General features: G+C 68.7%; 46 protein-coding genes (2 of these 46 running past the window's edge). 27 read left to right on the top strand and 19 right to left on the bottom strand.

The annotated features are described in order from the left end of the window. The 19 genes from AB0C17_RS24110 to AB0C17_RS24200 form a co-directional block, all read left to right on the top strand. On the top strand, positions 1 to 411 hold the 3' portion of the coding sequence (locus tag AB0C17_RS24110; RefSeq protein ID WP_357388374.1) for a ParA family protein. It extends 396 nt beyond the left edge of the window; the window shows 411 of its 807 coding nt (coding positions 397-807); its start codon lies beyond the left edge, outside the window; it ends in the stop codon at positions 409 to 411. Beyond that, positions 404 to 1,912, top strand: a complete 1,509-nt coding sequence (locus AB0C17_RS24115; protein ID WP_357388376.1) for an ATPase, T2SS/T4P/T4SS family — start codon at positions 404 to 406, stop codon at positions 1,910 to 1,912. Before AB0C17_RS24110 ends, AB0C17_RS24115 begins: the two co-directional genes overlap by 8 nt. Continuing rightward, positions 1,909 to 2,814, top strand: a complete 906-nt coding sequence (locus AB0C17_RS24120) for a type II secretion system F family protein (protein WP_357388377.1) — start codon at positions 1,909 to 1,911, stop codon at positions 2,812 to 2,814. The genes AB0C17_RS24115 and AB0C17_RS24120 overlap by 4 nt, the downstream gene beginning before the upstream one ends. Further along, complete coding sequence (locus AB0C17_RS24125; protein ID WP_269700323.1) at positions 2,811 to 3,668, top strand: type II secretion system F family protein; 858 nt, start codon at positions 2,811 to 2,813, stop codon at positions 3,666 to 3,668. Before AB0C17_RS24120 ends, AB0C17_RS24125 begins: the two co-directional genes overlap by 4 nt. A 31-nt stretch (positions 3,669 to 3,699) precedes the next feature. Next, the gene (locus AB0C17_RS24130; protein WP_209964527.1) at positions 3,700 to 3,900 is read left to right on the top strand and encodes a hypothetical protein; all 201 of its coding nucleotides are present in this window, start codon (positions 3,700 to 3,702) and stop codon (positions 3,898 to 3,900) included. Next, a complete protein-coding gene (locus AB0C17_RS24135; RefSeq protein ID WP_357388380.1) occupies positions 3,897 to 4,325 on the top strand; it encodes a TadE family protein in 429 nt (142 codons plus the stop codon). The genes AB0C17_RS24130 and AB0C17_RS24135 overlap by 4 nt, the downstream gene beginning before the upstream one ends. Continuing rightward, positions 4,322 to 4,756 (top strand): TadE family protein, encoded by a 435-nt coding sequence (locus tag AB0C17_RS24140; protein ID WP_357388382.1) that lies wholly within the window; start codon positions 4,322 to 4,324, stop codon positions 4,754 to 4,756. Before AB0C17_RS24135 ends, AB0C17_RS24140 begins: the two co-directional genes overlap by 4 nt. Next, positions 4,753 to 5,175 (top strand): TadE/TadG family type IV pilus assembly protein, encoded by a 423-nt coding sequence (locus AB0C17_RS24145; RefSeq protein WP_209961287.1) that lies wholly within the window; start codon positions 4,753 to 4,755, stop codon positions 5,173 to 5,175. Before AB0C17_RS24140 ends, AB0C17_RS24145 begins: the two co-directional genes overlap by 4 nt. Positions 5,176 to 5,195: 20 nt before the next feature. Continuing rightward, positions 5,196 to 8,612, top strand: coding sequence for a LysM peptidoglycan-binding domain-containing protein (locus AB0C17_RS24150; protein WP_357388384.1), 3,417 nt, complete (start codon positions 5,196 to 5,198; stop codon positions 8,610 to 8,612). 78 nt (positions 8,613 to 8,690) lie between these two features. Beyond that, entirely contained in the window at positions 8,691 to 9,071 is a 381-nt protein-coding gene (locus AB0C17_RS24155) for a hypothetical protein (RefSeq protein WP_269700318.1), read from the top strand. Then, entirely contained in the window at positions 9,068 to 10,423 is a 1,356-nt protein-coding gene (locus AB0C17_RS24160) for a hypothetical protein (RefSeq protein WP_357388386.1), read from the top strand. Before AB0C17_RS24155 ends, AB0C17_RS24160 begins: the two co-directional genes overlap by 4 nt. 222 nt (positions 10,424 to 10,645) lie before the next feature. Next, complete coding sequence (locus AB0C17_RS24165; RefSeq protein WP_357388388.1) at positions 10,646 to 12,136, top strand: hypothetical protein; 1,491 nt, start codon at positions 10,646 to 10,648, stop codon at positions 12,134 to 12,136. 10 nt (positions 12,137 to 12,146) lie between these two features. Beyond that, complete coding sequence (gene mycP / locus AB0C17_RS24170) at positions 12,147 to 13,376, top strand: type VII secretion-associated serine protease mycosin (protein WP_357388390.1); 1,230 nt, start codon at positions 12,147 to 12,149, stop codon at positions 13,374 to 13,376. 465 nt (positions 13,377 to 13,841) lie between these two features. After that, positions 13,842 to 14,399 carry a hypothetical protein gene (locus tag AB0C17_RS24175; protein WP_357480583.1) on the top strand — a complete coding sequence of 186 codons (558 nt, stop codon included), beginning with the start codon at positions 13,842 to 13,844 and terminating at the stop codon, positions 14,397 to 14,399. Positions 14,400 to 14,408: 9 nt separating this feature from the next. Next, positions 14,409 to 14,714 carry a hypothetical protein gene (locus AB0C17_RS24180; protein ID WP_209961300.1) on the top strand — a complete coding sequence of 102 codons (306 nt, stop codon included), beginning with the start codon at positions 14,409 to 14,411 and terminating at the stop codon, positions 14,712 to 14,714. Then, positions 14,711 to 16,027, top strand: coding sequence for a hypothetical protein (locus tag AB0C17_RS24185; RefSeq protein WP_357388394.1), 1,317 nt, complete (start codon positions 14,711 to 14,713; stop codon positions 16,025 to 16,027). Before AB0C17_RS24180 ends, AB0C17_RS24185 begins: the two co-directional genes overlap by 4 nt. 318 nt (positions 16,028 to 16,345) lie before the next feature. Beyond that, positions 16,346 to 17,041, top strand: a complete 696-nt coding sequence (locus AB0C17_RS24190) for a hypothetical protein (protein ID WP_357388396.1) — start codon at positions 16,346 to 16,348, stop codon at positions 17,039 to 17,041. A 201-nt stretch (positions 17,042 to 17,242) separates the two neighbouring features. Next, on the top strand, positions 17,243 to 18,361 hold the full coding sequence (locus tag AB0C17_RS24195; RefSeq protein WP_357388398.1) for an IS630 family transposase: 1,119 nt from the start codon (positions 17,243 to 17,245) through the stop codon (positions 18,359 to 18,361). A gap of 105 nt (positions 18,362 to 18,466) precedes the next feature. Then, positions 18,467 to 19,102: a hypothetical protein gene (locus tag AB0C17_RS24200; RefSeq protein WP_357388400.1), complete on the top strand. Its 636-nt coding sequence runs from the start codon at positions 18,467 to 18,469 to the stop codon at positions 19,100 to 19,102. 576 nt (positions 19,103 to 19,678) lie between these two features. On the opposite strand, the gene AB0C17_RS24205 is transcribed toward AB0C17_RS24200, so the two are convergent. The 9 genes from AB0C17_RS24205 to AB0C17_RS24245 form a co-directional block, all read right to left on the bottom strand. Continuing rightward, the gene (locus AB0C17_RS24205; protein ID WP_357388402.1) at positions 19,679 to 20,266 is read right to left on the bottom strand and encodes a hypothetical protein; all 588 of its coding nucleotides are present in this window, start codon (positions 20,264 to 20,266) and stop codon (positions 19,679 to 19,681) included. 79 nt (positions 20,267 to 20,345) lie between these two features. Beyond that, positions 20,346 to 21,470, bottom strand: coding sequence for a hypothetical protein (locus tag AB0C17_RS24210; RefSeq protein ID WP_357389741.1), 1,125 nt, complete (start codon positions 21,468 to 21,470; stop codon positions 20,346 to 20,348). Next, a complete protein-coding gene (gene fxlM, locus AB0C17_RS24215) occupies positions 21,467 to 23,527 on the bottom strand; it encodes a methyltransferase, FxLD system (RefSeq protein ID WP_357389743.1) in 2,061 nt (686 codons plus the stop codon). The genes AB0C17_RS24210 and fxlM overlap by 4 nt, the downstream gene beginning before the upstream one ends. A 14-nt stretch (positions 23,528 to 23,541) precedes the next feature. Beyond that, complete coding sequence (locus tag AB0C17_RS24220; RefSeq protein ID WP_357389745.1) at positions 23,542 to 24,822, bottom strand: lanthionine synthetase C family protein; 1,281 nt, start codon at positions 24,820 to 24,822, stop codon at positions 23,542 to 23,544. Further along, a complete protein-coding gene (locus AB0C17_RS24225; protein WP_357389747.1) occupies positions 24,819 to 27,926 on the bottom strand; it encodes a lantibiotic dehydratase in 3,108 nt (1,035 codons plus the stop codon). Before AB0C17_RS24225 ends, AB0C17_RS24220 begins: the two co-directional genes overlap by 4 nt. Positions 27,927 to 28,024: 98 nt before the next feature. Continuing rightward, positions 28,025 to 28,183, bottom strand: coding sequence for an FxLD family lanthipeptide (gene fxlA / locus AB0C17_RS24230; protein WP_357389749.1), 159 nt, complete (start codon positions 28,181 to 28,183; stop codon positions 28,025 to 28,027). 83 nt (positions 28,184 to 28,266) lie between these two features. Beyond that, positions 28,267 to 28,965 (bottom strand): GNAT family N-acetyltransferase, encoded by a 699-nt coding sequence (locus tag AB0C17_RS24235; RefSeq protein ID WP_357389751.1) that lies wholly within the window; start codon positions 28,963 to 28,965, stop codon positions 28,267 to 28,269. Positions 28,966 to 28,979: 14 nt separating this feature from the next. After that, a complete protein-coding gene (locus tag AB0C17_RS24240; protein WP_357389753.1) occupies positions 28,980 to 30,473 on the bottom strand; it encodes an APC family permease in 1,494 nt (497 codons plus the stop codon). Between the two features lie 37 nt (positions 30,474 to 30,510). Next, positions 30,511 to 31,248 (bottom strand): GPP34 family phosphoprotein, encoded by a 738-nt coding sequence (locus AB0C17_RS24245; protein WP_357389755.1) that lies wholly within the window; start codon positions 31,246 to 31,248, stop codon positions 30,511 to 30,513. A gap of 849 nt (positions 31,249 to 32,097) precedes the next feature. On the opposite strand from AB0C17_RS24245, the gene AB0C17_RS24250 reads away from it, so the two are divergent. Both AB0C17_RS24250 and AB0C17_RS24255 read left to right on the top strand, forming a co-directional pair. Next, positions 32,098 to 33,471, top strand: coding sequence for a tetratricopeptide repeat protein (locus AB0C17_RS24250; protein ID WP_357389757.1), 1,374 nt, complete (start codon positions 32,098 to 32,100; stop codon positions 33,469 to 33,471). Then, positions 33,471 to 34,445 (top strand): aminoglycoside phosphotransferase family protein, encoded by a 975-nt coding sequence (locus tag AB0C17_RS24255; RefSeq protein WP_357389759.1) that lies wholly within the window; start codon positions 33,471 to 33,473, stop codon positions 34,443 to 34,445. Before AB0C17_RS24250 ends, AB0C17_RS24255 begins: the two co-directional genes overlap by 1 nt. Before the next feature lie 67 nt (positions 34,446 to 34,512). Here the strand turns inward: AB0C17_RS24255 and AB0C17_RS24260 are convergent, their stop codons facing one another. The 5 genes from AB0C17_RS24260 to AB0C17_RS24280 are packed head-to-tail and all read right to left on the bottom strand — an operon-like array spanning position 34,513 to position 41,744. Next, entirely contained in the window at positions 34,513 to 35,325 is an 813-nt protein-coding gene (locus tag AB0C17_RS24260) for a hypothetical protein (RefSeq protein ID WP_357389760.1), read from the bottom strand. Continuing rightward, on the bottom strand, positions 35,322 to 36,212 hold the full coding sequence (locus AB0C17_RS24265; RefSeq protein WP_357389762.1) for a hypothetical protein: 891 nt from the start codon (positions 36,210 to 36,212) through the stop codon (positions 35,322 to 35,324). The genes AB0C17_RS24260 and AB0C17_RS24265 overlap by 4 nt, the downstream gene beginning before the upstream one ends. Next, positions 36,209 to 38,101, bottom strand: coding sequence for a hypothetical protein (locus AB0C17_RS24270; protein WP_357389764.1), 1,893 nt, complete (start codon positions 38,099 to 38,101; stop codon positions 36,209 to 36,211). Before AB0C17_RS24270 ends, AB0C17_RS24265 begins: the two co-directional genes overlap by 4 nt. Next, on the bottom strand, positions 38,098 to 39,090 hold the full coding sequence (locus AB0C17_RS24275; RefSeq protein ID WP_357389766.1) for a PD-(D/E)XK motif protein: 993 nt from the start codon (positions 39,088 to 39,090) through the stop codon (positions 38,098 to 38,100). Before AB0C17_RS24275 ends, AB0C17_RS24270 begins: the two co-directional genes overlap by 4 nt. Further along, positions 39,087 to 41,744, bottom strand: a complete 2,658-nt coding sequence (locus AB0C17_RS24280; RefSeq protein WP_357389768.1) for a Z1 domain-containing protein — start codon at positions 41,742 to 41,744, stop codon at positions 39,087 to 39,089. Before AB0C17_RS24280 ends, AB0C17_RS24275 begins: the two co-directional genes overlap by 4 nt. Positions 41,745 to 42,027: 283 nt before the next feature. On the opposite strand from AB0C17_RS24280, the gene dcm reads away from it, so the two are divergent. Next, positions 42,028 to 43,989, top strand: coding sequence for a DNA (cytosine-5-)-methyltransferase (gene dcm, locus AB0C17_RS24285; protein ID WP_357389770.1), 1,962 nt, complete (start codon positions 42,028 to 42,030; stop codon positions 43,987 to 43,989). Positions 43,990 to 44,002: 13 nt separating this feature from the next. Here dcm and AB0C17_RS24290 read toward each other — a convergent pair whose 3' ends face one another. The 3 genes from AB0C17_RS24290 to AB0C17_RS24300 form a co-directional block, all read right to left on the bottom strand. Continuing rightward, a complete protein-coding gene (locus AB0C17_RS24290) occupies positions 44,003 to 45,286 on the bottom strand; it encodes an ATP-binding protein (RefSeq protein WP_233579674.1) in 1,284 nt (427 codons plus the stop codon). 78 nt (positions 45,287 to 45,364) lie between these two features. Next, a complete protein-coding gene (locus tag AB0C17_RS24295) occupies positions 45,365 to 45,805 on the bottom strand; it encodes a very short patch repair endonuclease (RefSeq protein WP_357389773.1) in 441 nt (146 codons plus the stop codon). Between the two features lie 253 nt (positions 45,806 to 46,058). Next, positions 46,059 to 46,886, bottom strand: coding sequence for a sigma-70 family RNA polymerase sigma factor (locus tag AB0C17_RS24300; protein ID WP_357389775.1), 828 nt, complete (start codon positions 46,884 to 46,886; stop codon positions 46,059 to 46,061). A 99-nt stretch (positions 46,887 to 46,985) separates the two neighbouring features. Here AB0C17_RS24300 and AB0C17_RS24305 point away from each other — a divergent pair, with 99 nt between their 5' ends. From AB0C17_RS24305 to AB0C17_RS24325, 5 genes are all read left to right on the top strand, one after another. Continuing rightward, the gene (locus AB0C17_RS24305; RefSeq protein ID WP_357389777.1) at positions 46,986 to 47,219 is read left to right on the top strand and encodes a hypothetical protein; all 234 of its coding nucleotides are present in this window, start codon (positions 46,986 to 46,988) and stop codon (positions 47,217 to 47,219) included. 88 nt (positions 47,220 to 47,307) lie between these two features. Further along, positions 47,308 to 48,894: an NERD domain-containing protein gene (locus AB0C17_RS24310; protein ID WP_357389792.1), complete on the top strand. Its 1,587-nt coding sequence runs from the start codon at positions 47,308 to 47,310 to the stop codon at positions 48,892 to 48,894. Then, positions 48,891 to 52,034 (top strand): helicase-related protein, encoded by a 3,144-nt coding sequence (locus tag AB0C17_RS24315; RefSeq protein WP_357389779.1) that lies wholly within the window; start codon positions 48,891 to 48,893, stop codon positions 52,032 to 52,034. Before AB0C17_RS24310 ends, AB0C17_RS24315 begins: the two co-directional genes overlap by 4 nt. Next, entirely contained in the window at positions 52,031 to 53,839 is a 1,809-nt protein-coding gene (locus AB0C17_RS24320) for a DUF1998 domain-containing protein (protein WP_357389781.1), read from the top strand. The genes AB0C17_RS24315 and AB0C17_RS24320 overlap by 4 nt, the downstream gene beginning before the upstream one ends. Next, positions 53,836 to 54,942 (top strand): AAA family ATPase, encoded by a 1,107-nt coding sequence (locus AB0C17_RS24325; protein ID WP_357389783.1) that lies wholly within the window; start codon positions 53,836 to 53,838, stop codon positions 54,940 to 54,942. Before AB0C17_RS24320 ends, AB0C17_RS24325 begins: the two co-directional genes overlap by 4 nt. A 101-nt stretch (positions 54,943 to 55,043) precedes the next feature. Here the strand turns inward: AB0C17_RS24325 and AB0C17_RS24330 are convergent, their stop codons facing one another. Then, positions 55,044 to 56,003 carry an HNH endonuclease signature motif containing protein gene (locus AB0C17_RS24330; RefSeq protein WP_357389785.1) on the bottom strand — a complete coding sequence of 320 codons (960 nt, stop codon included), beginning with the start codon at positions 56,001 to 56,003 and terminating at the stop codon, positions 55,044 to 55,046. Between the two features lie 388 nt (positions 56,004 to 56,391). Further along, positions 56,392 to 57,671 carry the 3' portion of a hypothetical protein gene (locus AB0C17_RS24335; RefSeq protein ID WP_357389787.1) on the bottom strand. It continues 721 nt past the right edge of the window, so only the last 1,280 of its 2,001 coding nucleotides appear in the window; the start codon falls outside the window, past its right edge; it ends in the stop codon at positions 56,392 to 56,394.

Here is a 57,671-nt window from a genome sequence, read left to right on the forward strand (position 1 = left end):
CTGGCCACCAACGCGCCGCCGTGGCCGCTGCTGTTCCGCGCCGACCTCGTGCTGCTCGTCGTACGCGCGGCGACCCTGCGCACCATCGCGCCGGCCGTCGGCGCGGCGGAGTTGCTGCGGCGGGAGCTGACGCAGCACGGCCAGGGGACGGGAGCGCTCGCCTTGGCGCTGATCGGTGACGGCCCCTACGGCCGGCGGGAGATCGAGCAGCGGCTGCAACTGCCGACGGTGGTCGAGCTGCCCGACGACCGGCGTACGGCTGAGGTTCTGAGCGACGGCGGCGGCCGGCTGCGCGGCAGCCAGCAGCTGCTGCGCGCCGCGGCGAGCGCCGAGTCGGCCGTACGCGAGGTGATCGCGCGGCGGCGCGTACACCTGGCTCCGACAGCATCGAGGGGGAGTGGCCGTGCCTGACGAGCGCCGACACAGCCGCCCGGCCCGGCCGGCAGCGGTCGACCGCGTCGCCGCCAACGGCCACCGCTGGCCGACCAACGGCACGTCCCCGGAAGCACCTCGGCTGCCGGCCGTCGATCAGCCGCAGACCATCGACTACGCGGCGGTGCGAATGCTGCGCGCCCGGGTCAGCGCGGAGCTGACCGCGGCGCTTCGGGAGACGCCCAATGTCTCCACCGAGCACCGCCAGGCCGAGGCGGAGCGCATCGCGGCCCGTCTCGTCCGGGAGCACGTGGACACGCTGCACCAGGCCGGCCAACCAATCTCGCAGGCGGAGGAACATGCGCTGCTCGACGCGGTCGCCGCGGACATGTTCGGCCTCGGCCGACTACAGCAGCTGCTGGACCGGCCGGACATCGTGAACATTCACATCCTCGGCTGCGACAACGTCCGGATCGAGCACACCGACGGGCGGATCACGGTCGGCGAGCCGGTCGCGGAGACCGACAAGGAACTCGTCGACATGTTCCAGGTCCTGGCCATGCGCGCCGGCGCGACCGAGCGCTCGCTGTCCTCGACCAAGCCGTGGCTGGACATGCAACTGCCCGACGGCAGCCGGCTCACCGTCCTCATGCAGGTGTCGGTGCGTCCCTACGCGGCCATCCGTCGCCACACGCTGATGGACGTCAGCCTGGAGGACCTCCGCGACCGGTACGGCGCCGTCGACGACCTGATCTGCCGGTTCCTCAAGGCCGCCATGGCCGCCGGTCTCAACATCATGGTCGCCGGGCTGGCCGACGCAGGGAAGACCACCCTGCTACGCGGCCTGGCCCAGGAGATCCCCGACCGCGAGCAGTTCGTCACCCTGGAGGAGTCCCGCGAGCTCGGTCTGCACACCACCGGGCGGCACCGCTGGGCGATGAGCCTCGAATCCCGGGAGGGCCACGGCTCCCGAGGCGCCGACGGTCGGCCCGCCGGCGAGGTCACGATCATGGACATGATCCCGCTGACGCTGCGGATGTCCGTGCAACGGATCATCGTCGGCGAGGTCCGCTCCCGTGAAATCGTGCCGATGCTGCAGGCCATGGCCACCAGCAAAGGCTCCCTCTGCACCATCCACGCCCGGCACCCCCGCGCCGTGATGGACCGCGTCATCGAGCTGGCCCTGCAGCACGGGCCCGAGATGACCGCCGAGCTGGCGCGGCGGATGGCTGCCGGCGCGATCGACCTGATCGTGTACGTCAGCGTCGAGGACGAAACCAAGCTCGGCGGCCGCAAGCACCGGTACGTCTCCGACGTGCTCGAGGTGGGCGGAATGAGCGGCGACCAGCTCGTCACCACCCAGATCTTCGGCCCGGGCCCGGACGGACGCGGCGTGCCACGGCACCTGCCGGAACGGCTACGCGAACCGCTGCTGCGGGTCGGCTACGACCCCCGCCAGCTCACCGGCTACATCCAGCAGGGCGAGCACAACTACGGCGCCTGGAGCAGCCAGCTCGACACCCTGGCGAGGCGGCCATGAGCCCGCTCGACCTCGCCGCCGTGCTGGCGGGCATGCTCGCCGTCTCCGGCGCGGTCGTCGGCGTCCTCGGCGTCGTCGGGACCACCCGGCCACCCCGGCCGCCATCGGCGCTGCACCAGCAGGCACGCCGCTGGTGGACCGGGTCGGGACGCACCCGCCGGGAACAACGCGCCCACCAGATCAAGGTGGTGACGTCGGTCGTTGCCGGCGCGCTGACCTGGCTGCTGACCGGTTGGCCCGCCGCCGGCGTGATCATCGGCGTCGCCGTTCCCGGCGTACCGTGGCTGTTCGCCGCCGGTCGTGCCGAGAAACAGGCCGTCGCCCGCCTGGAAGCCGTCGAGGCCTGGACCCGCCGCCTGGCCGACATCGTGGCCCGTGGCATCGGCCTGCAGCAGGCCGTCGTTGCGACCGCCGCGACCGCGCCGCAGCTCATCGAGCAGGAGGTCCGTGACCTGGCCGGGCGTCTGCAGGGCAGCGGCGATCCGATCGCCGCGCTGCAACAGATGGCCGACGACCTCAACGACTACACCGCCGATCAGGTCATCGCGCCGTTGATGCTTCACGTCACGGACCGCGGCGAAGGCCTGCATGAGGTGTTGAACGCGATCAGCCGGTCCATCGCCGCCGAGATCGAGATGCGCTCGACCGTCGACGCCAAGCGCGAGGGCCCACGCTTCGCCGTGCGGTTCCTGACCGGCATGACCGTCCTGGTGCTGGCGTACGGGGTGATCAACCCGCACTACCTCCAGCCGTACGGCAGCGTGCTCGGCCAGCTCGTGCTGCTGTTCCTCGCCGGCCTCTACGTCGTGCTCATGACCTCGGTACGCAAGCTCAGCCTGCCGCCCCGGCGGGAGCGGCTGCTTCCGCCGGCCGAGGTCCAGACGCTCGGAGCGGCGGCATGACCAACGGCTACGTCACCGCCATGGTCATCGCCGGCGCGATGACCGGCCTCGGGGTGTTCCTGCTGGTCGTGCAACTGATCCCCGCCCCACCGGCGCTCGGCCCGGCGCTTCGGCGCCTCCAGCCGCTGACCGCGACGAACACTGCACCGACCGGCGTCAACTGGCTGCGGCGCCGACTCACCGTGCCGCACGCCGACCTGCGGCTGCTGGGCCGCAGCACTGACCAGTACTTCCTCACGCTCGGGCTGTCGGCGCTGTTCTGCCTCATCCTGCCGGCGCTCATCACCATCGCGGTCGCGGCGCTACGCGTACCGATTCCGGTCGTAATCCCGGCGGGCGGGACTGTCGCCGCCGCGCTGGCCGGCGCGGCGCTGGCCCACCGGGAGGTCGTCGCCAAAGCCGCCGTCGCCCGCGCCGAGTTCAGCCGCGCCATGTGCACCTACCTGGACCTCGCCGCCCACCAGGTCCTCGGCGGACACGGCCCGGTCGAGTCGCTCGACCGCGCCGCCAGCGTCTGCCACGGCTGGGTCTTCGCCCGCATCCGGGAGGCCCTGCTCGGCGCCCAGCTGCAGCTCCGGCCGCCGTGGGACGAGCTGAAGGCCCTCGGCCGGGACATCGAGGTCATCGAGCTCGGCGACCTGGCCGACATCATGCGCACCGCCGGCAACGAAGGCGCCAGCGTCCACCAGACGCTGCGCGCCCGGGCCGACTCGATGCGGGACCGGATCCGCACCGAGGCCCTCGCCCAGGCGGAGCTACGCACCAACAAGCTCGACATCCCCGCCGCCGCGCTGATCCTCGTGCTCCTCGTCCTCATCGGCTACCCGTTCATGGCCCGCCTGTTCGTCCGCTGACACCGGCACCACCCACACGGAGGGAACCGCCATGCACACCATCCACGACTTCCTCGCGCAGCTGGCCACAAACTGGCAGCGCATGACCGACCCGGCCGAGGCCGAGCGCGGTGACAGCCCGGTCGGCACCGCCGTCATCACCGCGATCCTCGTCGCCGGTGCCGTTGTCGTCGCCGGGGCGATCGTTGCCGTCGCCAACGGCTGGGTCGCGCTCATCCCGACGCAGCCGTGACGCAGCCCCTCGCCACCGCCCGTCCGCGTCCCACCCGGCGCGGGCGGGCCGCCCGGTGGCACCACGATCGGGGCGGCTCGCCGGTCGAGTTCGCCGTCATCGCGCTGCCGATGCTCCTGCTGACCTTCGCCGTCGTGCAGACCGGGCTGGTCTACTTCGCCCAGTCGATCGCGCTGGGCGCAGCCACCCAGGGCGTGAACGCCGCACGGGGTTACCAGTCGACGGCCGCGGCCGGTGAGGCACGTGCCGCCGCCTTCCTCTCGACCGCCGGTGCTGGGCTGGACAACCAGCAGGTCGTCGTCACCCGCACTGGGTCGGAGGTGCGGGTCACCGTCACCGGTAAGGCAATCACCGTGTTTCCCGGGCTCAACTGGACGATCAGCAAGACCGCGCACGGTCCCGTCGAGCGGCCGACCGCGCCATGAGCACCCGGCGGAACCGCGCGCAGCGCGGCTCGGTGAGCATCGAGATGGCCGTGGTCGCACCGGCCATCCTGGCGCTGTTCGCCGGCGCCGTCATCGGCGGCAGGGTCAACATCGCCCGCCAGGCGCTCGAAGCGGCCGCGTACGACGCCGCACGCACCGCGTCGCTGGCACGTACCGCCGGTGAGGCGAACGCGCAGGCCTTGGCCGCCGCGGGCTCGACGCTCGACGCCCAGGGACTGAGCTGCACCAGCCTGGAGGTCACCATCTCCACCTCCGGGTTCGACGTGCCGGTCGGGCAGGCCGCCACAGTGACCGCCACGGTCAGCTGCACCGCGACGTTCTCGGATGTGGCGCTACCCGGCATGCCCGGCACTGTGCCACTCGAGGCCTCCTTCACCAGCCCACTCGACACGTACCGGAGCAGAACGTGACCGCCCTCCGCCGACGCCTGCGCGGCGACGACGGCCGGGTCACGGTCTGGTTCGCCGTCCTCGTGCCCGCCTTCCTCGCCCTGATCGGCCTCGTCGTCGACGGCGGCGCCAAGGTGCGGGCCTACCAGCGCGCCGACAACATCGCCGCCGAGGCGGCCCGCGCCGGCGGGCAGGCGATCAAGGCCGGCCAGGCCATCGACGGCGGCAACAAGGAGATCGAGCCCTCAGTCGCCGCCGACGCCGTACAGGCGTACCTCGACGACCTCGACGGGGTCACCGGCTCGGTCACCGTCGACGGCGCGCAGCAGCTCACCGTGACCGTCACGGTCACCTACAACCCGATCCTGCTCGACCTGTTTGCCGGGGGAGCAGGCACGACCGTGACCGGCCGCGCGACCGCCACCTTGATCGCGCAATAGCAGCCCGCGAAGGAGCAACAGTGGCACGCACCACACCCGCCACCGGCCGCGGCCAGCAAGTGCTCGCCGGCGTCGGCGCGCTCGCCGTGGTCGCGGTGACCGCTGCCCTGCCCGCACTGCTCATCTGGGCCGCCGGCAACCCGCTGCCCCGACTGGGCACATGGCTCTCGACGCTCACGAACGATCCGGGTGCTGCCGCCGGCCAGATCTGGCAGGCGCTCAGCAGCCGGGACGACGGGGACCTGTTCCTGCAGACGTTGACGCTGATCGGCTGGATCGCAGCGCTCCTGGCCGCGTGGACCTGGGTCACCTTCTTGGTCGCCCTGGTGGTGGAGACTGTCGCGCAATTGCGCGCACGCCGTCGGGGACAGGTGCCGCGCAACGCCGCCCGGATCCCGGGGGCACGGTTCCAGCAACGCGTGGCCGCCGCGTTGATCGCGGCCATTCTCGGCGCCATCGCCGCGCCGACCCTGGCCTCTGCCGCCGCGCCGGCCGCCCTCACCACCCCGGCGGTGGCAGCACCCCGCTCCGACCACGTAGTGGCCAAACCCACCGCGCCGGTGGAGGCCACGACCACCACCGGGTATGTGGAACATCCGGTCGAGCGCGGGGAGAGCCTGCTCGACATCGCTGAGGCGCACAACGTGCCCTGGCAACGCCTGGCCGAGGCCAACCACGGCCTCGCGCAGCCGGACGGCCGCAGCCTCCAGCCCGGCAACACCCGGGTGTACGCCGGCTGGACGCTCCGGATCCCGATCGTCTCGTCCCTGGTGGCCAAGACCATGCAGGCACCGGAACGGCTCGTCTACGAGGTGGCGCGCGGCGACTGGCTGGCCGGTGTCGCCGAGCGTTTCCTCGGTGACGCCGACCGCTACCCGGAACTCGTGGCCATCAACTCCGACCTTGAGCGGCGTGACTACCGGTTCCCTGACCATATTGAACGCGGGTGGCGGATCACGCTGCCGGCGGAGGCTCGCGATCGCGGCGCCGGCGACCACGCCCGGGGCCGGGTCGTTGTCGATAGCCGCACCCGGCCCACCCCGAGTGCTCCCGAAGCCGGCAGCGAGCCGGCGCCGAGCGTTCCGGAGACCGAGGCCGAGGGTGAGCCGCCCTCCTCCCGTTCGCCGGACCGCGGCGGGAGCGAGCCGATCCCCCCAACTTCATCCGCGCAGGCTCGACCGAGCGATGCTCCGACGCCACCCACTTCAGCCAGCTCGTCCTCGACGACTGCACGTCCAAGCGTCGAGTCCGGGGCGGCAGATCCGGCACGCGAGCCCGGGCCGGCGGGCGAGGACAGCGCCAGCGACGCCATCGTGTTGGGATCACTCGCCGGAGCGGGTCTGCTCTCAGCGCTGTTGCTAACCGCAGTGTTCCGCCGTCGACGCAGTCAGAGGCAGCACCGCCGGCCCGGCCGCCGACTACCGCACCCTCGCGGTGGCGCCACGGAACGCATCCTGCGCGTGGCCGAGCAACCCGCCGACGTCGACCGGCTCGACCTCGCCCTGCGTAGCCTCGCCGCGGCGCTGGCGGAGCGGGAACAGCCAGTGCCGGACATCGCCGCAGCCTGGATCGTCGACCAGGCCGTCACGCTCGTGATCGTCGAGCCCTGCCCTCAGCCACCCTCACCGTGGGTCGAGGACGGCGCTCACTGGACGCTTCCCGGGGACGCGGCTGTGCCGGCCGTCGCAGAGCAGCTCGCACCGCTGCCCACACTTGTTGCGGTCGGATCGCAGCCCGGTCGGCATCTGCTGCTCGACCTCGAACGGCTCGGCGAGCTGACCATCGCCGGCGACGGTGAACAGACCGCTGCCCTGCTGCGCTACCTGGCTTGCGAACTCGCCTGCAACACCTGGTCAGACGATGTCGAGGTCATCATCGCCGGCTTCCCTGCGCCGGAGACCGAACTGCTCGTCGCCCTCAACCCCGACCGGGTCCGCGCGGCGTCGTCGGTTCACGAGGCCGTCCCACGGCTGCGACGGCGGGCCGCCGCGGTGACGGCCGGCCTGCACGCGTCCGGGGCGCCCGACACCCTCGCCGGTCGCCTCACCGACGTCGGCGAGGCCTGGGCGCCCCAGGTGCTGCTCGTCGCCGAGCCCGACGAGGACGACCTCGACGTGCTCCACGAATTCGGAAAGGCGCTGCGCGGCGTCGGCAGATGCGCCGTCGCCGTCGTCAGCACCACCGCCGCCCGCGCTGCTACCGCCTCGAACACCGTCGTTCTCGACGGGGACGGCCGCCTCCACCTCGCCTTGCCATACCTCCAGGTCGAGGGGGCACCAGCCGGCCTACCTGTACGCGAACTGGAGCCGCTCGTCGAGATCATGGCGCAGGCACGGGCCGCGACTGACGAATCGACCCCGCGGGCCCCGGAGCCGGAGGAGTGGGCGCAGGACAGCGACGCCGCCGGTTCAGTGCTCGACCTCCTCACCGGTGGCGAGCCATCGACCCCGAGAACGGCCCCGGCCGAAACCCGCCTGTCGGCACCGGCGGATCCCATCGTCGCCATACCTACCCTGGACCGACCTCGCACAGCCGGCGTCACCCCGCGCCGAGAGGTCACCGCTGCGATCCGCCAACGACGCCGCCAGGCCGACCCGGATCTCGACACTGATCTGCGGTCCTGGCGCGAGCAGGACCCGACTCGCCCGCGCATCGGCGTGCTCGGGCCTGTCGTCGTTGACGCGCCCGGCCCGGTTCCAGACCAGCGTCGGCGCTTCCACGGCGAGCTCATCGTCTACCTCGCCCAGCGAGGAGCCCGTGGAGCCTCCGCCGAGCAGCTCACCGACGCGCTGTGGCCCGACCAGCAGGTCAAGGACGCCAGCCGCCGGGTGGCCATCACGCGAGCCCGCCGCTGGCTGGGCGAAGCGCCTGACGGCACTTCCTGGCTGCCCGAGATGGGCTCCGATCGGCTCTATCGACTGCGCGACGGCTACCTGCTGGACTGGCATCTGTTCCGCCGACTGCGCAGTCGCGGCGAGAGCCGCGGAGTGGCCGGCGTCAAGGACCTACGTGCCGCGTTGGAGCTCGTCCGAGGCGCACCGCTCGACGGCGCCGAGCGCGCCTACGCCGTGGGCACCCGCAACCCGTTCACCTGGCTGCCCGAGTCCGACATCTACCCGGGTCACCTCACCTCCGCGATCGTGGACACCGCGCACGAACTCGCCGAGCTGTACCTCGATGCCGGTGACCCGACCGGTGCTCGGTGGGCCGTACAGCAGGCCTGGCTGGCCGACCCGGAGCGCGGCGACGACGGACCGTGGCACGACATCATGCGGGCCGCCCACGCCGAGGGACACACCGCTGAGCTGCGGAATCTGCTGGGCGAGCTGATGCGGGTCCGCGAGGCCGAGGTGCCGGAAGACCTGACCCCTGCCACGTACGCCCTGCTGCGCAAGCTTCTGCCCGATCTGCTTACAGCCAGCACCAGCAGCGGATGACGCGAGGCTTGCAAACGACCCCATCTGACCGACCGATTGGAGTGGACGACCTTGCTGACATCGAATCAAGCCCACGGCATGGACTACATCGAGGCGACGAAGGAGCTGTGCGCCGACAGTGCGCATGCTTGGGACGACACCACCGCAGCCGGTGCCGTCCAGCTTGCGATCGAGGCATGGAAGCGCCTCTCCGGAACCGACATCGCCTGGGACCACTTCGGCCTGGAGATGCTCGACATCCGTGCGCGGCTGTACGCCGACCACGATGACGTGGTGGTCGACGCCGCGGCGCCGGCGCGCGACGACATCGAAACCCGCCACGCGGTCGCGACGCTGGTGGAGCACCTTGCCCGCTATCACGAACACCTCGCTGCCAGCGGCGGTGATGACCTTGCCCGGCGGCTCGACCACGACGCCGCCGCCCAGCAGCTACGACGCGCGGCGGCGGCTCTGGCATGACGATCGGCCACTGGCACAGTAGGGCCGACCGAGCACTGCGCGCCGCGGCCACGGCGATGCGTCAGCAACCGCCGGGATCCGCAGCAGACATCAACGCGATGGTCAACGCCCGGTCCGCTGTCTACGCGCAGCTGATCCGGGCAACCGAGCTGCTGGCCGGTGGCCGTCCGGCGGTGGAGGAACTGGATCGGGCCGGTGCCACGGCATTGATGACCAGGCGCGGACAGCGACTTACCCAGTTCTACGCGGGCCTCCGCGCGGCCGCACTTGTCGACCGGCAGTTTCCACCGTCCGGCAGCTGGGTGGGCGCTGAACCGGCGCGGTCGCTGCGCCGTGCCGCGGACGCCGTCGGCGTGATCGGTGACATCCTCGCCTGCCACGTGCCCCCGGGGCAGCGGCCTCCGACCCCGGAGGGGTTCGCGATCCGGCGAGGAGGCGGAGTCTCGTCGGGCCTCGCTGACGTCGCCAGGCTCACGTCGGGCCTCGTGGTGCTCGACGTGGCGTTGCCCGGATGGCTCGACCACGGACAGGGTCATCTGACCGAGATCTACCGCCCGGTGGCGGAGGCCGCCCGGTGGACGGCGAACAGCGGTCTCGCCCGGACAGCACGAGCTCTGGTCGTTGCGGGTAGAGGGCAGCCGTCCCTGCACGGGCTTGGTGTCGCGCGTTCGCCGCTGGATCCGGCACCCGACATCCGTACCGTTGACGACGCCGTCGCGGCCGTCGCGGCCGCGCGTAGCTGGCTGTGGCAGCACCCGCAGCAAGTCGCCGGAGCTCACCTGCAACTCGGCACTCAGCTCGGCTTGGCCGTGCGCGTCGCCACCAGCGCCCCGACGAAGGTGGACGGTTGGCGGCGTGCCGCCATTGCCGCTGCCGAGTTGCGGGCCACCCCACCGGTCGGTCCGGCCCGCGACGCTGCCGGGGAACTGGCGGAGGCGTTGCGGTGGACACGGTCGCACCTGACAGACGGGTCCGACGGGAAAACCCGGGAGCTCATGCGTCTGCATGCCGAGCTGCCGTTCCTGGCTGCGACCCTGCACAGAGGGCTGTCCGCAGCGGTGCGCCGTGGTGATCTGTTCATCAAGGCCGAGGGCACCCTGACGCGTCCGGCCGGCTCACTCGTCTTCCGTGCCGTCGAGCGGTGGCGACCCGCCAGGAGCCACGATGATCTGGTCCAGGATCTCGGCCGAGGACTGCTGGAGCGTCGTGACCTGGAGAACGCCGACGATCTCGGGAGGGCTGCGGCGCGTGCTTTCCCTCGCCCACCCCGCCCTCGGTCTCCGATCGACCAGTCCTCGAACCCGCCGACGGTCGAGGCGACGCCGAGTCGAGGTCGTGGGCGGTCACGCTGAGCCCGGCCGGTAACGGACCGTGCCTGTGGCTGCTCTCTGGATTGGGTCGACTACTGTAGGCTCTCGTCATCTCGGGGGAGGGCGTTCAGTGGTGCAATTCCAGCTCGTGCCGCGGCCGTGCATCGCCGTCGGTCTAGGAGACAACCCGATTCAGATCGTCCCTCTGCAGTCGACGGTGCTGGGTCATGCGCCCGGCCTCCTCCCAGCCTGAGGGGGTCGGCCATGGGCACCTGGGAGCAGTGCGTACGTGAGGTGACGCTGTCGGCGGACCCGGACCTGGTCGGTGAGGTGGGCGTCGGCTGGAACAACCTCTCCACCACCTTGGGATACCTACGGGATGCGTTGGTCGGACGTTCCTTCGTCGGCCCGATCGCGCCGGGCGCCGTGCGTCCACACACCGATGGTCTGCCCGGCCTGCTCGCCGGCTGGACCGGCAGCGGAGGCGACGCGTACCGCGAGCACCTGAGCGACATCGGCCGCAGCATCGAGGACCTGATCACCATCGCGAGCAACGTCGGTGGCGCGCTGTCGCGGATCGAGGGTGACATCCGTAAGGCGGTTGCGAGCATCCCGATTCCCCTGATGGACGATTTCGGTGTCAACGAGTGGAGCCTGCCCAACGGCGTTGAGCTCGACGACGCCAACGACGGCGAGAACGCCTCCGGCTTTTTGGCTGCGCTGCGGGCGGACTACCGGACCAATCCTTCGTCGTACGCCGACGGCGCCTTCCGGGAGAAAGCCGACGACCTGGAGGCGACGATGACGGTCGACGGCCGGGCCGGTGACCAGAAGCGGGGCGGCCTGTGGGATACCAGTTCGCACTTGAACAACTGGTACCGGGACAACCAGCAGGTGGCCAACAGCGCAATGGCCCCGCTGCCGCAGGCACTGGAGACCGAGCGGCCGCGGCTCGACGTACCGGAGTTCGACGAGCGTGGCAACTCTGACGGGTTCCGTCCTCGCACTCCTCCGTCTGGCGACACCCCTGCCGGATTGGACGGCGGCGTCGGGGCAGGCGGCGCCCCCGCAATCGGTGGTGGTTCCGGGTACGGTGGCGGTGGGGCTTCCCTCGGCGCTACGGGCATCAGCGGTGGCGCCTCCTCCGGTGGTAGCCATTCGGTCTCAGTGCCGTCGGCCGGTGGCAGCTCCGGTAGTGACCTCACCGGCGGTAGCGCGGGCTCGTACCCCGCTCCCTCGCCTCGGAGCGGCGATCCGATCGCGGATCTGGGTCTCGGCACCAGCCTGGCCGGTGCCGGCGGACCGATCGCCCTCGGCGGTGGCCCCGGCGGTTCGCCGATCCCGGGTCTCGGCGGCCACAGCCCGCTTGGTATCGGAGCCGGACCCGGGCTCGGTTCGCCGAGCGGGATCGGCGGCGCCGGCTTCGGTTCCGGGGGCGGGCTCGGCGTCGGTGGGGGTGGTCCCGTCGTCGGCGGTCAGATCAGCCCGGTCGGCCTCCCCGGCATGGTCGGCGGTGGCAACGGTCGAGTCCCGCCGATGACCAGCGCCGCCAGCGCCCTGCGTAACGCCTCCGGTGGTGGTCGTGCCGGCACCGGTGCGGGCGGTTCGCGTGGCAGCGCCGGCGGAATGATCGGTGGCGTCGGACGGGAGAGCGGCACCGAGGACGACGAGGCCGGTCCCGAGTCGTTGTGGTTGACTGAGGACGGCGATCCGTGGGGCCGTGATGACACCGGTTCCCCCGGCATTCTGCGATGAGGACGGACGGATGAGCGTGAATGCCGGCATGCTCCGGCCGGTCGCGGCCGGCCTGCTGAGCGTGCTGCTTCTCGGTGCCGCCGCCCAGCCTGCTGTCGCCGCGCCGCAGCGGGCGGAGCAGTGGTACCTGGACGAGCTTCGCATCGACCAGGTGCGCAAGCTGTCGACCGGTCGCGGCGTGATCGTCGGGGTGGTGGACAGCGGCGTCGACGCCACCCACCCGGACATCCGGGGCCGGGTGCTTCCCGGCGGTCGCAGCTACGGCGCGACCGGGGACGGCCGCGCCGACGAGGACGGTCATGGCACCCATATGGCCGGCATCATCGCGGCGACGAACGCTGCCGCCGACGGTGTGGACGGGATCGCACCAGGCGCCAGGATTCTCCCCATCAAGATTAAGAAGGGTAAGGGACTGGCCAGCAGTCAAGCGGTGGCCCAGGGCATCCGGATGGCTGTCGATGGCGGAGCCACGGTGGTCAACGTGTCCGTCGGCGGGACGGCTGCAGCCTCGCCGGGGGAGAAGGAGGCCATCACGTACGCCCTCGCGAAGGACGTCGTCGTGGTCGTCTCCGCCGGCAACATCGCCAAGGGCGAGAAGGCCGTCACCTCGCCGGCCAACATTCCCGGCGTCATCGCGGTGACCGGCACGACCCGTGGGGGAGCCTTCTGGTCCGGCTCTGTACAGGGCCCGGAGGCCGCGGTATCGGCCCCTGGCGACGGCATCTTCAACATCGGCCCGAACCACGGCTACGGCTGGGGCGACGGCACCTCGGACTCCGCCGCCATTGTCTCCGGTGTTGTGGCGTTGATCCGGTCGAAGTTCCCGGATCTCGACGCGGCGAATGTGATCAACAGGATCATCCGCACGGCCCGTGACGCCGGCCCGGCAGGTCGTGATCCCCAGTACGGCTTCGGTCGTATCGACCCAGTGGCCGCGTTGACCGCCGACGTGCCGGCGGTCTCCGAGAATCCCCTGCTCGGCCCGACGCCCCCGGCTACCGGTGCAGACCAGGCAGCCGGGGACGACAACTTCGACGTCACCAGGTATGGCGACCAGGGTGGCCCGAGCGACCAGCAGGTTGCCGTGATCGCTGGTGGCGCCGGCCTGGTGGTTCTCATCCTGCTGATGTTGACGATCTTCCTCATCCGGAACCGCCGACGCCACAGGGCCGAGGAAGCTGTACGCCACGACCTGGCTGACGAGGTGCCCTCCGCGGGATTCTCTCGCCAGTCGCATTGATCCGTCATCTTCGGGCGGGGCCTTTGCGGGCGCTGGAAGTCCGATCTGCGGCGATCACTCAGGGCGGCGAGGCGGTGACACGCGTTGATAGGGTCGTCGCCATGATGGCGTTGCGACGGAAGGACGCATCCGTCGGGCGTGCGCACAACCTGAGCGCAACGGCTGACACGACCGGGCAGAGAGGACGAACCCGATGATTTCCGGGTCGCGAGAGCCCTCTGCTCCCGAGGCCACGAACCATTGGCATGACGTGGATGTACATTCGCCTGACCGGTCCGTTCGCATCGCTGCTTCAAGGCGGGGCGACATCGCGGTCGAGGTCGACGGTCTGCACCGGCACACTGACGAGTCGTTGGCCCGCCAGGTGAGAGCCGCCGCCAGGGTCGCATTGGCGTCGCTGCAGCGGCCGGTACGTGAGGTGGACGCGCCGGTACGCGACCAGCGGTCCGGTTGGTGAGCGGCCCCATGAGCAAGAAGGCGCTGATCGCCGCGGCTGCCGTTGCCGTCGTGGCGCTCGGCCTGGTCGGTCTGTGGCGCTGGGGCCCGCTCGGCGACGACGCAGCCGTTCCGTCGTGCGGTGATGTGGCCGACGCCCTACCGGAGATGGTGTCCGGGTCGTGGACGCTGACACGTACCGAACCGAAGCGCGATGTCGACCGGTCCCGGGTGCGATGCGAGTACGACTTCACGTCGGCCGACCAGGCCTACCGGGGCAGGATCCTGCTGAGCCTGATCGAGAGCGACGACGAGGCGTTTCTCCGCAGCACGGCCACGTCGGGCCCGTGTGACGGTGAGGCGGTCCCGAACCCGAGCGCGCCCCGGTACGAGGTAGCCCGCTCCTGCGCACAGCGGATCAACGACAAGATCTTTACGAGTGTGCTCCTGGCCTCCGACCGGCGCTACGCCCACATCCTCGCGGACTTCAGCAGCCCTGATCGTCCGCTCGAGCAGGTCATCGCGTACACGAACACCAGCGCGCAGCGCATCGCCGACCGGGCTATGACCCTCAACGCCACCGACTAGGAGCAGGCTGTGGGCAAGCTGGAGCGCTACTTCGATGACGTGGCGCGGATCAGGGCCGAAGGTGTCTCCACCAACGGTTGGGTGACGGTCGTCCGCGGCCACGACGGGGATCTCAAGGTCGACATTCGGCCCGGCATGCTGCGCCGGTGCAGCCCGGACGAGGTGGCATCGGAGATCCGCACGGCCCTGCTGGCCGCGGTGGCTGATCACCGCCGGCAGTACCGGCAGTTGCGCGTCGACTACTTCGGCTCGCCCATGGGGGTGGAGCTTTTCACGCCGGCCGAGTCACCGCACGGGGAGAGAAGCAGACCATGACCACGGACACGTCGGCTCTGCGGGTCGAGTCCCGGGCGCTGGTGGCCTTCGGTAAAGAGCGGTACGAGGATGCCGTCACCTACAGCGCCGTGCGCCGCTACCTCGGCGACATCGGAGCCATCCCGAGCGCGGCCTGGGGCACGCTCGAGGGCATCTCCGACAAGCTCAACCGGGATTGGGCGACCGCCTTGGGTAGCCGGTTGTCCGAAGCGAACATCGCCCGTAACGAGATGGAGCGCATCGCCGATGGACTGATGCAGATCGCCGCCGACTACGAGGGCACCGATCTGGACATCTCCACTGACTTCGACGTATTCAACCGGGACCTGGGCCCGTACCTGCCGCTCGGCGACGGGTACGGCAACAGCGTCCGTGTGCGCGCGGGCGGCGCCGGCATCCTCTCCCAGCCCCACGACCGCAGGCTTCCCGACGACCAGCCGGTGTTGGTGATCCCCGAGGGCAACGACCGGCTCGGGGCCACCCGCAACGAGCGGCTGCCGCGGACCCGGGAGGTGGAGGAGCCGATCACCATCGGCAGCACCGACGGCAACAACCTCGGCTTCACCGGGGGCCGGACCACCTACTACGAGAACGGTGAGGGTGACCGCCTCGACACCTTCATCCACGAGCACCGCGACACGCTGCTCCAGCTGGAGGCGATCCTGATCGAGCTCGGCACCGGCGACCGCCTTCCCCTGACCGATCTGATGGTCCACGCGTGGCGTTCAGCGCCGAAGGTGATCTGGAACCGGGCCGACCTCGTGCACTCGGCCGCCGGCACCTACGCCGAGCTGCGGGCCGAGATGGACGCTGAGCTGAAAAACCTCAAGCTCTACTGGGACGGCAGCGCCGCGCAGGCGTTCGGCCAGTACGCCGACCGTGCTTCCGCCTACCTGCTCCAGCTCGAGACCCAGGCGCGGTGGCTTGCCGAGGAGGGCAAGAAGGCCGCCAGCATGCTGGAAGGACTGCGCAACGCGTACGCGAGTCTGGGCTATCAGCACATCGGGACGCTCATCGACGTCCTGAAGGGCTACATCGAGGCCGTCAACGGGCTCTTCTCGTCGTGCTCGAACCCGGAGGCCGCGGTGCAGAAGGCGGTGCAGGAGTTCGTCACCTTCCTGTTGGTCGCGGAACGCCAGTACGTCGAAGCGATGGCAGACCTGATCAAGGTCGACGAGCAGGAACGCAAGGAACGGCCCGACCTCGGCACCCGCGGCCACAGCACGACGCCGTTCCCCAAGGCCGAGGTGGGCGGCACCGCCTGGCTGAACGGTGGCGGGTGGACCCCCAAGGCAGACCGGCCCGCGACCTGACCAGGCAACCTCGTCGCGCAGGATGCCTGAGTGGCCGACTGGCAGGGGTTCACGACTTGCCCCCGCTGCGGGCCAGCGGTTGAGACGGAGACAGCGGCATTCTCGGTTTCCTTGAACACGAAGTCATGGGATCCGCTGAGCCTGGTGTATCGATTGTCGAACTAACCGCCCCGTCGGCCCTACTGGAGGCGGGAACCCGCGCGGCGGTCCATCTCGTCAACTATGGGCGACACCTTTACGCGCAGCGGGCCATGTCGCATGCCTGGCCCGCGAAGATCGATAGGTGAGGCTTCGGGCCACTTCGTTTAGGCTGACACCATGAAGGCTTGGCTTGAGGGCCACCAGTTCGACCTTGAGGCGCTGGCTCGATTCTTTCCCGAGGGGGGCACCCGGGTAGTCCGGCAGGGCGATATTTACTACCTAACGTCTCCCGAGATCGACAGCCCGCCCGACGGGGAGACGTGTCATGACGTAGCCCCGGCGGTACTTGAGCGCTTGAACGGCATAGCGCGGACGCTGAAGCCGAACTTCGAGCCTGTGAAGCTCGCGGGCGCCTACCAAGAAGCTGACGAGGAACCCGTCCGTTTTGTCACTGTAGCATCAGCCGCGTTGCGCATCGAAGCCGGTCTCGTCGCTGTTGTAACCGGTGGCGCCTCAGCACCAGCGCCGCCCCCTCCTGGCCCGGCCCTACTCAACTTGTCAAAGATGCACGCGGAGGTCGCTGAGACGCTCGCACTTCTTGGTAAACCCGAGCCGTTGAACTGGATCGAGCTATACAAGATTTTTGAAGTTATCCGTGACTCGCTAAAGCCGACGCCGCTGGACAGGTCGGGCTTGGCGACGAAGGACGAGATCAGCGCGTTCACCGGCTCGGCCAACAGGCCGGACGTCAGCGGAGCAGATGCACGACATGCCCGCATGAGCGGCCCCCCGCCAAAGAGGCAGATGACCATTGGGCAGGCTCGGGAGTTCATAGGTCAGTTGGCCAGGGCGTGGATGGAGTCACTGAAGTAATCGCACGTAGGCTGTGCACACCGCCCGGTCAGGTCGCGCGCCCGAGAGACTTGGCCGGGTCCGAGGTCACGTGGCACGCCCGCGCCGGCTGGTCGTAGCCTCTGTAGACGCCTAGTGCCGTGACCACGAACGTTCACGGTGTTGGTGGACACGCCGCGCGGCCTGTCGGCCGGGCGGCGTTGTGCCGGTCAGGCTGTGGCGGTGGCAGATCCTGTACGCGTGCGGCGGCTGAGTGATCAGGAAGGTCAGCAGCTGCTCAGAATCACTCGCCGGGGAACCGGTTCCCCGATCCGACTGCGACGGGCGATGGTCGTGCTCGCCTCGGCCGGCGGGAACACGGTGCCGGCGATCGCCCGTCTCGTCCAAGCCGACGAGGACACGATCCGGCAGGTCATCCACCGGTTCAACGAGATGGGAATGGCCAGCCTGGACCCTCAGTGGGCGGGTGGCCGTCCCCGCCAGATCAGTAGCGACGAAGAGCAGTTCATCGTCGAGACGGCCAACACCCGCCCCGAGACGCTGGGGCGACCGTTCACCCGGTGGAGCATCCGCAAGCTCGCCGACCACCTGCGCCTGCATGCCACCCGCCGGGTCCGGATTGGGCGGGAACGGCTGCGGCAGATCCTGCACCGGCACCAGATCAGCTTCCAGCGGACCAAGACGTGGAAGGAGTCCACCGACCCGCACCGCGACGCCAAACTCGCCCGGATCGAGTACGTCAGCGCCCACTTCCCGCAGCGGGTGTTCGCCTTCGATGAGTTCGGCCCCCTCGTGATCCGCCCCCAGGCCGGCGCCGGGTGGGCGCCCGCGGGCCATCCGCACCGGCTGCCCGCGAACTACCACAAGCTGCACGGCGTCCGGCAGTTCCACGGCTGGTACTCCGTCGGCGACGACCAACTCTGGGGCGTCGTCCGGCGCCGCAAGAGCACCGCGAACACCCTCGCCGCACTCAAGTCGATCCGCGCCGCCCGCCCGGACGGGGCACCGATCTACGTCATCCTGGACAACCTGTCGGCACACAAAGGCATCAAGATCCGGGCATGGGCGGCCCGCAACAAGGTCGAGCTCTGCTTCACCCCGACCTACGCCTCCTGGGCCAACCCGATCGAGGCCCAGTTCGGGCCGCTGCGCACCTTCGTCATCGCCGGGTCGAACCACCCGAACCACCACGTGCTGACCCGACGGTTGCAGGCCTACCTGCGCTGGCGCAACGCCAACGCCCGCCACCCCGACGTCCTGGCCGCCCAACGCCGCGAACGCGCCCGCATCCGCAGCGAACGACAACGACGCTGGGGCCAACCCGCCGCCCGCGCAGCCTGACCCCAACACCGCGAACCTTCGTGGTCAAGGCACTAGAGACGGGCCCATGTCCGCGAGGGGTTGGGTGGGCGTGCCACCCTGGACGGCGGTCGTCAAAATAGCCGGATGACCAAGCTCTTGGACTGGATCGTCGGCCGGCTGGCCCTTTGGCTCACGGCCAGCGGAGTTCTAACCCTTACCGCCGTGGTCTGGATCCTCAACGCACAGGCTGGTGTCGACTGGGGCGACGCCCCAGCCTGGGCGGCGTTCCTCATCTCCTTAGGATCCGGTGCCATTGCCCTAATCGCCCTCAAGTACGCGAAGACCTCCGCGCAGGCATCCGAGATCTCAGCGAAGGCAGCGGTTCGGCAGGCCGCTGCCGCCGAACGCCAGGTTGAGCTTGCCGAGGCCGCCGCCGAGGCCGCCGATTCAGGCGTATCACCTCCAGGCAAGCGGCCGGACTCCTGGACCGAGGGCGGCAGCATGGAAGCCGCTGTCCTCCCGTACGTAGCCTGGTGGGTCGAGCAACGGTCGAAGAACACCTACGTTCTCCGTAACATCGGCACGGACATTGCGCGCGAAGTGGAGATTGACCAGTCGCGCATCCAGTGTGTTGTCAGGAGTGCAACGAAGGTTGACGAAATTCCACCGGATGCCTCGACCGAGATCTTTCTCATCCCCATGTATGGGGGGCCAAAGCCGAATGAGCTTTGGGTGCGCTGGGAGGGCCACCCGGAGTGGAAGGCGGTGCCGCTTCCGTGATCGAGGCTCCCCTGTGCGACCTTACCGGCCGGTCTGGCAAACGACGGTCGGTGCCAACTACCGGTTGTTCTGGCTGCACGATCCGGCCTGCGAGGAGTCGGAGAACCTCGCTGCCGCATCCTCAGGTGCTAGCCGGGAGCTGGTGGGCTGGGCGGCGAATGCGGTTATGGTGGAGGTGGCAGCCGGCCTGGTCGGCATCGACCTGTGGATCGAGGTGGTCGACGAGGCGCCGGGTGTGGACGACTTGGCTGACCTGCAGCGGGACGGCCGTCTCGAGTTTCCGGGCGGACTGTTAAGCGTGCTGTATTCGCTCGACGAGACGTTCCAGCGCGGCGTGGCTCTTTCGAGCGGCCCGGACACGTATGGGGTGCGGGTGGGTGGCTGCGGCCGCGCCCGGGACGGGCGAATGCGGGATGAGGGTGTGGAGCCGGGCGCCTACGCGGACATCGACGCCATCGTGGAAGCGCTGGCGGAGTGGAGCGCTACCGGATCCTTCTCTGGCAGGCGGCACCCGAACCGCGCTGGGAGTACAACGACGAAGATGAGTGCCTTGGGCAGGCACAACTTGCCGGTAGCTCAGGTGACCGGATCACCAGCGACCGCCGTGTTCCTGTCCTCAGGCCTCTCAGTCAGCCACTTGGACATCTGCCACTCGTATGGCGCCGAGGACTCGTCGAACTTCACACCCAGATCCCGGCGAGCGGCGGTGTAGAAGCGGCCCCGTGCTTGGCCGGTAGCCCGAACCGCCTCGTTCCACGTCAGGTCGCTGGTCTGGCCCAGCGCCAGTCGCATGAGGCGGAATGCCACATCGTGCCATTCGCGAGCAGCTGCGACCACCGCATCGTCGCCCAGCATCAACACCGCCTCCCACCGGGTCGTCCGTTCCTCCTCCGCCATGAGGAGATCCGCTTCGGTGATCTCTCCACCGAACCAGAAGTCGTCCTCATAGACACCCCGTTTGGCCGCGAGGCGCACCGCGACGGAGATGACCCGCTTGACGGCATGGGCGTAGTCCGTGTACGCGGCTATCCGCCGCTCATCCCAGCGAGCCGCCTGCTGACGGCGCCAACGACTCCGCTCCTGGACTGTCGTTGTGATGTATGTGGCCAGCACACCGATGAGTACACCGATAAGGGCGGGCAATTGCAGCAGGAACAAGCGCATGCCGGATCCAATCTCGGAAGACATTGACCATGCTCAGTGTGGCGAGTCGGCACAACCCTTTAAAGGGCCCGAGCTGTAGTCAGATCTCGACGTCAGAGGGATTCTCAGCCTCTTGCTGACAGCTGCTCCGCAAGGCCGCGTAGCACAGGGCGAGAGACTTCGAGAGACGCTCCTCCACCAAGATCGGGAGCTCTCCGAGGCCGAGGCCGCTGTTCAGCACGATCCCCGCAAGCTGCACTGCCTGGCGGTGGCTGATGCCTGCCGCCATACCCTGGTGGCGGAGGATCTCCCGAGCGACTCGAGCATCGCCCCAGGCGGCGCAGTTTGCGACCAGAGCCGCAGCGAGACGCAGCAGCGGTGCATCCGCTGTTCCGCCGGCCGCGTCGATGAGCGTCATGCCGAGGCGGGCCTGGAAGATGGCGAGAGGCCTCGCTCGCTGCAGTCTGAGGTAACCGTCCATCGCGAGTCTCAGGTGTTTCTGGGAAGACGTGTCACACAGGTAGGCCAGGCATGCGGTGACTGCGTCCTCCCAGGGCTCGCCAGGGGCGGTCGCCGCGACCATCGAGCGGGCCGACGCGATGTCGCCGGTCGTCAAGCGCGCGATGACCGCCACTTGACGTCCGTCGAGCATTCGTCGGCCGATGCCGTGATGTCGCCGGAGATGTTCATGCGCCTCGTTCCATCGACCCGTGCCGGCCAACGCGCGGGCACCCTCCGCGACGAGCACGCTCCACAGCCATCGCCTGACCTCGCGGTGGTCGTCCTCACCGCGGGTCAGCCGGCTCGCCGGCAGGGCCTGGCCGTCGATCACCACGTCCGTCCGTGACGACACCGCCTCGAAAAGAGTCTTGAGGAGTCGAAGGGCGGCGTCGCCGTCGCGGTCGCGAATGTGCAGCCGGGCGAGATTGAGCAAGGGCTCCAACGCGTGGCGTGCCGCCTGCGCATCCAGAGGAACGGCCTGCAGGTATGCGGCGGCATGCTCGTGGCACCACCGACGGGCCAGATTCGGCTGGCCGCAGTCCGAGGCGAGGAGAGCGGCCTGGTTGTAGACGGCCGAGGCCGCGGCTCGGTCGTCCTCTCGGGCGGCACGTTCCGCCAACTCGCACAGATCGTCGATGCGGGCGGCCAACGGTCCGGCGATGGGCCGTGGTCGCGCGACCAGTGGGAAGCGCCGAAACAGCGCGCTGTCCGACTCCACGGTCACTGCCAGGTGACGGTGATGGGGTGCTGCGGCCGGGGAAGGACGAAGCGTCCGGCCGAGGGGTCCGCCTCGACGGGAGCGTCGGGGATCTCGAAGCGGACGCGCCGGGAGCGATAGGTGGCATTCCAGACGCGGATCTCCTCGCTGACGAGAGCCGCGAGACCTGCGCCGTCCGGGCCGTGACCGATGACGCCTACCTCGTACATTCTGCTGTCGCCGGGTCTGGTCGGCGTTGGCCTGATGGTGAGGTAGGCAAGGTCGGCGCCGCGGGTGGTGGCCATCGCGCCCCACGGGAACATCGGGGTGACGGCGCCGCGTTCGATGGCTGCGGGTTGGACGTTCATGCGCATGATGGCGTTGTCGAGCCGGCAGGCCAGCCAGAGGTCCATCCACTCGTACGGCACCATCGGTGGGAAGAACACGTCTGTCCAGATCTTGCGCCGCTCGGTGTCCAGCACGCCGGCCAGTGCCGCGGTGTCGACGTCCTGTTCCTTGTGCACCTGGAGGATCACGTCCTGCTCGGGCGTGATCGGCACCTGCCGGCGGGCGTCGTCGCCGATGCCGCGCAGCGGTATGAAGACGGCCAGCTCGCTGCCCTGGTCGCGCCACCCGCCGTCGTACCGCTCGAAGATGATCGAGCGGGAGGCGGCGCCACGCAGGCGCAGCGGTACGACGAGTCGCCCGTGCGGGGCGAGCTGCTCCAGCCACGCTGTCGGGGTTTCGTAGGCGCCGACTGTGGCGATGATCCGGTCGTAGGGTGCGCCGTCGGGGCAGCCGAGCGCTCCGTCGCCGAGGATGACGTCCACGTTCGTGACGCCCGCGGTGGCAAGGTGTTTGCGGGCCCCGTCGACGAGGTCCTCGTCGACGTCGAGGGTGACGACGCGTCCGTTGTCGCCGGTGAGGGCGGCGAGCAGGGCGGCGTTGTAGCCGGTGCCGGCGCCGGCTTCCATGACCCGGTGGCCGGGGCGTACGTCGAGTTGTTCGAGCATCATTGCCACGATTCGTGGCTGTGAGGCGGCGCTGATGGAGGCGCCTCGGCCGTCGGTCTTGGTGTAGACGGGAGCATCGGCGTAGGCCTGCTCCAGCGGTACGCCGGGTAGGAACAGGTGCCGCGGGGTGGCGCGGATGGCGGCCTCGACGCCGGGCGTGCGGATGATGTTCCCGGCGCGCAGTGCGTCGGTGAGCGCGGCGCGCAGGTCGGCGGGGTCGCTGGTCACTCGATCGACGCTAGTGCTCGTGGGCGTGGGTTCTGCGATCGACACGGTGCTCCTCGTGGTGTGGTGGAAGACGTTGCGGACCGCGAGCGCGGCGAGGGTGGACTGGTCCTGAACGGACAAGCCACATCGGTTGGCGTGGAAGATGACGTGGTGTGCGATGACGGCGCGTAGCCCCCGTCGAAGGTGGCCGTGTCGAGCGAGGTCGGCGAGCGCCTGGCCGGCGGTTGCGAAGGCGTCGAGCCACGGGCCGAGCCCCACGAGCGGTCCGCCTGTCTTCGCGAGGCTGTGGGCGTCGACTGTCATGAGCCGGTTGATCGCTCGGGCCAGTTCGGCGGCCTGCTCTGGCACTGCGAGGCTGGGGGAGGGCCGCAGGTCGGCGATCTTCGCCCAGGTGTCGCCCTGCTCGTACCAGTCCAGACCGGCGCCGCGCATCAGGACGCTGCACAGCAGCACGGCGAGCTCTCGCCTTCCCAGCGTGGTGGCGGGAGAAAGGTCGAGCAGCAGGTGCCGGCTGTCCTGATGAAACAGCTCGTGGGCTATCTGCATGCCGGCCGACCCGCCGAAGGCCAGGGTCTCCGGTTCGTAGACGCCTCGGGTCCAGTTGGTGATTCGGTCCTGGCCCGCAAGTGTCTCCAGCAGATCCTCGACGCGGTGGGAGGTCGGGTCGTCGGCAAGGTAGCGCCACCGCCAGGTGGGGTACTTCCGGACGTACCACCACCCGTGCAGCACGCCCTCGTCCTGTGCGGCGGCCAGCGCCGGGGCCAGGACGGAGGCGGCGATGTCCTCGGCTGCGGTGGGGTCGGGGAACTCGATGGTGTACTGCCGCCAGGCGGGCGTTGGCATTCGGCGTCCTCACGTCAGGGGATGGGCGATGGGGCGGTGAGCAGGCAGGCGTCCCAGGAGCTGGTGTGCGCGCCCGCGCTGCTGCAGCTGAGCGCCGCCAGTGCGACGCCGGCGGCGCCTTCGAGCAGGCCAGGGTTCGCGGCGACCAGGGCAGCTGCGGTACGCCGGGGCCCGGCGCCGTCCGGGTCGAGCGCGCCGAGAAGCCGAGGGACCAGCACGCCAAGCGTCCCGGCGGTGTCGGGCAGGGTGTCGGCGGTCATCCGGTGCGCGATGTGGGCCAGGCCGGCGTGGCCGTGGCAGAGCGACGGGTCGGTGGTCGCCGCGAGCTGGCACGGGTCAGCGAGAGCGCGGACGAGTGCGTCTTCGGCGGCGGCGCGGCGGACGGGATCGTTCAGGGCCAGGGCGGCGAGCTGCTGGGCGCGCGCCAGCCCGGCCGTGCCGTAGCACCAGGACGGCCGCTGAACGCGGTGGACCTCGGCGCGGTCCGACCGGAGTTGCGTTCTGGTGATCCAGTACGGCCAGAGCGGACCGGTCGTGGAGTCGTGGCGCCATCGGTCGAGCCAGGTGCAGATCGTTGCGATGGCAGCGGTCTGACCGTCGACGACAGTGCCGTGCAGGGCCGCGAGCGCCAGTAGCGCCATGGGTCCGGCGATGCCGTGGGCCGTGCCGTTGTTGCCGTGTCCGCCGGGGAATCGGGAGTCGGCGCGGCCGGAGGGCCCGCTGCCGGTCCACCAGCCTGGTAACACCTCGCTGCCGGCGCGGAGTGGCTGCGTCAGCCGGACCAGATATCCGAGCACCATGGCCAGTGCCTCGCCGTCGGGTGCTCGGCGGAGCAGGTACGCCCCGACCCCGGCCAATCCTCGGATGGCGTCGAACTCGGCGAGCGCCGGTAGTTCCCCGACGTCGATGCGGGCGTGCGCGGCGGTCACGCGGCGCCGGGCGTCCGCGGCTATCGCCCGGTTGAGGTCGTCGAGCGCGCGGGCGTAGGCGCCGGGCCGGTGGGTGGCGGCGCAGGCGAGGACGTGGGCGAGCGCGGGTGCGCCGTGGAAGGGGTGGCTGTCGGGGCCCGCCGTTACCGGTCGGCTGGTAGCGGCGGTGAGCCACTGGTGGGCGCGTTGCCAGGGTCTTAGCCCTGCCGCTGCCAGCTCGACGTGGAGCAGGGCGATGCCGGGTACGCCGAGGGCGAGTGACTGCTGCCACCAGGGTTGCCGGATCGGCAGCCGTGGGTCGTCGGGATGGGCGAGCAGGTCGGCGACTGCGACAGCGAGGTCGTGGCTCTCGTATGGAAGGGTCATGGCCGGCTCCGGGCGAAGTAGGCCAGGGCGGCGGCGCGGGCGAGGTGGCGGCATTGGTCTTCGTCGTCGAAGTCGATGCCGACCGCGCGGATGTGGTGGGCGTGCATGAGGGAGCCGAGAACGTCGTCGCTGTTGATGCCGTCGGTGTGCGGTCCGGGTAGGTGGGTCCGGTAGACGGCGAGGGCGATATCGCGGTTCTTCCAGGCTTCGACGATGGCGGTGCCGCCGGGGACAGCGCGCAGTGCTGCCCAGTCGTCGCCGGGGTGGGCGAGTCGTACGGCTTCGCGGAACAGCGGCCGCTCGATCGGCTGCGGCGCGGTCGGGGGTACGTGGTCGATGAGCCAGCGCATGCCGGCGTCGACGTTGCCGGTGTAGGCGACGGCGATAGCGGCGATCTGCGCGGCGACGAGTGCCTGTCGGCGCGGGCGGACGGGCTGGTGTAGCTGTGTGAGGACGGCGTGGGAGTCGGCGATGAAGACCGCCTCGGCGGCCTGCATGGCCGCGCCGGATCCCCACCGCCCGGTCTCGGGGTAGGAGGTGGCGTACTGGATCTCCCGCAGCAGGCCACGTCGGCGTAGATCGTCGGCCCATGCGCTGACACGTCCGGCGGCCGGTCCGAATGCCGACGGGTCGGGCAGGGCGATGCGGAGGCGGAGATGCTGGTCGGGGTCGCGGAACCGGAGGAACCACCAGTCCGGCGGCACCTCCCACTCAGTGAGCAGTCGGGGCAGGTGCTCGGCGAGGAGGAGGTCTTGTCGGCGGATGTCTCCGTAGAGTTTCGCGAGCAGCAGCGGGGAGGTGGCGGGGCTCAGGCACTGGTCTCGTCCGATGACGCGGGCCGGGATCGGTGTGGGCAAGGGTGGCCAGGGTGGTCGCTCGGTGGCGTGCAGCGTCAGGATGACCTCGTGTGGGCGGCCGCCGGACCAGCCGAGTTCCTGTGGGGTGGGTGCTTCCACGAGGACCGCTCGCGGTGCGGTGAGCAGGTGGGTGCGCAGCAGGACGCGGTGCGCGGACTCGTCGAGGTCCAGCGGCAGGCGCCGGTCGGCTTCGACCAGCTGCACCAGGCGGGGCAGGCGCCGGCGGGCCCGCCACTGGTCGAGGGCGTCGTCCCAGGCGTACCAGGGCTGCCGCCGGTCGGGTAGCTCGGTAGCTTCCAGCCGCCAGGTGGCGGGGGCGAGGATTGCGCGACCGTAGCGGATGCGGGTAAGGAACGGCAGCTTGGCCCGGGCGGCGGCGCCCCAGTCGAAAGCGGTGACCTGGGCGCACTGGGCGCGGCCGAGTTCGATGAGGAACCGGGCCAGTGGTGGGGTGTGGGTGCGCAGGTTGAGCGCGTGCATGCCGACGGCTTCGATGCGGTGGCCCTGGTCGGGTGCGGCGAGGTACATGCGTCGGCCGTCGCAGCCCACCGCCAGGTCGTCGACGGTGAGTACCGACCGGTTCGGGCGCCGGTGCTCGGCCAGGCTGATGACAGTGGGCAGGATCTGCGTGGCGCGGGTGACGTGGGCGGTCGCGGGATCCAGCGGCGGGAACGACATCTGGGCGGGCACCGTGCCGTGATCGGCGGTGGGCAGGTCGGTCAGGCCGGCGGCCAGCTTCGCCGCGTCGACCGCCCGCAGCACGCTGAGGAACCGGCCGGTGAGTCCGCCGGCGCCCCGGGATACGGAGGTCACCTCGACGGTGAACCTGCCGCGCGCCAGGGCGGCTTCGTCGGCGGCGTGCACGCGGACGCTCGTCTCCAGGTGTGCCGGCAGCCGGAGCCGTGGCGGCCCCAGCTCCAGTTGTGCGATCAGCTCCTCGTCGAGCAGCACCTCGTCCGCGCCGTCCAGGGCGGCGCGCTGGGCGAGGGCGAGGAGCAGCTCGTCGCGGCGGGACAGGGGTGATCGTGGCTCGTCTGCTGGGGTGCCGGGGTATCCGTCGGGGAAGCCGATACCGCTGTCCGGGTCGACGACGTCGCGTACCGGCACCAGCGAGCCGATCCCGTACCGTTCGTAGAAGCGCTGGTGGTAGGCGCGCCAGGCCGCGGTGCCGTAGGGGTGGGCGCTGAGCCGGGTCAACGCCAGGGCGGCGCGTTCCACCTCCCGCGCCACCTGATCGGGCAGCGTGACCGACGCGTCCAGCCGGAGATCCACCGCGAGAGGCTCGTGGACGGAGACGCCGAGGGCGCGCATCCGGGAGGTCACCTGGGCGCGGGCCTCGCGGCCGTCCGCGCCGTGGGCGGTGCGGTGGCGTCGCAGCGCGGTGTGCATGTCGCGCAGGGCGCGGACCAGGTCGGCGACCGCCGCGATGCCGCCGGCATCGACGTCGTCGAGCTGGAGCAGCAGGTACGCCAGGGCGTCGGGTTCCGTGCCGGGCGCGCGCAGGCTGGTGATCAGCGCGCCGCGGGTGATCAGCTCGGCGAGCATCCCCTCAACGGTCGCCGTTGCGGCGTGCGGGAACGCGGCACACAGCCGCGCGGACAGTGCTTCCACCCGGATCGGGGCGTGGGCGGCGGTGATCGCGGCGCGGACCGGCGCGGTGTACCGCAGCGACACCTCCACAGCCGTCGTGCCCTGCGGTCGAGCGTGCGGCTGGTAGGGCAGGACGAGCCGGTCGTCGCGTACCGTCATGGTGTTGTTCGCGACCACCGGGAGCCGGGCGACCAGGTCCGGGCATCGTTCCAGGTGGGTGATCACGTCGGCGAGCCACGCGGCGCCCGCCCGGGCGATGGCCTGGTGTGCGGTGCCCCATCGGGTGGGCGAGCGTGACCCGAACACGGCGGGTGCCACCCCGGCGAGGAGACCGAACGGGGTCGGTCGGCCGCGTAGGCGCTGCGTGTAGCGGGCGACCGCCTGGATAACCCGCCGGGTCTCCCGGACGGTGAGGGCCTCGCCGGCGCACAGCCTGGCGACCTGCGCGGCGAGTACCGGGCTGGCGTGGCTGATCGCGTCGACGAGGGTTTCGTTCGTCCACACCTGCCGCAGCCATGCCACCCAGCCGGGGACGAGAGCGTCGCGTGGTTCGGTCAGGTCGGGCCACGGCGGCAGGTCGATGTCGGGGTGGGCGGCCGCGCGGACGAGCGCGGCACCGGTCGACCGGTATGCCGGAGAGCCTGTGGGAGAGCGCACGCTGCACCTCGGGTGGATGTCGGTCGGGGTGCCGGCCGGCGCGGAGAATGGGGGCATGTTGCCGCGCCGGCCGGCCTTCCTGGGGGAGGGTTCGTCGGTCAGGCGACGTTTGTGGTGCAGGCGGTGCAGGTGCTGCCGCAGCCGTCGTCGGTCAGGTTGACCAGGCCGGCGACGTCCGCCACCTCCAGCAGGTTGACGTCCAGGTCGAAGTCCCCGCCGTCGGTGGCCGTGGTCTGCTCCGCGGTGCTGGTGGACATGTCTTCCTCCAATCTCGAGATTTCCCCGGGCCGCGGTGACCCGAGGTGGTGCCGGGTGGCCGCGTCCCGGTGACGCGTCACCCCTACCGCCCGATGCGGACGGAGGTTGAAGCGGCAGTCGGCCGGGTTCGCCGACGTGGTCGTTGCTCGGTGTCGGGAAACGCCGCCGTGCCGGCGGCTCCGGCCGGCCCGCGCCACATTCGCCAGATCGTGGGTCCGCTGATGGGCAGGATCAGCGGCGGTCCAGCCCGGTAGCCGAGCCGCAGGTACAGCCTGCGGTTGCGCATGTTGCTGGCCTCCAGGTAGGCGGGCAGCCCCAGCGCGTCGAGCCGGCGGTGGTAGCTGTCGAGCAGGGCGGTTCCGACGCCGGAGCTCTGTTGGTCGGGGCTGACCGCCACGTACGCGAGGTAGTGGTGCGGTTCGCGGGGGTGGAACACGTCGAACATGGCCTCGAGGAGGGTGAACTTCGGCGCGTACGGTCCGGTGGCGGCTTCCACCGCCGCCTGGTGCTCCGGCGGCGCCGCGGGTGGGGGTTCGGGCCGGGCGTACCAGATCGCGACGGCGGACCGGTCGGTGGTGGTGTCGACGTGGCCGTGGGTGAGACCGTGACGCAGGACGAGGGTGAAGTACCGGCGGTAGACGGCGCGACGGTCGTCGTGGTCGGGGACCAGCCAGTCGGCGACCGGCCCGTCGAAGAACGCGTCGACGAGTACGGAGACCAAGGGGTCGGTGTCGGCGGGAGTGGCGCGACGGATGCTGACGCCGGTGCTGGGGACGGTCATGGTGAGCTCCTTGTTCAGACCGGCAGGCGGAAGCTGTCGGTGCGGCGCAGGGGCGCGGTGGCGCTGTCGGCGCCGAGTCCGATGGCGTCATAGACCTGCGGTCGCACTGCGCGCAGGACCAACGCCCAGGCGATGCCGGCGAGGGCGGCAATGGCGTAGGTGGCCGGGAAGAGCCAGCGCAGCGGTGAGTGCGCGCTGACGCCGAGGAGGATGTCGAACTCCCGTAGCGTCGCGGCGAGGAACCCGGTCAGCGTGAGCGTGGCGAGCAGCGGCGCGACGAACGCCGGCCACCAGCCCTCGCCGTGGGCGATGCGGGCGAAGAAGCCGATCACGGCGGCGGAGGTGACGGTCATCAGGATCAGGACGCCGAGGCCACCGGTCACCGTGACCCAGAAGAACAGGTGCACGATCGGGTCCGCGCCGGCAGTGGCGTAGGCGATGAGGACGACCACCGCGAGAATGCTCTGCAGGATCGACCCGGCCTTCGGGGCGCCGGTGCGGCGGCTGGTCCGGCCCAGTACGCCGGGCAGGACCCGCTCCCGGCCGAGAGCGAACAGGTACCGGGCCACGGTGTGGTGGAAGCTCAGCAGCGCGGCGAACAAACTGGTGATGAACAGGACCCGCCCGACGGTCACGATGCTGGACCCGAGGTGCGGTGAGACGAGATTGAAGATGAGGTCGGTGCCGTCGGTGCGGGCCGCGTCGACGATCCTGTCCGGGCCGGTGGCGACGGACATCGCCCAGGCGGACAGGCCGTAGAGCAGGCCGGTGGCGGCCACCGCGATGTAGGTGGCCCGCGCGACCGTCCGACGTGGGTCGCGGGTCTCCTCGGAGAACACCACAGTGCCCTCGAAGCCGACGAAACCCGTGATGGCCGTGACCAGTGCGGCGCCGATACCCGCGGCGAGGATGTGCGACGGGGCGAGGGTGTCGAAGGTGACCGTCCCGCCGGCGGGGTGCCCGACCATCACCGCGTCGAAGACCAGCGCGACCGCGCACTCGGCGACGAGCATGACCGCCAGGATCTTGCCGTTGAGGTCGATGCGCAGCACGCCGAGCACGGCCACCACGGCCCACCCGATCAGCGCCGGCACCCACCAGGTGACGTGCAGGCCGTACTGATCGCGCAGGAACGTCGCGAGGACCGCGCCGAACCCGCCGTACAGACCGATCTGCATCGCGTTGTACGCCACCAGCGCGACCATCGCCGCGCCGACACCGGCCGGACGGCCGAGTCCTCGGGTGACGTAGGTGTAGAACGCGCCGGCGTTGACGATCCGCCGGGACATGGCCACGAACCCGACCGAGAACAGCGCCAGCACGGCGGCGACGACAAGGTACGCCACCGGAATACCCGCCACGCCGGTGACCGCGTAGCCGGTGGTCGCACCGCCGGCGACCACCGTCAGCGGCGCGGCGGCGGCGATGACGAAGAACACCACCGAGGGGATCCCGAGCCGGCCGCGCGCCAGGACCTCGGAAACAGTGTCAGTAGTCGAATGCGACATCAGGTCTCTTTCACGAAGAGTGGATGGGGTGTTGCCGTCAGGAGGTGCGGTGGCTCAGGACCGCGCCGCCGACGACGCTGCCGAGATCGGCGAGTAGATCCCGCAACGGCGGCCACGACTGCTCGACCAACCGCCGCAGATGCGAGCGAACCGCCAGCGAGGCGCCGTCGAGCAGCGTCGTGTCCAGCTGGGTGTGCAGCGCCAGGCCGGCCAGGGCGAGGTCCACGCCGTTCAGGCTCCGGCCGTTGCGCAGGTGCTGGGACAGCCGCGCCCACGACCAGGCCGCGGTGTTGACGTCGGTCGGCACGTACAGGGTGCGTTGCCGCCAGAACGGGCCCGCCTGCTGCGGCCGCACCAGACCCGACTGCCACATCCGCTGGGCGACCTGCTCGTAGGCGGACGAGCCGAGGAAGGCCAGCCACACCCGTGTCGCGGTGTGCTGCTGCTCGGCCGCGATCCGGTCCAGGACCAGGTGCTGGAGCCAATCCTGCGGCGGCCGGATGTCCTTGACGCGCACGTGCCCGCGCTCGAACGTGATCCGCCCGCCGTAGTAGAGCTCGACGAGCAGCCCAGCGGCCAGGCCGTGCGCCACCGCCGAGTCGAACAACCGAGGGCGACCGGTCCGGTCGTCGTGGCACATGAAGAAGAACTCGTCCGCGATCCGGCTGGTCCGCTCGGAGGCGGCGCCGGCGGGCACCGGACGGGGGACCGGGACAGGCTCGGAACGGACATACGAGGCGGCGTGCTCGTCAGCGGCGCCGAGGGCTGGATTCACCGCGGCCGGCCTTCCTGAATCGTGTCGTCTACGGGGTCGAGAAGCTGGAGCTGTACGAGGAGGCGAAGGCCAGCGGGATGACGGGAAAGCTCCGCCACCGCCCACTCGTACTGGAGGCACCGGCCGTCGTGGCACTGGAAACACATCCGACCGGCGACGTGCTGAAGCAGCGTCCTGCGGGCTGAGTCGAAGCGGTCGACGGCCCGGTCGCTCTCCTCGACCCCAGTCACGGCGCGGGAGTGTGGCCTGGCCGTTGCGGCGGCGATCCCCGGCGCGGCCGGACGAGGATGTGAGTCACCGCCTTTACAGTCACTCCGGCGGACGATGCTCCGCCGCCGCGGCTCCTGATCGACTCGTACGACTGGCAGTGCTTCGGAGGGGCGGGCCATGCGAAGCGGGTCATCCGGACACCTCCTCATCAAGGTGCGCGGCCGGGCCCTACCCGACATCGACCGCGCACCCGGCTCATGTACATGAGCAGTCTCGGATTCGGAGCACGCGCGTAGGCCGTCGTGGGCGCGCGCTCGGCCGATGCTGCTCCGTGCAGCCCTCACCCCAAGCCGGCGCCCATCTACGACCTGAGAAACCACGTCGGCGACGAGGTCCAGTGTTGGAACCTGCCCGCCGTCGGCGACGGAGCCCGGACTGAGGACCCTCGGATCGGGGTGGCGTCTGGCTTGCACAGCATGACCTTGGTCGATGCTGTGTCGCTCAGCTAGCCAACGGTGAGCGCCCCACGGTGGGGCTCTCACCGTGAGACGACGGCCAGCGTCAACTGCGGCAGGCCGGACATCTCACCCGCGGGCGACTACTGTGCGCAGTAGTCGCGGTCGGAGGGAGTGACCATCCATGCAGCGGGTCGTCAGGCCGCAGTGGTGGCACGAGGGCACGTTTCGCGGCGCGGCGATACGCGTACACCTCGCGCGTCACGACATGGCGGCGGTCTTCGGCTTCCTCAAGGAACGGGGCTTCAGCTGGTCTGCGATCGCGACGGCGACCGGGCTGGGCGCCAGCCGGGTCTCAGAGATCGCAGCTGGGCGCCGTATCGTCACCGACTACACGGTGCTGGAGCGGATCGCCGAGGGGCTGTCCATCCCGCGTCACTTCATGGGGCTTGCTCTCGACGAACAGGCACTCCACCATCGGCGGGGTGACGCTCCTGAGCCGGCCCGAAGCGCTGGGCCCCTCGACCCCCACGAGTTGCTCGGAGTCGTCGCCAGCATCGCGGTAGGAGCGATACCCGAAGGCGTGGAACGCTGGCTGCCCAACTCCCAGAAGACCGCCCTCCCGGCCACCGTCGGTCCGGACGAGGTAGCTACCGTTCGCGCCGTTACCGCCTTCCACCGCCGGCTCGACGCCGCCGCCGGAGGCGGCCGGTGCCTGCAATCCGCGTGCGGCTACGTGGCATGGGCGACTCAGCTCCTGCAGGTGAAGTGCGCCGATGCCGTCGCTGTCGACCTCCGTACAGCGCTTGCCGAACTGCACAACCTCGTCGGCTGGGTGGCGCACGACTTCGACGATCACGACATGGCCCGCCGGCACCTCACCCAGAGCCTCGTCCTCGCGCGACAGACCGACTCGCTCCCGCTGCTGGCCAACACGCTGTACCGCCTGGGTAGGGTCAGTCTCCACCAAGGGCAACCGGCGGAGGCGCTCCAGCTGTTCGGCCTCGGTCAGCTCGCCGCACAGCAGGCCGGGTGCCATGCCAGCGTCGGCATACTGCACGCCAACTCCGCCTGGGCCTACGCCCTCCTCGGAGCCGACCACCAGGTCGTCGACAGCCTTTCCCGGGCACGGCGGGAGCTCGACCGGGCCGACCCGGACACGGCGCCCGCCTGGACCCACTTTGCGCTTACCGAAGCTGACGCACACGGGATCTCAGCCGTCGTCTACTCCGCCCTCGCCCGTCATCCGGAACACGTTCGATACGTGGATCGTGCCGCCGAGCACTCCTACCAGGCGGTGCAGCTTCGCCGGCCCCAGGACCGACGATCGTTCATCTTCGACACGATCTCCGTCGCCACAGCGGGTATCCTTGCCGGTGATCTCGCAACCGCTGGCGAGTACGGCACGAAGGCGGTGGGGCTGGTGGCGGACGGAATGCGGTCGGCCCGTGTCAACGATCGTCTGGACGCGCTCTGGACGCTTGCTGCGCCAAAGGCCGAGCGGGAGCCGGCGCTCGCCGCTCTCGGCAGTCGGCTAACGGAGTTGCGGGCGGGCTGATGACCACCGCGCTCAGCGACGCTGTCGCTTCAGAGCTTCGTGTCCATCTGGCCGACGTTTGTGCGCAGCTCGGCATTGAGCCGGATAGCGCCAGGCTCGTGAAGTACACGATGAACGCGGTGTTCGAGGCGCCGCCGTTCGTGATCCGACTTGCTGCCGGCCCCCACGCCTTCACGCTGGCGGAACGCGTGGTCCCGGTCGCTCAGTGCTTGGAGAAGGCGGGGATGCCGACTGTGCGGATCTCTTCCGGCGTCGCCTGCCAACCGATCTTCAGCGGGGAGTGGGTCGCGACGGCCTGGCAGTACGTTCCCACGGTTCGCGATGAGCCCAGGCCTGTCGACCTGGCCATGCCGTTGCGCGCCCTACACGGTCTTGAACAGCTCAATGTGCCGTTGCCGCGCTGGTCGCCGATCCCGAAGTTCCGCCGCCGTCTGGACGCCGCCGCATCGCTGCCGCCACGCGAGGCTGACGACCTGGAGGGATGGTCGAGGACTGAGTTGGGGCTCAGCGCCCAGGATCTGTTGCGTGATCTCCGCTGGCGCTGCGACCGTGCCGAAGAGGATCTCGATCGGGTGGCTTGGCAGTTGCCTCCGGGTGTGATCCACGGCGATGCTCACACCGGGAACATCCTCCTGCCTCTGCCGGGCCAAGGGGCGAGCAGTCCAACACCTCTGCTCTGCGACCTGGACGGGGTGTGCCTCGGTCCGCGGGAATGGGATCTCGTGCCCACCGCCCATGGCGCCACCCGATTCGGGCGATCCCGGATCGACTATGAGGATTTCGTCGATGCCTACGGGGTGGACCTCACCACCTGGACGGGCTGGCCGGTCCTACGAGGCGTTCGGGAGCTGCAACTTGTCACGAGCACGATTGATGCTCTCGCTGGCCGCCCAGACGTGGCCAAGCAGCTTGCCCACCGACTCAGGTCACTCTTTTCCGGTGATCTGAAGGCGACCTGGTGTCGTTACCGGTAAGGGCCCGGCCCTACCGGTGCCCGTGCAGGCGGCACCCGCGTCGACAGGGCCGTCGGAACATCAGCCGTTACAGGCTGGCCCCTGACCTCGCCCGCACCTGCTTCGGCAGATCGTGGTCGGGCGTGCTCCCAGTTGTCTTCGCCTGCAATTGCTCGATGGCCTCTTTCGTGTAGTCGTCCACCAGCTTTGAGAGTTGTACATCGTCGAGCGATTCGAGGCTGACCAATACCGCAAGTCGCCGGAGTCTGCGCGCGGTGATCCGCAGGATGTCGGTCCTTGCGGCGCCGGCCTCACCGGCTACGGTCAGGTGGCCATGGGCAATGGCGCGGGCGACGCGGGGATGCGCACCGAGCGTCGGGCGCTCGAGGATCGCGACGGCCTCGTCCTCGTAGAGTCGGGCGCCGAGGTCCTCGCCCAAGCTGTGGACACGGGTCCAGAGGCGTCGGAACACGTTGCGCGGACGGCCGATGATGCGTTCGTAGCCTGGCCGCCGTAGTGGATTGGGCCACCGCCAGAGCGCGATGTCCGGCAACAGGACCAGGCTGAGAAATGACCAGACCTCTTCGCTCGCCGCGTCGGCGGGCACGATGGTCATCTGCCGGTACAGGGCCGGTGCCAGCAGCCGGTCGAAGGCTGTGCCGTTCGTCTTGCCCAGAGGTGCCGGCCAGTTGGCTTCCGCGGCGATCCCGCGGACGGTCTGCTGCAGGGCACGGAGGTCGTCCTCCGCTACGCGGTGGGGTGCCGTCGGGTACCAGGTGGTGCGCGCATCGGCAGTGGCCGACAGCCTCCGCAGTTCGACGAGGTCCCGGCCGGTGTGGAGGGTCAGCAGCCGTTCCGCGACGTGTGCGGGTAGACGCGGGTAGACGTACAGCCGGTTCATGCGAGGACCCGGTCGAGACCTTGGATGACCGCCTCCAGTTCGCTCGGGTCGTTGCGGTGTTGACTACGTAGGTCGGAGAGCGACCGGTCGGGGAAGTACCTGCGTATCAGGTTGATGAACAGCTCGCCGAGTGTGCCTTCGCCGTGGTCGTGCTCGTCCTGGAGGTCCTCGCAGCGTAGCGCCGTCTGTATGAGCTGACGGACGACATCGTGCCGGAGCACCTCGGCGAGTGTCCTGGAGCCTTCCGCTTCCGGCTGGTTGAGCATCGTGGTGACGGCGGGGTGGTCCGAGTTGAGGTACAGCCGGATGCTGCCGGTGTCCGACCCGTCGAGATCCGGGGCGCAGGAGAGGTACCACAGCGAGCGGCGTCCCTCGGCGAGCCCACTTTCGGCGAAGCTCGTGGCCACCACGGGGAACCGGCTGCCGCTGCCTTCCAGGGTGAAGCGCCGCCGGGCCTGCCAGAGGATGGCGCCGGGTCGGAAGGCTGCCAGCGGCGAGATCGGTGTCGGGTCAGGTGCAGCCAGGACCAACCGGGCGGTCAGGGTGAGGTTTCCGCCGATCTCGGTGCCAGGGATCGCAACCGTCAGTCGGTTTTCGCCGTCAACCAGTCTGACCAGGGTGGAATTGTCGCGGCGGTTGGTGCTGCTGCTGTGCCAGGTGACCAGACAGTGCACGGCTGCGGCGGGCGACAGGCCACAGTCCTGCAGTACCCCGGGCAGGTCGACATGCAGGGGCCAGTTCGCGGTGAGATCGGTGAAGTAGTCCCAGTCAGGCACCGGCTCCCCCTCGGGGACGGGTATGCCCTGAGGACCGGTGACCGTCACGGTTCCGGATTGGATGCGCTCCTCCGCCGGGGTCAGGTGGCCCGCACTGATCGGGGCGCTCACGTCGGTGTCACCTCCTCCTGGCGTATCCGCACGGTGACGGCTGCATCAGCCGGTTGGGTGAGAGTGACGGTCCAGTGTTCCGACGTCACGGTGGTCAGGGTCAGTTGCGGACCGGGCGTGAGGTCTCCGTTGTCCCGGTCACGCCAGTGCAGTACTTCGACCGGAGTGGTCTCGTCGGCGGGCTCCGGTGCTCCGTCAGCGATCGCGACCAGTGGCTGGGCGATGAGGGTCAGCGACGCACCGGAGGCTCCGGTGAGGTCGAAGTCGAATTCAACCGCACGGCCGCCGTCCCTCAACACGATCTGGCGGGGACGGGGGTGGAAACGCAGTGTCGGACCGGTCGTGGAGCGCGACCCCCGCCCGTGGTGCCTCCGCTGGCGTCCTTTGCCGCCGTTGTGCGCTGTCGGTGTGTCGTTGTGGCCTGCCGGTGCTCCCGACGAAGTGGTCGGTGGATCGTGCACCGGGTTGTCCGACCCGGCCGGGATGCGGATGTCCGTGCCACCCGCCTGTGTGTCGAGGAGTGTGCCGAGGACGTTCGCCAGCCGTGAAACCCCCGTCGCGGCCTCGGTGGTGGGGGTCGTCGCGTTGTCCGTACGGCGTTCCTTGAAAATCCAGTCGATGCGGTTGAGTGCCTGGCTGACCGGGTTACGGGCGTACCGCTGCCGTTGCGCCAGCCTCGGCTGCCACCTGTCGTGCGTCGGTGGTTCGGCGCGGGCGAAATCCCCGTCGAGTTCGGGATCGGCGATGAACACGCCGCTGATGGCGTGCCCGAACGGATCCGGAGTGACGTTGCGGTACTCGACAACGAGGCCCGGTCGGCGCATGAGGGCGATCTCCGCGGGTGGCCGGGCATGGCTGCCTGAGGCGGCCGCCCTGTACGTCCGCCATGCCAGTACGCCGAGACGTTGCTCCGGACGGCTGCCGACGATCTCCTGGACAGCCCAGGGCCATGGATGGTCTCCTGCTGCGCCGTCGAAGACCGAGCGGCAGCGCCGGTGCGCCTCGACGAAGTACCGCAGCCGTGCATCGGTCGCCGGGTCGGGAAGTTCTATCCGTGACCCGTCGCAGGTGAACCGCAACGTGAGCCCGGGAGGTGACCCCACTTGCCCGACGGTGTTGGCCCACGCGTACCTCGTGGCGGTGTCGGCCATCACGGCGACCACGTCGGACAGGTGCTCCTCTCCGGTCCGGGGAGCGATGACCATGACCGAGGTGCCGGTTGCGTCCCCGGACAGGTGCGTCAGTCCGATGGCCCGGGCCATGTGCTCCGCCGTCGGGCCGGTCACCGGTTCCACGCCGACGTCGCTGTGTGGAACCCCCCACCAGTGGCGTCCGGTGTACTGACGTCGCCCGACCCGGTAGGGATCGGTGAGTGACATGCCGATCAGTCGGCACTCGATACCGGCGCTGGTCCTGATGCGGGTAAATATCACCACGGTGTCGATGCTGCTCGCCTCGAACAGCACGGCCTTGCCGTAGCCGTAGGTTCCGCCACCGAACCCCTTGTCGGGGTGTCGGCCGATGTTCCGGACGAGGTCGACGAAATTCCGTGGATCATCCTCACCCACCCGGTCCGCCCTGGTGGGACCGGTAAGCCCTTTCGTACCGGTGTCGGTGACCGTGAGGACCCTGAGGCCCGGGTTGTCCAGGTCGGCCCCGGGTAGAAGACGACGCAGGCTCTGCAGTTGCCCGGGATCTAGGGGCCAGCCGTCCACGGAGAACTCGGCGGGTCGGCTCTCTGTGGCGGCGTCCCAGCTGTTCTGCAGTGTCTCGCGCAGGAACAGCTCCCAGAAGTCCATGGAGTAGGTGCCGAGTGTCCGGCGTACCGACCGCGCGTCGATCCCTCCTGATGGTGGGAGCGGCTCGGCGTACATGGCGATGCGCGTCATGGCTGTTCCATAAGCGCGGCGGCTGCCGCGGAGGGGTCGGTGAGATGGTGATCGAAAGCTGACAGATCGATACTGTAGTTCAGGCGGACCAGGTGCTGCTGCAGTGACGCATCGAGCTGCCCGGACGTCACCCGGGGGAAACCCGGGCTGTTGACGTGGTACGCGGCGGCGCGTTTCACCCGGTGCCGGTCCCGGCGGTACGCATCGGCGTCGTCGTTGCGGTAACCGGTTGTGGCCAGGGCGTCCAGCAGGATACGCCTGTCCAGTCCCGTACCGAGGAGCCTGTCGACGACGTCGGGGACGCTGTCGCCGGCGCTGTCACGTTCGAACTGCTCGACGTACAGGTAGAGATCGGTGCCTGGGCGTTCCTCCAGTTGGTCGGCGCCGTGTACGCCGACGACCAGACGGTCGCGGTGCGTTGTGGCCTTGACTTCAACGGCAGCGGTGACGGAGGTGAAGTCCGCGCGTGCCTTGTGGGGACCGGTCCAGAGCTGGAGCGGCTCGGGGCCACCGAGCCCGCAGATCCGTTCGAGGAAGTGCAGCTCGGCGAGCAGGCCGAGCAGCGCCTCCGGTCCGAGTATCGGACCGGGTGCGGGGGAGAGCAGCTCGCGCCACCGGTGCAGGAGCTCCAGGCAGACCCGTCCGGGATCGCCGGGGCGGCGCTGCAACTGTCGGCTCAGGTCGTCGGTGAATGCCGCGAAGATGTCGTTGAGCTCAGGTAGCTGGCAGACCACATCCGCGTACCGTCCCGGGTGACCGGAGTCGTCCTCCAGGCTCCGGGTGGTGACGGTGACGCCGCGGCTGGTGGTGTCCTGCACTGTGGGGTGCCGGTCGGTCAGCGGGATGAGCAGATGTCGGCGCCCGGAGGCGTCGACGCCGACAGCGACCGGCCCCGCGGCCACCTCGACCGCACTGTCCAGCACGCGCATCTCCCGTGGCGGATCGGTCGCCTCCAGTCGGCGGAACATCTCCTCGGCGCTGCCTGTCATGACGCGGCGCCGTCGGTCAAGGCTTCACCCGCCCGTTCGTCGGCGGCGTCGATCTCGTCGATGTCGACGGTCTCGAGCTCCTCGTCGACCGGCGCGAGGCTGGACAGGTCGACCGAGACGTAGTCACGGTCCTCGGGTCCCCGGGCCTCGGGAAAGAACAGACCCACGCCGAGTATGTCCTCCACGGCCGCGAGTTCGGTTCTCGGATAACCGCGTTTGCCACTGCTGCGCTCGACCGTGGACCTCCTGCTCACGGGATAGAGACACAGGAGCCCGGTGCCCCCCAGCTGCCCGTCACGCAGCTCCCGTAACCTCCGGTCGGTGGGGTCTCCGTCGATCATGTCGCTGATTCTGATGGAGGCCGGTAGGTCGGCGACGCGGTCCAGGGTCGAAACCAGTGCCTTGATGTCGGCATAGTCCTCCGGCACCTTGAGCCGGCTGCGGTTGATCATGTGGTACTTGCGGCCCGCCAGCGCCATCCCGCCCAGGCGGTCGCTGCCCTGGTCGATCACGACGATGTTCCAGGTGCGCAATGCGTCGTAGTCGTTCTGCTTGGCGATGTACTCGCACAGGGCTTCCGGGCGGAGGCTGGGGCTGCGCTCATGGAAGCGGTAGTCGCGCAGGAAGGCCATCACTCTCGCGGCCGGCACCCCGGTCAATGCGGTGCGGCCGGCCCGCACGGGAACCTCCCGTACTCCGGGAAGCTTAAGGGCGGTGGTGAGGAGACGGTCGCCGGCGTCGATGTTGTGTCGCAGCCACCCCTCGTCCCGATGGTGGAATTTGATCGTCTGCATGACCTGGGAGCCGAAGCTGTAGCGGACCGTGACGCCCGCGCGCATCTTGGCGGCCGACGTCACTGCCATGGCCGGGTGTTTACGGATCATCACCGCCAACTCTCGTGGCGTCTTGTGCTCCGTCTCGTAGCGGCGGATCTGCTGCCGGATCTCGGCCTCCACGGTCGCCAGGTCCACGAACCATGCTGCGAGCTCGCCTGTCATCCATATCCGGGGCAGGTCCTCGTAACCGTGGCGGTAGCCGAACCAGCGACCCATCTGCAGCAACGTGTCGTAGGCCGAGGCCGCCCGGACGAAATAGCTGCACACCAGGCCGGCGAGGGTCAACCCACGGGAGAGGGTGTTGCCCCCGATCGCAATGGCGGTGACCGGCTCCTCTCCGTAGCTGAGCCGGACGTCGGACTGGTAGTTGTCGACCACCACCCGGACGTCGGCCATGACGCCGGGGATCCGGTCGTAGACCTGCGGCCACGGTACGGCCGGAAGTCCGAGATCGGCGGCGGGCACCCGGCCCGTCTCCCGTTCCCACTGCTGGTGGAACAGGTCGCGGAGGGTGGCGGTCGACCAGCCGCCGCGGAGCGTTTCCAGGTACGCCTGCACGACCTCGGCCGTCCGCTGGTGTGCGACGGCGCGCATCGACGTGTGGATCAGCATGGTCGAATCGGCCGGTGCACCGTCGCGGCAGCGGCGGGCGGCGGTGGCCAGGATGAACCAGCGGACAGCGTCGCCGAGGCTGCCGGTGACGGTCGGCCTCCAGTCGCCGAAGCCGGCACGGGCGCCGGGCGGCCGGACCGAGGGGACCTCGTCGTCAGGGACCGTCCGTACGACATCCAGGCCCCGGTCGACCGGCCCGGCCTCGTAGGTCAGCAGGTCGCGTCCGAAGATCCGCTCGGCACCGAAGTAGTCGTCGGAAGGGGGAAGGTCGACGATGAAGTCGGCGGGGTAGAGGTCGTCGGGCACGGTCGGATCCACGAGCAGGTTCGCGAACGGTGTCGCGGTGTAGGCGACGTAGGCGACCTTCGGTTTGCTCAGGATGCGGCGGATCAGGGAGTTGATGGTCGACTGCCGCCCCCTGTTGCCCACGTCGATGCTCGCCTGGTCGGCCTCGTCGTCGATGACGAGGATGGGACAGTCCTGCAGGATGGTGCCGGCGGCCTCCAGGAAACGGGCCAGTTTACGGAGGCGGTACGGGTTCTTCTTGACCACAGCGAGGAGCCGCTGGTCGGGATTGCTGAGCAGGTTGGCGGCATTGCGGGCCTGCCTGTCGTCGAAGTCCGTTTCGCCATCGGTCAGCAGATGCCAACGGCCGCGGTCGTCACCGACGAGAATCTGTTCCATCCGCTGCTGCGTCTGTGACCGCAGGTTGTCGGTGATGCCGGACAGCACCACGACCAACCGGTAGCGTGCGTCGCACAGCTTCGCCGCCACGGACATGAAGTTGGTCGTCTTGCCGCTCTGGACGTGTCCGAGAACCAGGCCGCGACTGCTGAACCGCTCGGTCCCGGGCGGTGGAACAAACGAGACGATCTTGCTCGACGAGTCGTTGATACGTCTGATCGGCTCGTCGTCGAGACCCGTGCCCTCCAAGCGGCGCCTCACCGACGGCCAGAAGACGTCGTCGGACCGGGGGATGTACCAGGGTTCCAGTTGTGTCAATGGATCCGTCAGGGAGCGGGGCTCGTGCAGGTCACGGGGGCGCCCGGCCCGGGCCTGGTACTCCGTGATGGCGACGTCGAGGATATCGGCCGGAACGAATTTGCCCAATTGGCGACGGATCGCCGGGATCGTGCTGTTGCCGTACACGGCACTGGCGATCTGTTCGACCAGATCGTTGAGGTCCTCGTCGCTGATCCGGTGCATCCGTGCCCTTCCGTCTTCGTGGTGCCGATGGGGTGGTTCCAGTGGGGACACCCGGCGGAGCATTGTCCGGTAACCACGTATACAGCATGGGTGGCGCAGGTCACCCTCCTCCGGGACCGTCCGGTTGTCCGGCCGGCCAGCAGGATCGCGCCGAAGCGATCCGATCCCACACCGGTCGTCGGTTCCGCGCTGTCCGAGCCAGGGAAAGAGCCGCATTCCGACGCCGGCGTCCGCGCCGGGGCGTGCTGGGCTGCGGGCGCCGTCACCGGTAACGTTCGTGCACGTGACCGACCGCGCCGCCGAGCCCAACGCACCCGATCCCACCGCCCGTCGCGGCAAGTACAAGGTCAGACTGGTACGTGGGCCGTTCGTGCAGCTGGCGCCCCACCCCGACGCCGTCACCGACAGCGACCAGCTCCTGCGGTACGCACAGGCGTCCCGTAGGGGAGGGCACCGGTTGGCGGTCGACCTGTTCAGCGGAGCGGGTGGTCTGAGTCTCGGTATGCAGAACGCCGGCTACCGCGTGGTCCTCGCGGTGGACCACTACTCGGAGGCGGTCGAGACCCACCGCCACCACCACGGTGGTCTGAGCGTGGACTGGGACCTGGGTGACCCCGCGCGCATCCGGGAGGTCGCCGAGCTCGTCCGGCATGCAGGCGTCGAGTTGCTGGCCGGCGGGCCTCCCTGTCAGCCGTTCTCCAAAGCCGGCCGGTCGATGATCCGCCACAAGGTGCGCCACGGTCTGCGTGATCCCTATGACGAACGGCGCGATCTGTGGCGATCGTTCCTCGAGGTCATCCGGCTTGCCCGTCCCCCGGCGGTGCTGATGGAGAACGTGACGGACATGGCTCTCGACAAGGAGATGTTCATCCTCCGGACGATGGTGCACGAGCTGGAATCGCTCGGTTACGCGGTGGAGGAGAAGGCGGTCGACACCTTCCGGTACGGCGTTCCGCAGTTCCGTCAACGGCTCATTCTGGTCGGCCTGCGGGACGGTCTGGCGTTCGACTGGCCAGGGGAGCAGCCGGAGCGGGTCACCGTGTGGAACGCGATCGGCGATCTACCGGAGGTGGAGGGGGGCTGGCGTCCGGAAGGGGGTGCCGAGGGTTGGGCCCCCTACGACGTGCCCTTGACAACTTTCCAGAAGCGCATGCGGGAGGGTGTGGCTGAACCGGATACGCACAAGGTCTTCGACCACATCACCCGCCCGGTACGTGAGGACGACCTGCGTGCGTTCGAGATGATGGATCCGTCGACCCGGTATTCCGATCTACCGGACGAGGTAAAGCGGTACCGCGACGACATCTTCGACGACAAGTACAAGCGCCTTGGCGAGAACGAACTGTCACGGACCATCACGGCGCACATCGCGAAGGACGGCTACTGGTACATCCACCCGCGGCAGAACCGCACCATCACCGTTCGTGAGGCAGCCCGTCTGCAGACCTTCCCCGACTGGTTCCGCTTCGCCGGTCCGCCGTCGGCCGCGTTCAAGCAGATCGGCAACGCTGTACCCCCGCTGCTCGGTGAGCACCTGTCCCGGGCCGTGCGCGGTGCGCTCGACAACCCCCGGCCGGCACACGTGTCGACGCGGGAGGTCGCCTCGACGCTCGCAACCTGGTTCGCCTCCGGTCAGGTGAGCGGCATTCCATGGCTGCGTGCGGAGACACGGTGGCAGGTCATCCAGGCGGAGATACTGCTCGACCGTGCCCACCCGGACGTGATGCGCCAGGTGTGGACCCTGCTACGGACATGGCGCCAGCCACAGGACACGGTGGCGGCGGAGGAGAATCTCCGTCGCACCGGCGGATTCATCTCAAGGGCGAACCGGGCCGGGACGGTGGTGGAGCTCGCCCAGCGACTCGCCGATGATCCCCGGGCACTGCGGGACGACGATGAACTGCGGCGGGTTCCCGGTCTCAACGAGTCCATCGCTGACCTGGCCGTGCTGGTCGTTCCCGCGGGCGCTGAGGACGAATCGGAGGAGCCGGTACTCGTCACGAAGGGTGTGTTGCGGGTGGCAGCCCGCTTCAGTGGCCATCCCGTCGACCGACGCAACCGCCTGACGGACGGCCGGCTGGAAGTCGCCCGCATGATCGGGATCGATAGCGATGCGCGCGCCGCGCATCTGGGCCTGATCGAACTCGCGAACACATTGTGCCGGCCGGTCGAGCCGCTGTGCCAGGAATGCCCGTTGGTGAAGAAGTGCGCCGGTGCGCGGATCGACCGACCTCAGCTGTTCTGACTTCCGGTCCGGGTCAGCGGTCCAGCCCGAGGAGCTGGGCCACCTCCGGCGACTGGGTGCGGAGAGTCTCCTCGATGCGCTGCCATGCTCCCCACTGATCCGCCTGCATGGCGGCCATCCGCAGAGCGAGGCCGGCGGTCGTGGCCGCCTGGGTGGCTGCACGCACCTCAGGTGATACATCCACGTCCGTCGGGAACGGTCGTCCCTGTCGCCGCGAGGTTCTGCGGTAGGCATCGTTTGCGAGAACGCACAGTTCGTTGACCGGCGCCTCCAGGATGTGGCGCAACTGGGCCGGCAGGCTGACGCGCATCTTGGCGACGTTGATGTTGAATGCGCTGTCGAGGTCGTTGTCAAAATCCAGCGCCGCCCTGGCCAATTTGGTGTGCTCGTCGATACCGCGGATCCCTCCCCACCCGCCCCACTGCACCAGTCGGTTGGCCCGGTACACGTACAGGCCCTGCTGCCGGTTCCAGTTCAGAGGGCCGGAATGCCGTTCGAATTCTGCGGCTGAGGTGAAGCAGTCACGCGGCGGTAGAACGAAGCGTCGGAGTTGAACCAGTCCCGCTGTGCCCGCCATCTCGATCTCGAACTGCTGCCGGGGCAGCTCGGAGGTGTGCGGCTCCTGCAGAGCGAACGGGTTCCACGGGCGCAGTTTCTGTCCATTGACCGAGATCACGATCGGGGCGAGTCCGTCGGACCCCTCCAGGAAGCGGTGGAAGACCATGCTCAGGTGGTCCGACGTGCGCGCTGCCAGGGATTCCAGACGCCGTCGGGCCCAGCCGCCCGCCGGGCGCTTCTCGGGCAGTACGCGATCGAGCGCCTGCCAGACGACCACGGTGCCGGTTCCCTCGGCCAGCCATTGCCGGGCTCTGCCGACCACCGGATCCTGCGGGGACGGGTCCACGACGACCCACTGGTCCCATTCCTCCACAAGGTCGAGGTCCAACTGCCGTGCGCTCGTCCGCGCAACCGTTCGGCTGCTGCGACTGATCACGGTGAGTGTCCGGCACTGGGAGAGCGACGCGGTCTTGAGGCCGAGGCCGTACCGCCCCAGCTCGCCGCGACGGTACGAACGTCTGGTGCCGAACCGGAGAGCCTCCGTGAGCTGGCCGGCTGACATCCCGTGGCCGTCGTCGGCGATAACGACACGGGAGTCCTCCCCGTCGAACTCGACCGTGACGTCGATGCGGGTGGCCCCGGCAGCGACGCTGTTGTCGACGATGTCCGCCACAGCGGTGGGGAACTCGTACCCGATGTCCCGCAGCGACCCGGTCAGTCGTGCGGCCGAGGGCGCCACGTCGTACCACGCTCTACCCGGCATCGGCACCTCCGCTCACGTCGTCCGTGAGGACCAGGATGCCACACCCACCCTGCCTCACCCGACCGCCCACGCTGTGGTCCGGGATCGGCACCGTTCCCGCCAGAGCTGCTCGACGACATCCGCAACGGCCACGGGATACTCGTGCTCCCAGAAGTGCAGCACCGTCCAGCCGAGTGCTGTCAGGGCCTCGTCCTTCTCGCGGTCACGCAGCACGTTACGTTCCAGTTTCTCCCGCCACCACGTGGCGTTGTTCTTCGGCAGCACCGCATGCTCGGGGCACAGGTGCCAGAAGCATCCGTCGACGAACACGGCCAGACGTGCCCGTGTGAAGGCGATGTCCGGTCGGCCGGGCAGACCGGGATGGTTCGCCCTGAACCGTAGCCCCCGTCGGTGCAGCTCACGTCGTACCGACATCTCAGGCTTCGTCCGCGACCGCGGCATCCGGCTCATCTGCGCCGACACGGCGGCGTTGAGAGCGGTGGGACGTCCCGTCATTGCCGACAACCTACCCCAACGCGGCACGCCCGCCGCCGGTGGTTCCCGGGCCGGAGGGCCTTCACGGTGGTACCGCCGCGTTCGGATGTTCCGGGTCCGGGCTTACTGCCCGTCCCGTTCCGCCCACGTGAATGCCTGCGGCGGACGGCGGTGGGGCGCCGGGCCCCGGGGGATCGACCGACGAGATGGCGTCGAACCCACGGCGAGGTGCCGGGGCGCTGTCTCCCGCCTCGGATGTGTGGCAGAACGGACATCAGTTCATCAGATCGTCGGCGTCCGGCGCTGCGCCACCCAGGCGCGCCCTCATCCGCTCACGGAGCTGTGGCAGTGCCTTCTGCTCCAACTGGCGGACACGCTCGCGGGTGATTCCGAGTCGGCGTCCGATCTCGTCGAGGGTCATGGGGACGCCGGTTCCGACACCGGCCCGCCAGGCCAGGATTGCCGCCGAGCGTTCGGGGAGGTCCGCCAGCGAGGCCCGGAGAAGAGTAAGTGTCTCCTGACGCTGTGCAACCACGTCGGGTCGCAGTGTGTCGCGGTCCGGGGTCACGAATTCGGCCAGCGACGCATTGCCGTCCCCGATCAGCAGATCCAGCGACACCACTCCGGCATGCAGCCTGAGGCATTCGATTACCGTGCCCGGTTCCAGGCTGAGCTCGTGACAGATTTCCGACACCGTCGCCCTGCCGGAATGCGTCAAGAGCCGGTTCCGGCTCGCAACCACCTGACGTACCTGATCGGACTTGTAGACCGGCAGGCGGATCAAGCGGCTCTCGTTGGCGACTGCTCTCGTCACGGCCTGGCGGATCCACCAGACCGCATAGGTGGAGAACTTCAGACCGCGGGTGGGATCGAACCTTTCGACCGCCCGCATCAGGCCGACAACGCCGTGCTGGTCCAGGTCCTCGCTCTCCACCCCCTGTCCGACAAGGCTGCCGGCGACCGAAGCAACGAGCCGCCGGTTGTGCAGCACCATGGCGTCGAATGCCCGCGCCCGTTCGTCCGGGAGCTCGAGACCTGCGCGGTAGCCGTGCGGAACCTCCTCGTCCGGCCGGTACTGTTCCCCACGGAGCAGCAGCGCCAAGCCGACCTCCTCGGAGGCCGTGAGCAGGCGGTCCCATGGCCGGGACGACGTCCTGTCCCTACATAGGAGCCTCCGGGCGTCGGAAAGGAAGCGTTCCCTGTGGGACGGGTCGACCAGTCGAGCCGGCCCACGGCCATCGAGCTCGTCGCCACCCGGTGGGACGACGGCGATACCGAGCTTGACCAGCCTTTCAAGGACCTGCTGCCGCACCGTCGCACGTGGGTCGCCGACCAGCTCGAGAACGCTGTCGACCTCCCAGTCCCCGACCGACCTGTCCCGTACGTGCGCCAATATCAGTTGTACGCACGTGTCGACAACCTCCTGATCGGCTGAACAAGTCACACCGGCCATTGTGGCCCCCACGGACAACAGAGAGGTTCGGCGGGAGGCTCCCTCATCGTGCACAATCCTGCGGGTGCGGATGGTTCCTGAGCCGATCTCCCCGTCGATGAAGAGTGCCGCCGAGGCCGAGATCTACAGACGTCTCAAACTTGTGGATGCTGGATGGAGCTTCGCCCTGCACAGCCTCAATCTTCCCGAGCACGGATGGAAGCGCGTCAGCGAGATCGACTTCGTGGTGGCGGGACGACGCGGTGTGTACGTCATCGAGGTCAAGGGCGGCTACGTCGGCTGCGCCAACGGTGTCTGGACCTACCGCGACCGCACCGGCACGGAGCGACGGCGGAGGGAGAGCCCTTTCGCGCAGGCGACAGGCGCCATGTTCACCCTGCAGCGCCGTCTCGAGGACCGCCTCGGCCGCGAGACGATGCGTGACATCCCCATCGGTTTCGCCGTCGTCTGCCCGGACTGCCGACTACCTGAGCAGCCCTCGGTCGAGTGGGACGAGGAGACCCTGATCGACCGTCGGCAGCTCGACCGCACCGACGGCCTGCAACGCAGCCTGGGCCGGATGGCGGACTACTGGCGGGCCAAGCCCGGAGGACGTCGGGCCGTGCTCGAGGAACCTCTCCTGCGGGAGGTACTGCAGGCCCTGCGGCCGGACTTCGACGCCGTTCCCACGCTGCGCCAGATCGTCACCGACGCGGAGGCCGACCTCGTCGCCCTGACCGCCAGCCAGTACCGCACGCTCGACTACGTGGGAGACAACCCGCGGCTACTGGTCGAGGGCGGCGCGGGCACGGGCAAGACGATGCTCGCAGCCGAGATGTCCCGTAGATCGGCCGCGAGCGGCAAACGGACCCTGTTCACCTGCCGCAGCCAGGTGGTCGCCGGGTTCGTGCGACACCAACCCGGAATGCAGGACGTCCATGTCGTGCCCTTCGCCAACCTCGCGGGCGGCAGCGAGGGGACCTTCGATACCGTCGTCGTCGACGAGGCACAGGACCTGATCAACTTCGCCGACCTGTCGTACCTGGACAGCAGGCTTGCCGGCGGCCTCGCCGACGGCAGTTGGTACATGCTGCTCGACAGCAACAACCAGCGTGGTCTCGTCGGCTCCTGCGACGACGAGGCACTGGAATATCTCAGATCCCTACGGCCCACGCAGGTGCGGCTGCAGGACAACTGCCGCAACACGCGGCAGATCGTCACGTCGACTCAGCAGATGACCGGAGCGGACACCGGTGTCTCATCGGCGGGGGAAGGACCCGCGGTGGTGGTGGTCGAGGAACCGGACCGCTCCCGTCGGGCCGCGGCAGCCGCCGCAGAGCTCGAACGGCTCCACGACAACGGGATCCCGAACACGGACATCATTCTGTTGTCACCGCTGCCCCTGGCGGATTCCCTGTTCGCCGACCTGCCGGCCCGCTGGCGACACCGCATCGACGTGCTGGACCTGCACACGCTGCGGAAACCTGCACGGGGCCGGATCGCCTTCGCCAGGATCGAGGACTTCAAGGGACTGGAGAGCCGGTTCATCCTCCTGGCCGACATCGGCCCGGTCGATCCCCGTCGGATCAGCAACCTCTACGTAGGAATGACACGCGCGAGAGTGGGACTCTGGATGGCTGCCGGTGGGCAGGAGCAGGGGCAGGAGGACGACCGGTGACATCGACGCCCGTTCAGAGTGGCTCGGAGGACCGGGCTTCGGTCCTGGACTACCTCCGCCGGCAGCTTGTCGGTCCCTGGTACGGCGAGGACGAGGTTCTCGCCGAGCGACCGGACCGCCGTTACCTGGCCGGCATTCTCTTTCCCGGTGAAGTACCCCTCGACACGCACGATGACGACATCGTGGACGACAATCCAGCCGTCGGATCGAACGACGAGGCCGAGAGCGACGAGGATCCCGTGGCGCTGGCCGGGCAACTGATGCCGAGCTCGGTAGGACTGAGCTTCGTCATCTCCAGAAGGTCGACCCTCCGGATCGAGGTGACAGCCGCCCGCTACCTGCGTGAGGACCGGCAGACGTGGCGACGTCAGCCGATGGCTGCAACCGGCAGCGCCGCCCTGTACGTCGAGCCGCCGTCAAGGGGACGGCGGACCGAGCACCACCTGTTCGACGGGGACGCCTCCGTTGTGGTCGTCTGGCGGGAGTTCGGCGACGGCGTACTGGTCACGGTATCGCTCGTCAATGAACGGAAGCTGTCGGAGCAGGGGAAACTCGACCCCGCTGACTGTCTGCTGCAGGTGACGCTAGGGTGCAGCCCGGTCGAGGGCGCCATAACCCCGTATCCGTCGACACTGCGACTCCATTCGGACCCTGAGGAAGAGGAACTCGCGCTCCTCTACCGCAAGGTTCCTGTGTTCGCCCTGGGCCACGGCGCCGCCGCCAGTTGGCATGCGGAAGGTGACCTCGCTACGTCGGTGCAGACGACCTTCGTGCCCAGCCACGTCGTCCCCGATGTCGCGTTCGAACTGCCGGGTGACCAGGAGGTACTGAGTCTGAATCTCCTCACCGGGCTCGAGCGGGACACGGAAGGAATCATCAGCAGGCTGTACAACTTCGTGGACGACTACGACGTCTGGGCCCGGAGCAACCACACACGCCGGGACAAGCTCGCGCAGCCCCTCGTTGCGGCGGCTGACCGGCTCCTCGAACGCGTCGATCGCGCCCGGGGCCGGATGCGTGAGGGTGTGGAGCTGCTCCAGCGGGATCCCACCGCCCGGCGTGCCTTCGTCCTTGCGAACAGGGCCATGCTGATGCAGATGATCCGGGGCGGGCCTGAATTCGCCGGCACGGGCCGCGCCTGGAACGACCGTCTCCCCGCCGCGCCCGAGTACGACGACCCGCAGCGCCGCTGGCGACCGTTCCAGCTGGCCTTCGTGCTCCTGTCCCTGCCCTCCATCGTCGACACGGAGCATGATGATCGCGAACTCGTCGACCTGATCTGGTTTCCCACCGGTGGTGGCAAGACCGAGGCGTATCTCGGCCTGGTCGCCTTCACCGTCTTCCACCGGCGCCTGACGCTCGGGGACGCCGGCGCCGGGACCACTGTCATCACCCGTTACACACTGCGACTACTAACGGCCCAGCAGTTCCAGAGGGCAGCGACCCTGATCTGTGCCTGTGAGCTGATCCGGCAGGAGCGCGTCGAAGAACTGGGGACCCGGCCGGTCTCTATCGGGATCTGGGTCGGCGGTAACAACAGTCCGAACAGTTTCGCCGACGCGGCCGACCTGCTGCAGACCGTGAGGAATCGCGAGCCGACGACCAAAAGCTTCCAGGTCGAACGCTGTCCCTGGTGCGGCACCCAGATCCTTCCGACCGGTGATGCCCCGGAGGACGCGTGGGGAGTGCGCGCCGACAACAACAGCTTCCGGATCAATTGCCCCAACGTCGACTGCGACTTCCACAGATCGCTGCCGGTCGCGTCCGTCGATGACGCGCTCTACGCGGATCCGCCGACGCTGCTCGTCGCCACCGTGGACAAGTTCGCCCGGTTCACCCGCGAACCGCGGGCGGGCGTGTTCATCGGCGCCGGCGCCGATCCCGGTCCGGCGCTGATAATCCAGGACGAGTTCCATCTCATCTCCGGGCCGCTCGGCACCATCGTCGGGCTCTACGAGGCTGCCTTCGACGTGGCGATGACCCGTCACGGCGCCCGCCCCAAGATCGTCGCCTCCACCGCCACCATCCGTCGCGCCGATGCCCAGTCCCGCGGCGTCTTCGGACGCCCCATCGCCCTGTTTCCGCCCTCCGGCCTCGACGCGGAGGACTCGTACTTCGTCCGATCGGACCACGGCCGACCCGGCCGGCTCTACGCCGGGGTCATGCCCCAGGGGCACACACCTCTGACCGCGATGGTCCACCTCTCGGCGGCGATGCTCAACGCTCCCATCGAACTACCGCTCGGACCGCGGTCCGCGGATGCCTACTGGACCCTTGTCGCCTATCACAACAGCCTCCGCGAACTCGGCAAGACGGTCACCCTGGCACACGACGACATCCCCGCGCGGCTCGGCGTCATCGCACCTGCCGAGGACGACCGACGTGACCTCGACGATGCCGAGATCATGGAACTGACCAGCAACATTCCCCCGGCGGACATCCCGCGTCACCTTCAGCGGCTATTCGTGGAGCGCGGACAGCCAGGTGCGGTGTCGTTTGTGCCCAGTACGAACATGATCTCCGTCGGTGTCGATGTCCCGCGACTGGGCCTCATGCTGGTCGTCGGCCAGCCGAAGACGACCGCCGAGTACATCCAGGCCACGAGCCGGGTCGGGCGTCGCCACCCCGGCCTTGTGGTCACCCTCTACTCGCCGTCCAAGCCCCGCGACCGCTCACACTACGAGTCGTTCATCCCGTACCACACCTCCCTCTACCGGGTTGTCGAACCCACGTCGGTGACACCGTTCTCGGTGCCGGCCCGCACCCGCGCGTTGCATGCGGGACTTGTGATCCTGGCCCGCCATGTGCACATCTGGCGTGACGACCGCTCTGCCGCCGCCTTCGACCCGGAGGATCCCGCCTGGCGGGCCCTGGTGGAGGAGTTCATCACGCGCGCGCGGGCCGCGGATCCGGACGAGGCCGCCGACGTCGCACGACACGTGGAACAGCTAGAGGAACACTGGGCCGGCCTCGTCGACCGGGCACATCCGCTGGGAGGGCTCCGATATACCGACGGCGGGCGTGAACGTATCCAGCTGCTGAGGCAGTTCGACAAGCCCGGGCCGGGATGGCCGACACTCGACTCCATGCGCAACGTCGACACGGACGCCCGGGTGCTGGTGCGGGGGGAGGGGCAGTGACGGACCGTCGGTTGCGGCGTATGCAGGCTCTCTCACCGTTCGGCGTCGGCGCCATCGTGGACATGCTGGGTGAATCCTTCGTCGCGGAGGACGTAACCCGTTGGAAGGGGCGGCGGATGACTCTGGCCGCCCCACGCATCGCGGCACACTTCGGCGTCGAGGAGCTACGCCTTCCCCCGGCGCCGCGCGACGGTGGGCTACCCTACTACCGCTTCCCGCAGTGGCTGTTCTGCGGCACGTGCCGCACGATGACGCAGTGGAGCGTCCGCCGGGAGCAGCCGGGGAGAATACCCCGCTGCCAGCACTGCAAACGTAATCCCCAGCTGGTACCTATGAGGTTTGTGGCGGTGTGCGGCAACGGCCATCTCGACGACGTCCCCTGGGTGCGGTGGGCCCACTCCGGGGGCGGCCGGGGACGCGAGCAACGCCAGTGCGGGCGCGCCGAGCTGCAGTTCGATCACCTGACGACCGTGGGCGGCGGACTGGAGTCACTCCGGGTCCGGTGCCGGACCTGCCGGGCCGACAGGAACCTCGCGGACCTCACGTCGCCCGGCGCCCTCGGACGCATCAACATCCAGTGCCGCGGGCGGCAGCCCTGGCAGCGTGATACCGAGGCGGTGACCTGCGATCAGACACCCGTGGTCCTGCAGCGGGGTGCATCGAGCGTTTACTTCCCGGATACCGGATCCGCGATCGACCTTCCGCCCGATTCCGACTGGGTCACCTGGGGCGGCACGGCTGCGCGGGTCGAACAGAACCAGTACTTCCTTCTACTCCACAAGGAACCCGAGAGCGGTATCCGTGAACACCTGATCCGCATGATCGCCGAGCAGGAGAACGTCAAGGAGCAACAGGTCACCGCCATCCTGAACGACCGGCTCGGCGTCACCGGCGCCCAGGCCGGCTCGGGCACCTCCGAGGAGCTGGCGGAGCGCGAGTGGCATGCGTTGACCAACCCCAGGGGCGGACACCACCCGGACGACCGCTTCATCACGCGGCGCACCCCGTTCCCGGCGTCGGAGGGGCACGGCCGGTTGGACCCCGTCGTCGATCAGATGAAGTCGGCCATCTCCGACATCGTTCTCGTCGACCGCCTGCGCGAGGTCAGGGTTCTGAAGGGCTTCCGCCGTCACACCATGGATGTCCGTATTCCGGCCGACCTCGGAACACGCAGTGCGTCCCTACCCGCCGTAGAGGTGTACGGCGAGGGCATCTTCATCGTCTTCGACGAGGACAACCTCCGGCGGTGGGAACTGCAGACCCCGGTGGTGCGCAACGCCGCCACACTCCACAAGCGGTTCGCCGGCAGCATGCACGCCAGGTGGATCGAGAGCACACCCACACCCCGACTCATCCTTCTGCACACCATCGCCCATATTCTGATGCGGCAACTGACGTTCGACGCCGGCTATCCCTCCTCGTCGCTGCGCGAACGCATCTACGCGAGCACTCCGGATGCCGACACATCGATGGCCGGAGTACTGATCTACACCGCTGCCGGCGATGCCGAAGGCACTCTCGGTGGGCTCGCCCGATCCGGCCAGGCTGAGCGGCTCGTCACCACCCTCGCCGCCACCCTCGCCGCCGCCCGATGGTGCTCGCTCGATCCGGTGTGCCGGGAGTCGAAAGCCCAGGGCCCGGCCGGACTCTCGATGGCGGCCTGCCACGCCTGCGCGCTCGTCCCCGAGACCAGTTGCACCATGGGCAACGTGCTCCTGGACCGGACTCTCGTGATCGACGACGAATACGGGTTCATGCGTGACCCCCTCGCCGAGCTCATCGCCGTGCAGGCGGCCACGACGTGACTCTGCTACTGCCGCCGTTGCTGGACCTTAGTCCCGCTCAACGGGAGGTTCTCGCTCTGCCGTTCGAGGAGTCACACCTCGTCACCGGTAGTCCCGGGGCCGGCAAGACCATCACGGCGATCTACCGGGCAGCGGCCCTGCACCGATCAGGCAGACCGACCGTCATGCTCATGTACAGCAAGGTGCTGTCTGCCTACACGCGCGCCGCAGTGGCGCAGATCGGAGCGGCTGATGTCGCGACCACCTACCACAAATGGCTCCACGCCTTCTGGCAGAAGCACTACCGCCGGAGCCCGCCGAAGCTCGACCGGTACGACATCGACTGGATGGCCTGCCTGACCAAGATCGTCAGCGATCCGCCGGTCATGGAACAACGGCCGTACCTCGTCGTCGACGAGGGCCAGGACATGCCGGCTGACTTCTACCTCGCCCTCGGAGCCCTGTCCTCGTCGGTGACCGTGTTCGCCGACGAGAACCAACGCATCGGGCTCCGTCAGAGCACCCTCCGAGAGATCGTCGCCGCGGCAGGAACCAAGCCGCCTGTGGCCCTTCCACGCACTGTGCGCAACAGTCGGCAGATCCGCGACCTCGCTGAACACTTCTGCCCCGGCAGCAGGACCACGGACCTGCTGCCGGACGGTCCTGCACCTCGCCTGATCAGGGTGCCGCACAAGGCCGACGTGGCTGACCAGCTCCTCCTACAGGAGAAGCAGCACCCGAACGAGACCATCGGCGTGGTGTCCCACCGCAGCAGGGACCTGTTCTACTACCACCATCAGTTGAACCAACGCACCGTCAATCCGTTGCAGGGTTACGTCAGCGGACGCCGTACCGGAACTCTTTCCGATCCCGCCTTCAGCGGCCCTGGGATCAAGCTGATCACCTGGCAGAGCGTGAAGGGTCTCGAATTCGACTCGGTGGTGGTCCCGGAACTCCAGACCGTTCCCGGCGACGTCGCCAGCGACAGCATGCGGATGAACCTGTACGTGCTCGTCACACGGGCGCGGCGTCACCTCACCTTCATGTATTCGGGAGTGGGTGAGCCGGCGCTCGTGGACGCCTTACCGAAGCATCTGCTGGACCTGTCGCAATACACGCCCTGAGTGCTGGTGGTCGTGGCCTGTCTGCATCTCGAACGGCCCGGTGAGGAGATACGTACACCGGCAACGTCTACCTCGATCCAAGTTGTGCGGGCGGCGGTTGTTCAGGAGAAGTCGGACCGGTGCTGCCGCCAGTGTTTCTCTATCCAGCCGATCTGTCCGCGATCCAACCTGATCGCGAGCGGCCGGCCCTGCAGAGGCGTGTAGGCCGGGTATCTGGCCAGTTCATCCCGCAGGCTGATCGTGAGGGTGCCCGGGTCTACGGCAATGTCCCCCTGATCGAAGAGCCGGTGAATATCCCGTCTCAGGAGCAGCCCGCCATCGTCGTGATGCTGGCCGACTGCTGCGTAGCTGTACAGGTGCGCCGCTTCCAGCGCCGCAACGGGGCCGGGACCGGTGAAAGCGCATACCGGTCCGAAGGACGCAAGTAGGCGTTGCCTGAACCCACGCTGACCCACGCGGACGCGCACTCTCGCCGGTCGATGGCCTTCCGGACGTGACTGGACCCACCGGGTTGCGTCCTCGAGGAAAGTTGCACCCCTTCCCCTGCCGGCACTGCGCAGTGCCTTGACAAAAGCGTCCCACACGAGCGGACGCATGCTCAGCTGGGATTTCGGGGAGACACAGAGGCTGCGCAGAGTCCTTCCGTCCAGGCAGCGGCCGAGGTCGAGCCAGTTGGCGTCGTGGCGCGACCTGAAAGTCTCGACACGTTCCACGCGGGTGGTGGCAACGTCAAAGGTGTCCGAGCACGGGAAGCACCTGAACTGCGGTGATTGACGCTTACGCCTCTTGATGTCCGCCCTGTTGCAGCGGGGACACCGGTAAAGGATCTTCTCAGCGTGGCCGGTCTCGATCTCCTCGATCAGGGAGGCGCCGATGACTGCCTCCCTGTCCCACAGGACGATCCGGTCACCAACGGCCACGGTCCGGGCGTTCGGAACGGTGCTGTCCCAGCTGTAGTGGGCGTCCGGGTCGTCGTCGTAGCCGTCGTTCCCGCCGTGCTGTCGATCCGCACCGACAGCAAGCATCAGCCATGCCCTGGGCAGACCAGCATCCACCGCCACAGTCGCCTCCCTTTCGTGCGCGGGAGAGAACCTATCTGACGGTTGCGACACTCGCCCGGCCCGCCGAAGACGGTCGGAGCAATGATCGGAGCCGGACCGCCGGAGCGGGCGTGGTGATCATGAGCATGGGCCAGATAGTCGGTGTACCCATCGAACGGTCCAACGGCTGAACTCAGCCCGTATATGTTTTCCATGTCAGTCACAATCCGGCACGGACCGACTGCGCCACGTGGGATAACCTCAGCGGGCGTCACCCGTTCCACCCAATGCGCTGCGAGCTGCGCGAATGCTGAGGAGAGTCGGTGACACGAGCAAGGTCTGGCTGTACAATCGCCAGCGCACATTGGCGTTTAGTAGTACATGGTTTCTCTTGGAGGGGCGCCGCCGCTCACTCGTAGTTCGCTCTTTGCACTTCGTGCGTTCTTGGGGCGTCCATGAGAAGTGACACGAGGTCTTCGAGGATAATGAGGTCGCAGTGACGTGCGCCAGAGTCAGGATCTTGAAGAACGTGGGTTACTCCATGGTACTCACGCTGAGATACGTTTTCCGGCAGCAGAAGGGAAGTGACTGCGAATCTCTCCCGCCACTGCTCGCCCATCTTCCATGCCACGCACAGATCGATGTCCTTGAGATTCTTTTCCTGTGCATCTAGGTCGTTGAGTAGACCATCGACAGAATATTTGTATTCCAGCACCTTGGGCTGAGTAACTTTTCCGTGAAGTCCATCAAGCACCTGTGCATCGATGCCCAGCGGATTGCTGTCCTCGTCGAATTCAAGTAACTCGCGATCGTGCTGAAAATTGATCCGGAAAAGGCTGTCGTACTTGAATCGCTCGTTCGTCGACATGATGGACAGGCCGCGCACCACCCCGCCGGAAATGATCTCATGAAACAGGGCGATCGCATCTTGCTCACGCGTAGGGGTGGAGGTGATGCTAATTCGCTTCGTTGGGGCGAAGAAGTGTTCAGAAGAAAGAAGGAGGGGTGAAGCTGCTTCATGTTTGATCATCTCCTCTTTCCAGTCGTCAAGCTTAAGCTCTCGATCGAGATCGGGGGCGATGCCGGAGTCACGCTTCATGCTGGAGCGTAGCCGCGTGATTGGCCCTTGGACAATTGCAACAGCGACATCGGTGGCGAAATCGACAAGCGGCTTGGCGAAGCCCTTTCTGCCAAGGTCCGGGGTATAGTTCTTAAAGTGGATGAGGAGGTGGACCTGATTCTGTCGACCGGTATACCTGGTTAAGGGAACCTGAATTACGTCGCCCTGCGGCATCCCGTTCGCAGCAAGCTGAATTCCTGCCTTCAGCACCTGCATGTTGCCTCGGACGCCCAACTTCTCGTTGAACACCTTCCAGAGCTTGGTGGTGTAGCCATACTCAACCCGTATGGTCGGCTTGTGTGTTTCGATTACCTCCTGGTGCTCTGTGAACACGTCAGGGGCAAGAATTCTCTTGCAGTCGATTGGGTCATACTCATCATATATGAAGTCAAGCTGCCGATATGCGTTCGGCAACGGCTTTGAAGGCCCATATTTCTCGAAGAACTCAGATGCCTTCTGCTCTACATCTCTGATGCGAGCGGACTTGCTCTTCTCCTCGTGCAGCCAGAGATAAGAAATGCCGCCAGTGGTTGAAGTCGAGATTTCCCCACCGGCGATGCAAACCACTT

The sequence above is a fragment of the Micromonospora sp. NPDC048887 genome (assembly GCF_040649715.1).
GTDB lineage: Bacteria > Actinomycetota > Actinomycetes > Mycobacteriales > Micromonosporaceae > Micromonospora.

Bases quoted from the DNA above. Each gene is read 5' to 3' on its own strand.
- AB0C17_RS24120 (WP_357388377.1), top strand. From the start codon at position 1,909: ATGAGCCCGCTCGACCTCGCCGCCGTGCTGGCGGGCATGCTCGCCGTC.
- AB0C17_RS24125 (WP_269700323.1), top strand. From the start codon at position 2,811: ATGACCAACGGCTACGTCACCGCCATGGTCATCGCCGGCGCGATGACC.
- AB0C17_RS24130 (WP_209964527.1), top strand. From the start codon at position 3,700: ATGCACACCATCCACGACTTCCTCGCGCAGCTGGCCACAAACTGGCAG.
- AB0C17_RS24140 (WP_357388382.1), top strand. From the start codon at position 4,322: ATGAGCACCCGGCGGAACCGCGCGCAGCGCGGCTCGGTGAGCATCGAG.
- AB0C17_RS24155 (WP_269700318.1), top strand. From the start codon at position 8,691: ATGGACTACATCGAGGCGACGAAGGAGCTGTGCGCCGACAGTGCGCAT.
- AB0C17_RS24160 (WP_357388386.1), top strand. From the start codon at position 9,068: ATGACGATCGGCCACTGGCACAGTAGGGCCGACCGAGCACTGCGCGCC.
- AB0C17_RS24165 (WP_357388388.1), top strand. From the start codon at position 10,646: ATGGGCACCTGGGAGCAGTGCGTACGTGAGGTGACGCTGTCGGCGGAC.
- mycP (WP_357388390.1), top strand. From the start codon at position 12,147: ATGAGCGTGAATGCCGGCATGCTCCGGCCGGTCGCGGCCGGCCTGCTG.
- AB0C17_RS24175 (WP_357480583.1), top strand. From the start codon at position 13,842: ATGAGCAAGAAGGCGCTGATCGCCGCGGCTGCCGTTGCCGTCGTGGCG.
- AB0C17_RS24185 (WP_357388394.1), top strand. From the start codon at position 14,711: ATGACCACGGACACGTCGGCTCTGCGGGTCGAGTCCCGGGCGCTGGTG.
- AB0C17_RS24190 (WP_357388396.1), top strand. From the start codon at position 16,346: ATGAAGGCTTGGCTTGAGGGCCACCAGTTCGACCTTGAGGCGCTGGCT.
- AB0C17_RS24200 (WP_357388400.1), top strand. From the start codon at position 18,467: ATGACCAAGCTCTTGGACTGGATCGTCGGCCGGCTGGCCCTTTGGCTC.
- AB0C17_RS24205 (WP_357388402.1), bottom strand. From the start codon at position 20,266: ATGCGCTTGTTCCTGCTGCAATTGCCCGCCCTTATCGGTGTACTCATC.
- fxlM (WP_357389743.1), bottom strand. From the start codon at position 23,527: ATGCCAACGCCCGCCTGGCGGCAGTACACCATCGAGTTCCCCGACCCC.
- AB0C17_RS24220 (WP_357389745.1), bottom strand. From the start codon at position 24,822: ATGACCCTTCCATACGAGAGCCACGACCTCGCTGTCGCAGTCGCCGAC.
- fxlA (WP_357389749.1), bottom strand. From the start codon at position 28,183: ATGTCCACCAGCACCGCGGAGCAGACCACGGCCACCGACGGCGGGGAC.
- AB0C17_RS24235 (WP_357389751.1), bottom strand. From the start codon at position 28,965: ATGACCGTCCCCAGCACCGGCGTCAGCATCCGTCGCGCCACTCCCGCC.
- AB0C17_RS24240 (WP_357389753.1), bottom strand. From the start codon at position 30,473: ATGTCGCATTCGACTACTGACACTGTTTCCGAGGTCCTGGCGCGCGGC.
- AB0C17_RS24250 (WP_357389757.1), top strand. From the start codon at position 32,098: ATGCAGCGGGTCGTCAGGCCGCAGTGGTGGCACGAGGGCACGTTTCGC.
- AB0C17_RS24255 (WP_357389759.1), top strand. From the start codon at position 33,471: ATGACCACCGCGCTCAGCGACGCTGTCGCTTCAGAGCTTCGTGTCCAT.
- AB0C17_RS24260 (WP_357389760.1), bottom strand. From the start codon at position 35,325: ATGAACCGGCTGTACGTCTACCCGCGTCTACCCGCACACGTCGCGGAA.
- AB0C17_RS24270 (WP_357389764.1), bottom strand. From the start codon at position 38,101: ATGACGCGCATCGCCATGTACGCCGAGCCGCTCCCACCATCAGGAGGG.
- AB0C17_RS24275 (WP_357389766.1), bottom strand. From the start codon at position 39,090: ATGACAGGCAGCGCCGAGGAGATGTTCCGCCGACTGGAGGCGACCGAT.
- AB0C17_RS24280 (WP_357389768.1), bottom strand. From the start codon at position 41,744: ATGCACCGGATCAGCGACGAGGACCTCAACGATCTGGTCGAACAGATC.
- AB0C17_RS24295 (WP_357389773.1), bottom strand. From the start codon at position 45,805: ATGACGGGACGTCCCACCGCTCTCAACGCCGCCGTGTCGGCGCAGATG.
- AB0C17_RS24310 (WP_357389792.1), top strand. From the start codon at position 47,308: ATGGTTCCTGAGCCGATCTCCCCGTCGATGAAGAGTGCCGCCGAGGCC.